This is a genomic window from Streptomyces dysideae (assembly GCF_001514305.1).
In the GTDB taxonomy this organism is placed as follows: Bacteria; Actinomycetota; Actinomycetes; order Streptomycetales; family Streptomycetaceae; genus Streptomyces; species Streptomyces dysideae.
Window position 1 is genome coordinate 416,140 of the sequence record NZ_KQ949076.1, and the last position, 56,619, is coordinate 472,758.

Consider the following 56,619-nt stretch of genomic DNA (forward strand, 5'->3'; position numbering starts at 1 on the left):
GGGCGCTGCCTCCTCGGTCTGCTCCGGCGTCTCTTCGACGGCCGGCGCGCTCTCCCCCGCGGCAGTGGCCGCGGGCACCACGGTCTCGGCGGCCTCGGCGGCGGTCGGAGCCCCGGCGGGCGCGGCAGCCCGGCGGACCGCACGACGACGCGTGCGGGCGGCGGGGGCGACCTCGACCGCGGGTGCCTCGGCCCCTTCGGCCGTCACCTCGGTCTCTTCGGTCTCTGGAATCTCGGCGGCCTCGACGCCCTCCTCGGTCACCGTCGGCTCTTCGACGGCGTCCTCGGCAGGGTCGGCGGACTCGGCGGCCGGTATGGCCGACGTCACCTCGTCCGGTGTCTCGGCGACCGGCGGGCCCGCCGGTCGGGAAGCGGCACGGCGCCGACGACGCGGCGGCAGGGTGTCGCTGGGGGTGTTGAGTTCGGAACCCTCAGTGGGTTCGGTCGGCTCGAGCATGCGGGCGTTTCTCCCGTCAGGCTCCCGGGCGCCGCGCCTGGTCCGGCGGTACAGCCGGTGACGTCCGCGGCTCGCGCGATGCGCGACTGCCGCCGTCCGGGGCGCGGGCGCCGCACGGGAGCTCTCTGTGTCCTGTCTCGCCGGTTCCGTACGCCGAATGCGTACGGCCTGGCGAAAGTCTTCTGGTGGTGCGCTGCCCGACCCAGGTGGCTCCCGAGTACGAGGGCGGCGCTACGACGTCCGTCCCTTCGCGGGACCTTCCTTACGCCGGCGCCTTCGCGGCGGCAGCCAGTGCGGCCGTGGGTGGGGCCGTCGCTGCCTCGCGGTCGGGCGCGAGCGGGTCGGTCACCGTGCCGGTCTCTTCATCGAACAGCCCCTGCGCCAGCCTGGTCACCGCTGCGGGGACCGGCGGCGCCAGGTCGGCCACGGCGCGGAGACCGGACAGGACGTCGTCGGGTCGTACGGCAGGCGTCACGTGCCGAACAACCAGCCGCAGTATCGCACAGGGCTGGTCGGTCGGCCTATCAGCCGGATCACTATGCGTTTCAAGGTGTACGACCGCGGGGCGGGCGTCGAAGGTCCGGATGCCGTTCTTGGTACGGCGCTGGACCTCGACGGACCCGGCGGCGTTGAAGGCCGCGACCGCGCGCTCGGCGTCGGCCGGGTCCACACCGTCCAGCCGCAGCTCCCAGACGGAGGCCGTCAGCCGGTCGGCGAGCCCGGAGGTCCGGGCCTCGACCGCGTCGATCACGTCGAGCCCGGCGGGCAGCGACTCGTCGAGGAGCGCTCTCAGTTCTCCGGGATCGCGCGCGTCGGTGAGCGCGATCTCCAGGTACTCCGCCTCACTGCCCGTGCCGGTGGGTGCGGCATTGGCGTACGACACCTTCGGATGCGGCGTGAACCCCGCCGAGTACGCCATCGGCACCTCGGCACGGCGCAGCGCACGCTCGAAGGCGCGCTGGAAGTCACGGTGGCTGGTGAACCGGAGGCGGCCGCGCTTGGTGTAGCGCAGTCGGATGCGCTGCACCGCGGGTGCGGGCGGCGGGCCTTCGGGCTGTCGCTTGCCCAGTGTCGTTCAGTCCTTCGTGAGTGCGGTCGTACTGCTACCAAGAGTACGTGTCTCACGGCCCGTGGGTTCCCGGCGGGCCGCGGGCTCCGGCTGCCGGGGCGCTCCGGACAGCATCCGCCGGAAGTCGGCGCGGGCCTGGCGTACGGACTCGCGGGTAGTGGCGAGGGCCTGCCGGGTGGCCCGTCCCACCGTGCGCGCGGCCTCGGCGACGGGCCGCAGCACCACGTCGCGGACGACGTGCCCGACCGGGGTCAGGATGGTCCGGTACACCCAGCGCACCGGCTCCACGAAGATCCACCGGAAGAGGGTCGCGAGGAACCGCCCCACGGCGAGCGAGATCCGGCCCGCGATCCGCCAGGCGTGCCCGAGCGCGTTCCAGATCTCCCCTCCGACGACCGCGAGGACGCGGCCGACCGGGGTGAGGATCCACCGGTAGACGCCGATCACGGGCAGCACGAGCAGCACGCGCGCGGTCCAGTACAGGGCGACGCCGATCCCGGTGGCGGCCGTGCTCACGAGCCATACGAGTCCCCGCGCGCACCAGGCGATCGCCCGTCCGACCGGCGCGAGGATCCACTCGTACAGCCATACGGCGGGGACGACGAGGAGGTACCGCGCCAGCCAGGCCACGGCGACGTACGCCCCGGTCCCGACGGCGGCGAGCACGGCGCCGATCCCTCTCAGGACCCACGCGCACGCGTGCCCGACCGGCGTCAGCACGCGCGCGTACACCCACGCGAGCGCCGCCCCGATCCCCCGGCCGACCCACGCGACGGCATGTCCGAGGGGAGTCAGCACGTACCGGTAGAACCACACCAGCGGCACGACGACGAGCACGTTCGCCAGCCACGCGAGCCCTTTCGCGAGCGGCACGACGGCATACCGCCACAGCGCCACGAACGGCCACACGAACACCGCCCGCCCGGCCCACAGCAGGGCGCGCCCCACCGGCCGCAGCACCGTGTCCCGCAGGAACCGCCCCGTGACGACGAGCGCGTCCCACACCATCCGCACGGGCATGACCAGCACCAGTACGACGATCCGCACCGGAATGCGGATCGCGACGGCGAGACACCCCTCCGGGTCCTGCTGCCGCTCCGGCCGCTTTTCGAGATCCATACCGGCGTAGACGCCCCAAGTCCGCGTGCGGATGCGCAGCCGCTCTGTCTTCCTCACCCATGTCCGCCAAGGCGTCCATCGTGCGCCGCAACGCCTCGCTCACCTCAGTGCGAGTGCTCGCTCGGCGTCGGCGCAGCGTTCTTGACCGTCAGAGGCAGCAGCTTCTTACCGGTCGGGCCGATTTGTATGGCCGTGTCCATCTGCGGACACACCCCACAGTCAAAGCAAGGCGTCCACCGGCAGTCCTCGACCTCCGTCTCGTCGAGGGCGTCCTGCCAGTCCTCCCAGAGCCAGTCCTTGTCCAGGCCGGAGTCCAGGTGGTCCCAGGGGAGGACCTCCTCGTAGGTGCGCTCGCGCGTCGTGTACCAGTCGACGTCGACGCCGAAGGGGGCCAGCGCCTTGTCAGCGCACTGCATCCAGCGGTCGTACGAGAAGTGCTCGCGCCAGCCGTCGAAGCGGCCGCCGTCCTCGTAGACCGCGCGGATGACCGCGCCGATGCGGCGGTCGCCGCGGGAGAGGAGGCCTTCGACGATGCCGGGCTTGCCGTCGTGGTAGCGGAAGCCGATGGAGCGGCCGTACTTCTTGTCGCCGCGGATCTTGTCGCGCAGCTTCTCCAGGCGCGCGTCCGTCTCCTCCGCCGACAGCTGCGGCGCCCACTGGAAGGGAGTGTGGGGCTTGGGCACGAAGCCGCCGATCGAGACCGTGCAGCGGATGTCGTTGGAACCGGAGACCTCGCGGCCCTTCTGGATGACGCTCATCGCCATGTCGGCGATCTGGAGGACGTCCTCGTCGGTCTCCGTCGGCAGGCCGCACATGAAGTACAGCTTCACCTGGCGCCAGCCGTTGCCATACGCCGTCGCCACCGTCCGGATGAGGTCCTCCTCGGACACCATCTTGTTGATGACCTTGCGCATGCGCTCCGAGCCGCCCTCGGGCGCGAAGGTCAGGCCCGAGCGGCGGCCGTTGCGCGTCAGCTCGTTCGCCAGGTCGACGTTGAAGGCGTCCACACGGGTCGACGGGAGGGACAGGCCGATCTTGTCCTCCTCGTAGCGGTCCGCCAGGCCCTTCGCGATGTCGCCGATCTCCGAGTGGTCCGCAGACGACAGGGACAGCAGGCCCACCTCCTCGAAGCCCGTCGCCTTCAGGCCCTTCTCCACCATGTCGCCGATGCCGGTGATGGAACGCTCGCGCACCGGGCGGGTGATCATGCCCGCCTGGCAGAAGCGGCAGCCCCGGGTGCAGCCGCGGAAGATCTCCACCGACATGCGCTCGTGGACCGTCTCGGCCAGGGGGACCAGGGGCTGCTTGGGGTACGGCCACTCGTCGAGGTCCATGACCGTGTGCTTGCTGATCCGCCACGGGACGCCCGACTTGTTCGGTACGACACGGGCGATACGGCCGTCCGCGAGGTACTCGACGTCGTAGAAGGCCGGGATGTACACCGACCCGGTCTTCGCCAGGCGGAAGAGGACCTCCTCGCGGCCGCCGGGGCGGCCCTCCGCCTTCCACTCGCGGATGATCCGCGTCATGTCGAGCACGGCCTGCTCGCCGTCGCCGATGATCGCCGCGTCGATGAAGTCGGCGATCGGCTCGGGGTTGAACGCGGCGTGCCCGCCGGCCAGCACGATCGGGTCGTCGATCGTCCGCTCGCGCGACTCCAGCGGGATGCCCGCCAGGTCCAGCGCCGTCAGCATGTTGGTGTAGCCGAGCTCCGTCGAGAACGACAGCCCGAACACGTCGAAGGCCTGCACCGGGCGGTGGCTGTCCACCGTGAACTGCGGGACGCCGTGCTCCCGCATCAGCGCCTCCAGGTCCGGCCACACGCTGTAGGTGCGCTCGGCGAGGACGCCCTCCTGCTCGTTGAGGACCTCGTAGAGGATCATGACGCCCTGGTTGGGCAGGCCGACCTCGTACGCGTCGGGGTACATCAGCGCCCAGCGGACATCGCACGACTCCCACGCCTTGACGGTGGAGTTGAGCTCTCCGCCGACGTACTGGATCGGCTTCTGCACATGCGGGAGCAGGGCTTCGAGCTGCGGAAACACGGACTCTGCGGCCGCAGCGACTTCGGCAGGCATCTCGCGAACCTTCGTGAGCGGGACTGGACTGACAGGGGTGACCATCTAGCGTAACGCGACCGCGACGGCCCCCCGCCCGCTCAGATCGCCGCCCTGCCCTTGATCTCCGCCCACAGCCCTGGCAGCCAGGCCTCGTCGTCCGCCGCCCGCCGTTCCTCGCGCCCGTACAGCAGCCCGTACGTGAACGCGCTCTCCCCCGCCGCGTGCGCCTGCCGTGCCAGCTCCCTCAGGGCCTCCCGGGTCATCACGCTGTCCTGGTGGTCGCCGAGCAGGTTCTGCAGGTTCTTCATCGCCTTGACCAGCCCGGATGCCGGATCTCCCAGCGCCGGGACGGCCGACTCCGCCGAGTACCGGGTCCGCTTGGCCTTCTTGCGCGCCTCGTGCAGGGCCAGGTCGCGGTCCGGTCCCGGCGGCAGGACGAGGGCCTGCTCGACCAGCGCGGCCACCTTCGAGAAGTCGTTCCGTACGGCCTTCCCGACCACCTTCTCCGGCTTCCCGCCGGCGGCCGCCCGCAGCGGCGGGTCGGCGACCACGGCGTCCAGGGTCCCGAGCAGCTCCAGATACCGCTTCCCGTCCAGTACGGCGATCAGGCGGCGCCTCGAGCCGCCGCTGCGGGCGTGCGACCAGGTACGCAGCCGGGTGCGGACGGGCCCGGACAGCAGCGGCCTCGGCAGTTCGTCCAGGGCGGCCGTCAGGCGCTCGGTCAGCACCTCCTGGTCCCGGTCGACGCCCAGCTCACCGGCCAGCCACTTCAGCTCGTCGCCGACCGGGTCGGTGACGGCGCGGTCGAGGACCCTGCCGTACGACCTGAAGGCGCTGCGCATCCGCCGGGTGGCGACGCGCATGCGGTGCACCGAGTCGTACTCGTCCTGCCGGACGGCGGGGTCGAGCTCGACGATGGCGTCCCGCTGCGCGCGGACGTAGGCGAGGACGTGATCCCCGGCGGTGACGGGTTCCTTCTCCCCGGCCTCCTCGGCCCGCTTCTTGCCGTTCTTGCGTTTCTTCTTCGGGGCGGTCTCCGCCAGGGCCCGCGCCAGCTTCGACGCCGACGAGGAGGGCCGTACGCCCGCCTTCTTCAGCCGTTTCTCGACCTTGTCGAGGAACGCCGGGTCGCCGCCGTCGGCGAGTTCCACCTCCAGCTCGGTCCACTGGGCGGTGCCGCCCTCGCCGGTGAGGCGTTCGGCGCGTACGGCGTCCACGCTGACCTCGGCCAGGAGGCGGCCGTCGGCGTCGACGAGGTGGCGTACGTCGCGGTCGGAGCGCAGCCGGACCAGGGGGTGCAGGTCGGTGTCCCGGATGCGGGAGCGGACGAGGCCGGTGAGGGTGCGGGGGACGGTGTCGGAGAGCGGGGCCTGGATCTCGTCCCGTACGCCGGGGGCGACGGGGAACTTGAGGTGCCAGCCGGCGTCGGTCCCGCCCGTGCGGCGGCGCAGGGTGATCGACGACGCGGCGAGGCGTTCGTCGTCGGTGTCGTAGTAGGTGGCGTCCAGATGCGCGACACCCTTGTCGATGACGGCTGCGACGCCGGCGACGCCGGTCAGGTCGGGCAGCCCGCTGTCGTCGGACTCGTACTTCCGCTCGATCTCGCGCTTTGTGTCCGCCATGACCCGAATCTAGTGGGAGTTCGCCCGGTACGGCAGGGCCTACCGGGCATGAACCCCGGGGAAACGGGAAATGACCGCCGACTAGGCGGACATGGGGCGTTGGGCTCTGATCGACTGCAGCAACCCCACCGCCACCCACACCGAGAACATCGACGACCCTCCGTACGACACGAACGGCAGCGGCAGGCCTGTCACCGGCATGATGCCCAGGGTCATGCCGATGTTCTCGAACGACTGGAAGGCGAACCACGCCACGATCCCGGCGGCGACGATCGTGCCGTACAGCTCGGTCGTCTCGCGGGCGATGCGGCAGGCGCGCCACAGGACCACGCCCAGGAGGACGATGATGAGGCCGCCACCGACGAAGCCGAGCTCCTCGCCCGCGACCGTGAAGACGAAGTCGGTCTGTTGTTCAGGGACGAACTGGCCTGTTGTCTGCGAGCCTTCGAAGAGGCCCGAGCCCGTGAGGCCGCCCGAACCGATGGCGATGCGGGCCTGGTTAGTGTTGTAGCCGACACCCGCGGGGTCGAGGCTGGGGTTGGCGAAGGCGGCGAAGCGGGCGATCTGGTAGTCGTCCAGGATGCCGAGCTGCCAGACGGCGATCGCGCCGAGCGTGCCCGTGCCGAGGAGGCCGAAGACCCAGCGGTTCGAGGCGCCCGACGCCAGCAGTACGCCCAGCACGATGATGACCATGACCATGACCGACCCGAGGTCGGGCATCAGCATGACGATCAGCATCGGTACGGCGGCCAGCCCGAGGGCCTGCACCACCGTCCGGTGGTCGGGGTACTGTCTGTCGCCCGCGTCCACCCGCGCCGCCAGCAGCATCGCCATGCCCAGGATGATCGTGATCTTCACGAACTCGGAGGGCTGGAGGGAGAAGCCGCCGCCGAGCACGATCCACGAGTGGGCGCCGTTGACCGTGGAGCCCAGCGGGGTCAGGACCATCAGGATCAGGAACACCGAGGCGCCGTAGAGGATCGGGACGGCCGTGCGCAGGGTGCGGTGGCCGAGCCAGACCGTGCCGATCATCAGGGCGAACCCGATGCCGGTGTTCATGATGTGCCGGATGAGGAAGTAGTACGGGTCGCCCTGGTTGATCTCGGTGCGGTTCCGTGTCGCCGAGAAGACCAGCAGTGAACCGATCAGCGACAGCGCGAGCGCGGCCAGCAGTATCGGCCAGTCGAGGCGCCGCGCGAGCGAGTCGCGGGCGAACAGGCGGGCCCAGCCCGCCCGTTCGGGCCCGTACCCGGAGACCTGGAAGCTGTTGGCCCCCGTCATGTGAGCATCCTCCGGCCACCGCTCCCACGCCGCCTGCGCCGCGTGTCCCGGTTCTCGGTCGTCGGCGTCGCCACCGTCCCGGCGAGCTGCTGCTCGTCCGGCGCGGTCTCGCCCTTCTGACTGGCCCGCTGGTCCTCCGCCGGGTCCTTGGAGATCTTCGGCGGGGTGATCGAGCCGTCCGTCTGGATCTTCGGCAGGTTCTTCTCCGGCGCGGGCAGCAGCGCGTTCTTCTTGTTGATCGTGCCGTCGTCGGAGACGCCGTACAGCGCGTCGTAGATGTTGCGGACTGCGGGACCCGAGGCGCCGGAGCCCGTACCACCCTGGGAGATCGTCATGACGACGGCGTAGTCCTTGGTGTACGTCGTGAACCAGGACGTCGTCTGCTTGCCGTAGACCTCCGCCGTACCGGTCTTGGCGTGCATCGGGATCTTGTCCTGCGGCCAGCCGACCTGTGCGAACCGCCAGGCGGCGGTACCACGGGTGGCCACACCGGCGAGAGCGTCGTCCATCTCGGCCAGTGTCTTCTGGTTCATGGGCAGCTTGCCGTGGGACTTCGGCTCGATCTCCTGGACCGTCTTGCCGTCGGGGCTGACGACGGCCTTGCCGACGGAGGGGTTGTAGAGGGTGCCGCCGTTGGAGATGGCCGCGTAGATGGTGGCCATCTGAATGGGGGTGACGAGGGTGTCGCCCTGGCCGATGGAGTAGTTGACGGAGTCACCGGCGCGCATCTGGTTGCCTTCGAGGCAGTTCTCGTACGCGATCTGCTCGGCGTACGTGCCGCCCCTCTTGCCGGTCTTGCACCAGGCGTCCTTGTTGGCCTTCCAGTAGTCCTGCTTCCACTTGCGGTCGGGAACGCGGCCGGTGACCTCGTTGGGCAGGTCGATGCCGGTCTCGGCGCCGAGGCCGAACTGGTGGGCGGTCTTGTAGAACCAGTCGTTGGTGTTCTTCTTCGGCTTGGTGCCGCCGTCCCGCTTCCACTCCTCGTGGGAGAGCCGGTAGAAGACGGTGTCGCAGGAGACCTCCAGGGCGCGGCCGAGGCTGATCGGGCCGTACCCCTTGGACTCGAAGTTCTTGAAGACCTGGCCGCCGATCGAGTACGAACTGGAGCAGTCGTAGGGGCCGTTGAAGGAGTAGCCGGCGTTGACCGCGGCGGCCGTGGGGATCACCTTGAAGACGGAGCCGGGCGCCGACTGGCCCTGGATGGCCCTGTTGAGCAGCGGGTAGTTGGAGTTCTTGCCGGTGAGCTTCTTGTAGTCCTTGGCGGAGATGCCGCCCACCCAGGCGTTCGGGTCGTAGGTCGGGTTGGACGCCATGGCGACGATGCGGCCGGTCTTGGCCTCCATCACGACGACCGCGCCCGAGTCGGCCTTGTACTTCTCGCCCGTGTTGCGGTCCCACGCCTTGCGGGCTTCCTTCATCGCCTCGTTCAGCTCGTACTCGGCGACCCGCTGGACGCGGGCGTCGATGCTGGTGACGAGGTTGGAGCCGGGCTGGGCGGTGTCGGACTCGGCCTGGCCGATGACGCGGCCGAGGTTGTCGACCTCGTAGCGGGTTACGCCGGCCTTGCCACGCAGTTCCTTGTCGTACTGGCGCTCCAGGCCGCTGCGGCCGACCTGGTCGGATCGCAGATAGGGCGAGTCGGTGTCCTGGGCCTGCTGGATCTCCTCGTCGGTGACCGGGGAGAGGTAGCCGAGGACCTGGGCGGTGTTGGCCTCGCCGGGGCCGGCGTAGCGGCGGACGGCCTGGGGTTCGGCGGTGATGCCGGGGAAGTCCTCGGCGCGCTCGCGGATCTGCAGGGCCTGCTTGGCGGTGGCCTCGTCGGTGATGGGGATCGGCTGGTAGGGCGAGCCGTTCCAGCAGGGCTGGGGGGTTTCGGCGTCGCACAGCCGGACCTTCTCCATGACCTCCTTGGGCCGCATGCCCAGGACCCCGGCGAGCTTGGTGAGGACGGCCTTGCCGTCGTCCTTCATCTTCAGCAGGTCGGTGCGGGAGGCGGAGACCACGAGCCGTGTCTCGTTGTCGGCGAGGGGCGCGCCGCGGGCGTCCAGGATCGATCCGCGTACGGCGGGCTGGACGACCTGCTGGACGTGGTTGCCAGAGGCCTCCTTGGCGTACTGGTCGCCCTCGCGGATCTGGAGGTACCAGAGGCGGCCGCCGAGGGTGCCGAGGAGGGAGAGGACGAGGATCTGGATGGCGACGAGCCGGATCTGGACGCGTGGGGTCCGTCCGGTCTCGGGAATATTGGTCATGTGCGGCTGCCTCCCCCTCTCAGTGCGCGGGCGTCTGTGCGCGTACGAATGATGAACGACGGGCCTGTGAGGCCTCGTTCCGCCGGAACGTCCTCGTTCGAGTGAACTCGCCCGTGGTGAACTCGCCCGTGCTCACAGCCGCTTGACCCCCTTGATGCGGCCTGCGCGCGCGGTCCGGGCCCGGGCCCTGGTCTTCAGGCCGCCGAGGGTGCCGCGCTGACCGCCGATCTTGAGGCCCGTGCCGGAGGAGAGCCAGCCGGCGGAGATGTCGGCCTTCCTCGCCGAGGAGTTGGTCTCGGCGAGGGGGTCGTTGTCCGCGCGCCGGGCCAGGGCCATGATCCCGGGGACCACGAAGGGCGCGAACAGCAGGTCGTACAGGGCGGCCGTGAACAGCAGGCTGCCGAGGCCGACATGGCGGGCGGCGGTGTCGCCGACGAGGGCGCCGACCCCGGCGTAGAGCAGGGTCGATCCGATCGCGGCGCCGACCACGACCACCATCGGCCCGGTGGCCGACTTCAGCTGGCCGTTCTCCGGCTTGATGAGGCCGGCGAGGTAGCCGATGACGCACAGCACCAGGGCGTAGCGCCCGGCGGCGTGGTCGGCGGGTGGGGCGAGGTCGGCGAGGAGGCCGGCGCCGAAGCCGATGAGTGCGCCGCCGACATGGCCGTAGACCATGGCGAGGCCCAGGACGGTGAGGAGCAGCAAGTCCGGGACGGCGCCTGGGAGATGGAGGCGGGCGAGGACGCTCACCTGGAGCACCAGGGCGACGACGACCAGGGACGTGGAGAGCAGGATCCGGTTGACGCGCATGAGAAGTCAGCTCCTACTGCTCTTGCTCGAACTGGCCGTCGGCGGGCGCGTTCGCGGACGGGGTGACCGTGACGGTGACCGTCGGCGTGGGGGTCGGCTTGGGCTTGTCGGGGAGCACCGTGTCGCGCGGGTTCTTCGCGGGGGCCTGGACGACGACGCCGACGATGTCGAGCTTGGTGAAGCTGACGTACGGCGTGACGTAGAGAGTGCGGGTCAGGTCGCCGCCGGAGGGGTCGACGCGGGAGACGACACCGACCGGGACGCCGGGCACGAAGGGCCGGTCGGCCTGCGAGCCGAAGGTGACGAGCCGGTCGCCCTTCTTGATCTGGGCCTTGCCGTTGAGGAGTTCGACGCGCAGCGGGCGGTCGCCCTGGCCGGAGGCGAAGCCGAGTTCGTCGCTGGCCTCCATGCGGGTGCCGACGGTGAAGTCGGGGTCGCTGGCGAGGAGCACGGTCGCGGTGTTCGGGCCGACGGTCGTCACGCGCCCGACGAGGCCGTCCCCGTTCAGGACGGTCATGTCGCGCTTGATGCCGTCGTTGGCGCCGGCGTCGATGGTGATGGTCCAGGAGAAGCCCTGGGCCGCTCCTATGGCGATGACCTGGGCGCCCTTGATGCCGTACTGCCCCTGGCCGGCGATCTTCAGCATCTTGTCGAGCTGTTTGAGGCGGCTGCGGTTGCGGTCGTCGCTGCCGAGCTTCGCCTCGAGGACCGCGTTCTCCTTCTCCAGGGTGGCGAGCCGGTCGTGGCGTTCACCGGAGTCACGGATCGCGGAGACCGCGTTGCCGACCGGGTCGACCGCGGCCGACACCCCGTTCTCGATCGGGCCGAAGACGGCGGCCGCGGCCTGTCGGGCACCGTCGACCGGTGAGTCCTCCCCACCGCGGATGTCCACCGTGATCAGCGCGAACGCGATGGCGATCAGCAGCACCAGGAGCAGCCGGCTCTCTCGTGTGTCCCTCACGTGCGGCGGCCGTGCCTTCCTCATTGGAATGTGCGGGTGTTCAGGTGTGTGGGCGTGCAGATGTTTATCGGTGAGCTTATGCCTCTATATCAACGATCCGCCGTACGAGAGCAGATCATCCCGTACGGCGGCATCGAAGAGTTATGTCATCTGCGCGGCTGGGCGTCCAGTACCTGCTGCAACGCCTCGAACTCCTCGACACACTTGCCGGAGCCGAGCGCCACGCTGTCCAGCGGGTCCTCGGCGATATGGATCGGCATGCCGGTCTCACGGCGCAGCCGCTCGTCGAGGCCGCGCAGCAGGGCACCGCCGCCGGTCAGGACGATGCCGCGGTCCATGATGTCGCCGGAGAGCTCGGGCGGACACTTGTCGAGCGTGGTCTTCACGGCGTCGACAATGGCGTTGACCGGTTCCTCGATCGCCTTCCGCACCTCAGCGGCGGAGATGACGACCGTCTTGGGCAGTCCGGAGACGAGGTCCCGGCCGCGGATTTCGGTGTGCTCGTCAGCGTCGAGGTCGTACGCCGAACCGATCGTGATCTTGATCTGTTCGGCCGTCCGCTCACCGAGAAGGAGGGAGTACTCCTTCTTGATGTGCTGGATGATCGCGTTGTCCAGCTCGTCGCCCGCGACGCGGATGGACTGGGCGGTGACGATGCCGCCGAGGGAGATGACCGCGACCTCCGTGGTGCCACCGCCGATGTCGACCACCATGTTGCCCGTGGCCTCGTGGACCGGCAGGCCGGAGCCGATGGCCGCGGCCATGGGCTCCTCGATGATGTGCACCTGACGGGCGCCGGCCTGGGACGACGCCTCGATGACGGCACGGCGCTCGACGCCGGTGATGCCCGAGGGCACACAGACGACGACCCGCGGCCGAGCCAGATACCGCCGCTTGTGGATCTTCAGGATGAAGTAGCGGAGCATCCGCTCGGTGATCTCGAAGTCGGCGATCACGCCGTCCTTCAGCGGACGTACGGCAACGATGTTGCCGGGCGTGCGCCCGATCATCTTCTTCGCTTCGGCGCCGACCGCGAGAATGCCACCGGTGTTGGTGTTGATCGCGACGACGGACGGCTCGTTGAGTACGATCCCGCGACCCCTGACGTACACCAGCGTGTTGGCGGTCCCGAGGTCGACAGCCATGTCACGGCCGATGAACGACATTGAGTTCCCCATCAGGATTCGTCTGGCCTTCCCGGGAGCTTTTGAGGGCATTTCAGGTCGGCGAAGTGGGTGCGGTGACGTGAAGGCTTCCATCGTAGTGGCGCCTTCACGAACACAGCGCGAGGGTCTTCGCCATTGTCAGCAGATGAAGTGCCGCCTCGCTTGTGGAGACGGCCCATCGGGGGCACTCGTTCCCCCGATCGGCACGCATATGCCAACGAGCTGCCAAAAACGTACAGCCGTCCCAGCTCAGAAGTCCGGACGAACTGACAATCCCTCAGAAAAATCCCTGAAAAATCCCCGGCCCGGAGGGCTACGCGCGCCCCGCGAAGAAGATCTTCACCTCGCGCTCGGCGGACTCCTCGGAGTCGGAGGCGTGGATCAGGTTCTCGCGGACGATCACGCCGTAGTCGCCGCGGATGGAGCCCGGTGCGGCGGCGATCGGGTCGGTCGGTCCGGCGAGCGCGCGCAGCCCCTCGATGACCCGCTCGCCCTCGACGATCAGCGCCACGACCGGGCCGGACGCCATGAACTCCACCAGCGGCTCGTAGAAGGGCTTGCCCTTGTGCTCGCCGTAGTGCAGTTCCAGGGTCTCCTGGTCCAGGGTGCGCAGCTCCAGCGCCGTGATCCGCCAGCCGGCCTTGCGCTCGATACGGCTGATGATCTCGCCGGTCAGGCCGCGACGGACGGCGTCGGGCTTGAGGAGGACGAGGGTGCGCTGGCTCACGACGGGCTCCTTATGAATCAAGGTTGTGCGGGGAAACGAGGCTACAGGGCGTGTCGGCCCGTCCGTCACACAGCGTCAGGTGCAGAGGAGCCGGCCTGAGCTGCGAATCTCGCCTTCGCCTCGTCGATCTTCCGCCCGTAGTGCACCGACGCCCACCACAGCGCCGCGAAGACCGCCCCCAGGAAGAACATCGTCGGGATGACGACGCCGGAGGCGATCAGGGCGGCCTGCAGGGCCCAGCCGAGAGCGATCCCGCCGGGCCGGGTCACCAGGCCGCACAGCACCAGGCACAGGAGCATCGCGATGCCGCTGACCGTCCACACCGTGGACATGGACAGGTCGGGGTCCTTCATGGCGACCAGACCGGCGAACCCGATGATGAAGACCTCGCCGATCAGGGTCGAAGCACAGAGCGTACGCATCCTTGGAACTCAGCCCTTCCCCAGCAGCAGCCGGGCCTCGCCGACGGTGATGACGGAACCGGTGACCAGCACACCGCCGCCCGCGAACTCGCTCTCCTCCTCGGCCAGCGTGATCGCGGCCTCCAGGGCGTCGGGCAGCCGCACCTCGACCTGCACCCGGTCGTCACCGAACACCTCGACGGCGATCGCGGCGAGCTCGTCGGCGTCCATGGCGCGATGGCTGGAGTTCTGCGTGACGACGACCTCCGCGAAGATCGGCTCGAAGGCCTCGAGCAGCCCCCGCACGTTCTTGTCGTCGCTGGCCCCGACCACCCCGATCAGCCGGCTGAAGTCGAAGGCCTCCCCGACCGCCTCGGCCGTGGCCCGCGCGCCCGCCGGGTTGTGCGCGGCGTCCAGCACGACGGTGGGCGAGCGCCGTACGACCTCGAGCCGACCCGGCGAGGAGACGGCCGCGAACGCCTTGCGCACGGTGTCGATGTCGAGCGGATGCGGCCGCTGGGCGCCGACACCGAAGAAGCCCTCGACGGCGGCGAGCGCGACGGCCGCGTTGTGCGCCTGGTACGGCCCGTGCAGCGGCAGATACACCTCGGTGTACTCCCCGCCGAGCCCGCGCAGGGTCAGCAACTGCCCGCCGACGGCGACCTGCCGGGCCACGACCCCGAACTCGAGCCCTTCCCGAGCCACCGTCGCATCGACCTCGACGGCCTTCTTCAGCATCACCTGCGCCGCGTCGACCGGCTGCTGGGCCAGGATGACGGTGGCGTCCTGCTTGATGATCCCGGCCTTCTCCACGGCGATCTCGCCGGGAGTCGCCCCCAGCCGGTCGGTGTGATCGAGATCTATGGGCGTGACGACGGCGACGTCCCCGTCGATGACGTTGGTGGCGTCCCAGGAGCCCCCCATGCCCACCTCCACCACCGCGACATCGACGGGCGCGTCGGCAAAGGCGGCGTAAGCCATCCCCGTCAGCACCTCGAAGAACGACAGCCGGTACTCCTGCTGCGAGTCGACCATCTCGACGTACGGCTTGATGTCCTCGTACGTCTCGATGAACCGCTCGGCGGAGATGGGCGCGCCGTCGAGGCTGATGCGCTCGGTGACGGACTGGACGTGCGGGGACGTGTACCGCCCCGTACGCAGGTCGAAGGCACCCAGCAGGGCCTCGATCATGCGCGCGGTGGAGGTCTTGCCGTTGGTGCCGGTGATGTGGATGGAGGGGTACGCCCGCTGCGGCTCCCCCAGCACATCCATGAGCGCGGCGATCCGGCTCACGGACGGCTCCAGCTTGGTCTCGCCCCAGCGCGTGGCCAGCTCCGCCTCGACCTCGCGCAGCGCCTTGTCGACCTCGGGGTCCGCCGGCCGCACGGGCACGTCGGCCTGCGGCGCGCCGCCCTGCGTGCGCAGGGTGCGGCTGCCGGCCTCGATGACCGCGAGATCGGGATCCCGCTCGGTCTCGGACGCGATGATCTCGTCGAAGGGGTCGAGCGGATCGGGCTGCTCGCTGTTGTCAGGGGGGAGGTCACTCACGGGGCCAGTCTACGTACCCGGCGCCCCACCCCGACGGCAACCGAAGGCCCCCGGAACCAAGCAGCTCCGGGGGCCTTCACCGACGTACTCGTACCGCCTACGCGGAGGGCAGCCGGTCCAGCTGCGCGGCGATCCGCGCGATGTCCTCGTCCGCCTTGGCCAGCCGCGCCCGGATCTTCTCCACCACGTGATCCGGCGCCTTGGAAAGGAACGCCTCGTTGCCGAGCTTGGCGTTGGCCTGAGCCTTCTCCTTCTCTGCCGCCGCCAAGTCCTTCGCCAACCGCTTCCGCTCCGCCGCGACGTCGATCACCCCGGACAGGTCCAGCGCGACCTCGGCCCCCGACACCGGCAGCGTCGCCGTGGCCGAGAAACCCTCGCCCTCCGGCTGCAGACGCAGCAGCTGCCGGATCGCCGGCTCGTGCGGAGCCAGCGCCGTACCGTCCAGCGACAGCCTGGCCGGCACCCGCTGCCCCGGCTGCAGCCCCTGGTCGGCACGGAAGCGGCGGACCTCGGTGATGACGGACTGGAGGGTCGAGATCTCGCCCTCCGCCTGCGTGTCACGGAACCCACTGTCCTGCGGCCACTCGGCGATGACCACCGACTCGCCACCGGTCAGCGTCGTCCACAGCGTCTCCGTGACGAACGGGACCACCGGGTGCAGCAGCTTCAGCGTGACGTCGAGGACCTCACCGAGGACTCGCTTCGAGACCTCCGCCGCCTCACCGCCCGCGGCGAACGTCGTCTTGGACAGCTCGACGTACCAGTCGAACACCTCGTCCCACGCGAAGTGGAAGAGGGAGTCGGACAGCTTCGCGAACTGGAAGTCGTCGTAGTACGCGTCGACTTCGGCGACGACGGAGTTCAGCCGGGAGAGGATCCAGCGGTCCGTCGACGACATCGCCGACGCGTCCGGCAGCGGACCCTCCACCGTCGCGCCGTTCATCAGCGCGAAGCGCGTGGCGTTCCAGATCTTGTTGGCGAAGTTCCGGGACCCCTGGACCCAGTCCTCGCCGATCGGGACGTCGACGCCGGGGTTGGCACCGCGCGCCAGCGTGAACCGGAGCGCGTCGCTGCCGTACTTGTCCATCCAGTCCAGCGGGTTGACCGCGTTGCCGAAGGACTTCGACATCTTCTTGCCGAACTGGTCGCGGACCATGCCGTGCAGGGCGATGGTGTGGAACGGCGGGGTGCCGTCCATCGCGTACAGGCCGAACATCATCATCCGGGCGACCCAGAAGAAGAGGATGTCGTAGCCGGTGACCAGGACGGAGTTCGGGTAGAACTTCGCGAGCGACTCGGTCTGTTCGGGCCAGCCGAGCGTGGAGAACGGCCAGAGGCCGGAGGAGAACCAGGTGTCGAGGACGTCGGTGTCCTGATGCCAGCCCTCACCGGTCGGCGCCTCGTCGTCCGGACCGACGCACACGACTTCGCCGTTCGGGCCGTACCAGACCGGAATCCGGTGCCCCCACCACAACTGCCGTGAAATGCACCAGTCGTGGAGGTTGTCGACCCAGTCGAAGTACCGCTTCTCCATCTCCTGCGGATGGATCTTGACGCGGCCGTCACGGACGGCGTCGCCCGCCGCCTTCGCCAGCGGGCCGACCTTGACCCACCACTGCATGGACAGCCGCGGCTCGATGGTGGTCTTGCAGCGCGAGCAGTGGCCGACGGAGTGGACGTACGGCCGCTTCTCCGCGACGATCCGGCCCTCGGCGCGCAGCGCGGCGACGATCGCAGAGCGGGCCTCGAGGCGGTCCAGGCCCTGGAAGGGGCCGTGGGCCGTGATGACCGCGTGCTCGTCCATCACCGTGAGGGACGGCAGGTTGTGCCTCTGCCCGATCTCGAAGTCGTTCGGGTCGTGGGCCGGGGTGACCTTGACGGCGCCCGTGCCGAACTCGGGGTCGACGTGCTCGTCGGCGACGACCGGGATGGAGCGCTCGGTCAGCGGCAGCCTGATGAGCTTGCCGACCAGGTGCCGGTACCGCTCGTCCTCGGGGTGCACGGCGACGGCCGTGTCGCCGAGCATGGTCTCGGCGCGGGTGGTGGCGACGACGATGGTGTCGTCCCCGTCGCCGTACTTCATGGAGACGAGCTCGCCGTCGTCGTCCTGGTACTCCACCTCGATGTCCGAGATGGCCGTCAGACAGCGCGGGCACCAGTTGATGATGCGCTCGGCGCGGTAGATCAGCTCGTCGTCGTAGAGCCGCTTGAAGATGGTCTGGACGGCCTGGGAGAGCCCCTCGTCCATGGTGAAGCGTTCGCGGGACCAGGCGACACCGTCGCCGAGGCGGCGCATCTGGCCGCTGATCTGCCCGCCGGACTCGCCCTTCCACTGCCAGACGCGCTCGACGAACGCCTCCCGGCCGAGGTCGTGCCGGGACTTGCCCTCCTTGCCGAGCTCCCGCTCGACGACGTTCTGGGTGGCGATACCGGCGTGGTCCATGCCGGGCTGCCACAGCGTCTCGTAGCCCTGCATGCGCTTACGGCGGGTGAGGGCGTCGATGAGGGTGTGCTCGAAGGCGTGCCCGAGGTGCAGGCTGCCCGTGACGTTCGGCGGCGGGATGACGATGGTGTACGGCGGCTTGTCGCTCTTCTCGTCCGCCTCGAAGTAACCGCGCTCTACCCAGCGCTCGTACAGCGCCCCCTCTACATCGGCCGGCGCGTACTGGGTCGGCAGTTCGGTGTTGGGCGCTGGTGGCTGCTGCTGAGCGTTCTCGGTCACGGGCTCAGTTTAGGGGTGTCGCGGGGGTGTCCCGAAACGCCTTTGTTCTGTAACGGTGCGGCCCCCGGTGCAATGCATGCACTGTGTTTGCGCCAGGATGTCGTGAACACATAAGCATCTGGAGGGGAACCCAGAAATGAGCTACAACCAGCCGGGCCCGTACGGCGGGCAGCCTCAGCAGCCCGGTCCGTACGGCCAGCCGGGTCCGTACGGCCAGCAGCCGCAGGCCCCACAGCCCGGCTATGGCTACCCCCAGCAGGCCCCTCCGGCCCAGCCGGGCTACGGCTACCCGCAGCAGCCCCCGCAGGGTGTTCCGCCCCAGCAGCCGCCGTACGGCCAGCAGCCCGGCTACGGTCAGCAGCCCCCGTACGGCCAGCAGCCGCCCTACGGCCAGGCCCCGTACGGCATGCCCCAGCAGCCGGCACCGGGCGGCAGCAAGAAGAAGGCCGGCCTGATCATCGGCGCGGTGGCCGTCGTGGCGGCGATCGGCGTCGGTGTGTACTTCGTGGTCGGCGGGAGCGGAGGCGGCCTCGATGACGATGGGGCGCACACGCTGGACACGCCGGCGACCCTGCTCGAGTACAAGCGGGTCGGCAAGGGCGGCGAGACGAGCGACGCGGACACCACGAAGTACCTGGAGAGCAGCGGCGTCAAGAACGGCAAGGCCGTCATCGGCCAGTGGTCGACGGCCGACTTCTCCGGCTACGATCCGGCGGACCCGAGCACGCGGCCTCCCACAGCCGAGCTGCTGGCAGCCAGGGGCGTGACCGTGGTCGGCGGTTACGGCGAGATCGCGGATCCCGAGAAGGCGCTGGACACGTACTTCGCCGCCCTCACGAAGCAGATCGAGGACAAGAACAGCAGCTCCTCCGCCAGCAGCAGCGGCAAGACCACGTTGATCGGTCAGCCCGAGGAGGCCGACATCGACGGTGCGGTCATGAAGTGCCAGTCGGCCAAGAGCACCAACTCGCTGACGCAGAAGGAGTCGACGGACTGGTTCTGCGTGTGGTCCGACTACTCCACGATCGCCATGGTCTCACCCGGTGACAACACCAAGAGCATCACCAAGGACGCCGCGGTCGACCTGACCACGAAGTTCCGTTCCGAGATGCGCGTCAAGGCCTGACGCCGGGACGTCTCAAAGGTGAAGGGCCCCGGTCGGTCGACCGGGGCCCTTCACCGTACGTCTGGGTACGTCTGTCGCGTGCTACGCCGTCTTTTGCTCGCCCGGCCCGCGCCCGTTGCGCGCGTCGCGCGGGATCAGGGTCGGGTTCACGTTCGAGTGGACGACGTCCGCCGTGATGACCACGCGGGCCACGTCCTTGCGGGACGGGATCTCGTACATCACGCCCTGGAGGACTTCCTCCATGATGGCGCGCAGGCCGCGGGCGCCGGTCTGGCGGAGGATCGCCTGGTCGGCGATGGCCTCCAGGGCCTCGCGCTCGAAGTCCAGCTCCACGCCGTCGAGTTCGAAGAGGCGCTGGTACTGCTTCACGAGCGCGTTGCGCGGCTCGACCAGGATCTGGAGGAGGGCCTCGCGGTCGAGGTTGTGGACCGAGGTGATGACCGGGAGGCGGCCGATGAACTCGGGGATCATGCCGAACTTGACCAGGTCCTCGGGCATGACGTCCTCGAACTGGTCCTTGGCCTCCAGCTCGCGCTTGGAGCGGATCGTCGCGCCGAAGCCGATGCCCTTGGCGCCGGCCCGGGACTCGATGAGCTTCTCCAGGCCCGCGAAGGCGCCGCCCACGATGAACAGGACGTTCGTCGTGTCGATCTGGATGAACTCCTGGTGCGGGTGCTTGCGGCCGCCCTGGGGCGGGACCGAGGCCGTGGTGCCCTCGAGGATCTTCAGCAGGGCCTGCTGGACGCCCTCGCCGCTCACATCGCGGGTGATCGACGGGTTTTCGCTCTTACGTGCGACCTTGTCAATCTCGTCGATGTAGATGATCCCGGTCTCGGCCTTCTTGACGTCGTAGTCGGCCGCCTGGATCAGCTTCAGCAGGATGTTCTCGACGTCCTCGCCGACATAGCCCGCCTCCGTCAGCGCCGTCGCGTCGGCGATGGCGAACGGGACGTTCAGCATGCGTGCCAGCGTCTGCGCGAGGAGGGTCTTGCCGGAGCCCGTGGGGCCCAGCAGGAGGATGTTGGACTTCGCCAACTCGATGGCGTCGTCGCGGCCTTGGGCGCCGCCGTTCTCGCCGGCCTGGACGCGCTTGTAGTGGTTGTACACCGCGACGGAGAGGGCCTTCTTCGCCGCCTCCTGGCCGACCACATACCCCTCGAGGAACTCGTAGATCTCGCGGGGCTTGGGGAGTTCCTCCCAGCGCACCTCGCTCGTCTCCGCGAGTTCTTCCTCGATGATCTCGTTGCAGAGATCGATGCACTCGTCGCAGATGTACACACCGGGGCCTGCGATGAGCTTCTTGACCTGCTTCTGGCTCTTGCCGCAGAACGAGCACTTGAGCAGATCGCCGCCGTCACCGATGCGTGCCACGGTGTGCTTCCCCTTCGCCTGGGAGACGCCTAGGTCCAGCGGCTCCTGGTGCTGCCTTATGTCCGACGGTACCTTGCCTAGCCCCCCGTTCGGGCCCCCCTTGGCACGGTTCACTTTGACGTGGACCGTGCCAAACCGTGCCAAGGGGCGGCAGACGCTACAGCATTCCGCGTCAGCGGACGGACTCGTTGTTCATCTTCCGGGTCGAGATGATCTGGTCGATCAGGCCGTACGCCAGCGCGTCCTCGGCCGTGAGGATCTTGTCGCGCTCGATGTCCTCGCGGATCTTCTCGATCGGCGTGGTGGAGTGCTTGGCCAGCATCTCCTCCAGCTGCGCGCGCATCCGGAGGATCTCGTTGGCGGCGATCTCCAGGTCGGAGACCTGACCGCGGCCGGTCTCGCTGTACGGCTGGTGGATCAGCACACGGGCGTTCGGCAGCGCCATGCGCTTGCCGGGCGTACCGGCGGCCAGCAGGATCGCCGCGGCGGAGGCCGCCTGGCCCATGCAGACCGTCTGGATGTCCGGCTTCACGAACTGCATCGTGTCGTAGATGGCCGTGAGCGCGGTGAAGGAGCCGCCCGGGCTGTTGATGTAGACCGAGATGTCGCGGTCGGGGTCCATCGACTCCAGGCACAGCAGCTGCGCCATGACGTCGTTGGCGGAGGCGTCGTCGATCTGCACGCCGAGGAAGATCACGCGCTCTTCGAACAGCTTTGCGTACGGGTCGTACTCGCGGACGCCCTGCGAGGTGCGCTCGACGAAGCGCGGGATGACGTAGCGGGACTCCGCGCGAGGGCCCGTGTACTCGGCCTCTGTGCGGGCGTAGAGGCCGCTGCCGGGGAAGTCGTTCACTGTGTCTCCTGGAGAGCCTGGTAAAGGCTGAGGCGGTCGGCTGGGGGCTCGGAGGGGCTGGTGTCGGTCTACGCCGACCTACGCCGCCCCGGTACCGCCACCGCCCGGCATTCCGGCAGCGGTGGGCATGATGTCGTCGATGAGGCCGTACTCCTTGGCCTCGAGCGGGTCGAACCAGCGGTCACGGTCCGAGTCGCGGGTGATCTGCTCCACGGACTGACCGGTGTGGAAGGCCGTCAGCTCGGCCATGCGCTTCTTGGTGTGCAGCAGCCGCTCGGCGTGGATCTTGATGTCCGACGCGGAGCCGGCGAGGCCGGCCGAGGGCTGGTGGATCAGGATCTCCGCGTTCGGCAGCGCGAAGCGCTTGCCGGGAGTGCCCGCGCTCAGCAGGAACTGGCCCATGGAGGCCGCCATCCCCATGGCGATCGTCACCACGTCGTTCTTGATGTACTGCATGGTGTCGTAGATCGCCATGCCGGCGGTGATCGATCCGCCGGGGCTGTTGATGTAGAGGTAGATGTCCTTGTCCGGGTCGGAGGCAAGGAGCAGCAGCTGCGCGGTGATCTTGTTGGCGATGTCGTCGTCGACCGGCTGGCCGAGGAAGATGATCCGCTCGTTGAGCAGCCGGTTGTAGACCTGGTCACCGAGGCCACCACCGATGGAAGGCTCGCCGGCGGCGGAGGGCATCAGATTCGTCACGTATCCACCTGCTCGTCTTACGACGGCGTCCGGGCCGTCTCACGTTTCCCTGCGGGGCTGGAGCCGTTTCGGGGACTCCCGTGCCCTCATATTCATGGACCCTAACGCGCGGGCCCCTTCGGGGAATCCCGCAGAAGGGAGTGTTCGCCGGGGGCGTAGCGCCGTGGGGGCTTCGGTTCGTGGGCGGCTGCGGGTCGGCTGTGGCTTGTCGCGCAGTTCCCCGCGCCCCTGGGGGGACGCTGCCCTGCCGCATATCAAGAAGGGCCCCGGAGGCGTGATACGCCCCCAGGGCCCCTTGTACGACCTACAAGGCGCCGTGGGCTCAGCCCTCGGTCTTCACCTCGGTGGTCTCCGTGACCTCGGCGGCGTCGCCGTCCGTGGCCTCGGCGGCCACCTCGGCGGCCGTCTCCGTCTCGTCGACCTCGTCTTCGTCCTCCAGGTCGATGACCTCGCCGTTGGTGTCCTTCACCGTGGCGGCCTCGACCACGACGGCCAGGGCCTTGCCGCGGGCGACCTCGCCGACCAGGACCGGGACCTGACCGCCCTCGACGACCGCCTGGGCGAACTGGTCGGGGGACATGCCGGAGGAGGCGGCGCGGCGCATGAGGTGCTCGGTGAGCTCCTCCTGGTTGACGTTGAGCTTCTCCTGCTTGACGAGCTCGTCGAGCACGAACTGGGTCTTGATGCCCTTGACCGCGGCCTCACGGGTCTCGGTCTCGAACTCCTCCTCGGTCTTGCCCTGGATCTCCAGGTACTTCCCGAGGTCGAGGCCCATCTGGCCGAGCTGGTGGTGCTCGAGGTTGTGCTTACGGGTGTTGATCTCGTCCTCGAGCAGCTTCTCGGGGACCGGGACCTCGACCAGCTCGAGCAGCTTCTCCAGGACGCGCTCCTGGGCCTGCGTGGCCTGGTCGTACTGCTTCATGTTCTCGAGGCGCTTGCGGCTGTCCGCCCTGAGCTCCTCAAGGGTGTCGAACTCAGAAGCGAGCTGCGCGAACTCGTCGTCCAGCTCGGGGAGTTCGCGGGCGGCGACCTGGGTGACCTTGACGGTGACCTCGGCCTCCTTGCCGGCCGCCGAGCCGCCCTTGAGCTCGGAGGTGAAGGTGGTCTCGCCACCGGCCTCCAGGCCCTTCACGGCGTCGTCGATGCCGTCCAGCAGCTCGCCGGAGCCGATGGTGTAGGAGACGCCCTCGGCGACGCCGTCCTCGAGGACCTCGCCCTCGACCTTGGCCTGCAGGTCGATCGTGACGACGTCGCCGTCCTCGGCGGCCCGCTCCACCGGGGAGGTGGCGGCGAAGCGCTCACGGAGCTGCTCGACCGACTTCTCGATGTCCTCGTCGGTGACCTCGACCGCGTCGACCTCGACCTCGATGCCGGAGTAGTCCGGGATCTCGATGGCGGGGCGGACGTCGACCTCGGCGGTGAAGTTCAGCGTCTCGCCGTCCTTCAGCTCGGTGATGTCGACCTCGGGCTGGCCCAGGACGTTGAGCTCGGCCTCGTTGACCGCCTCGGTGTAGAACTTGGGCAGCGCGTCGTTGACGGCCTCCTCCAGAACCGCACCGCGGCCGAACCGCTGGTCGATGACGCGGGCCGGGATCTTGCCCTTGCGGAAGCCCTTCACCGTGACCTGCTGGTTGATCTTCTTGTACGCCGCGTCGAGGCTGTCCTTGAGCTCCTCGAAGGGCACCTCGACAGTGAGCCGAACCCGAGTCGGGTTCAGGGTCTCCACGGCGCTCTTCACGGTTCGGTCTCCTTGTGGCTGACTTCTTGGTTTCTGCCGGAGCCAGACTGGTCCGGCGGATTTCGCCGCCCGGAGGACTTCATCAGACGAGAGGCACACGGGCGCGCAGCTTGCATAGTAACCGCAGCCGCTGAACGCCCCAAAAAGGCGATCATGCGAGGTGATCGTGAGTCGGCCGGTAACAGCCGGTCGTTGGTCGGGGTGGCGGGATTTGAACCCACGGCCTTCCGCTCCCAAAGCGGACGCGCTACCAAGCTGCGCCACACCCCGTCTGGTGCGACACGTAGGGTACATGCCCGCAGGCAGTGGGGCCGCCGCATTTTCGCGAGCGCCGGGCCGGAGCGGGTGCGGGCGGGATTGGGGTGTGCGGTGAAGGCGGCCGACCCGCTACGATGCCTGTCAGTGCCGCGGTCATCTGACCTGCGGCGCGTCCTGTGCGGGCGTAGCTCAATGGTAGAGCCCTAGTCTTCCAAACTAGCTACGCGGGTTCGATTCCCGTCGCCCGCTCTGTACGGCTCAGGGCCAGGTCAGAGGGATCTTTCCTCCACCTGGCCCTGATTCGTTTCCGGGGGTGGTGTTCAGTCCGGCATGTCCCCTGCGTGCCCCTCGGGCTCTGGATCTTGCTTCTTCTTCGGCTTCTTCCTCGCCTTTTTGCTCGACTTCTCTGGCGACTTCCGCCCCTTCTTGACCAGACCGCTCACCGCGTCGGCGATCAGCTGGCCACGGTCGGCGCTGGCGTGCTGGTAGATCAGCGCAGCGCGGGCGGTGCCGTGGCCCATGCGCGCCATCAGCTCCCGCGTGCTGGCCCTGGTCGACGCGGCCAGGGTGTCGCCCGTGTGTCGAAGATCATGAAAGTGCAGGCCCTTGATCCCGGCATCGTCGCAGGCCTTGCGCCACAGCCGGTTGAAGTTTCACTCACACTCCGTCCAGCAGACAAGTCGCGGTCGGCGCTGGTGGTTGTGCGCACCGCCGCTCAACAGTTCACTGATGGTGGAAGTTACGGCTTGCTGCGCGCAGGGTGGCGCTCTCGCCAGGTGTCGAGCTGATCGATCGGCCATAGCGGGGTGCGTCCGACATAGAGGGGAGTGGGGCGCCCGTCAGGCCGAACACGCCGCCTCAATGGCCGAGCACCGACGCCGCCGCGCCCGTCTGGTGGCGCGGGAGATCGCCGCCGCCCACGGCCCCGTGCTCGTGGTCGAGGACTGCGACATCCGCACCTGGTACCGGCTGTGGGGCAAGCGCCTGTCCCAGACGACGCCCGGCATGCTCATCTCCGCCCTCAAGGTGGAGTGCGAAGCGGCGGGCGGACGGCTCGTGCGGGCCTCCACTTGGTCAACGGCCCTGTCCCAACACTGCCTGTGCGGCGAGCGCGTGAAGAAGACCCTCCGCGACCGAGAGCACAGGTGCATCGCCTGCGGCCTGGCCGGCAAGCGGGACCTCGTCTCCGCCGCGCCGGCCGCGTTCGTCCGCTTCACCAACGTGGACGACCCCAAGACCGCGTACCTGGACACCACCGCGTCCCGGCGCGCAACAGATCGTTTATGCACAAGCGCTGGAAGAAGCGCTGGGCGAGTCAACCACACCGAGCCAGAACACCTCTCGGGGTGCTGGTCGCGTGGCAGTCCCACGGCAACGCCGCGAGACCTCTGCTCCCCGAACCGCCGGACAGCGGAACCGAGCAACCCCGGATGAGACACGCCCCGTGCGCGACCACGCCGGAACGCCCAGCTCTCGCCCCGGCTGCACCCAGCTCACCCTCTGGGGTGACATACGGGACAAGTCTTAGAACTGGATGGAGTTGAGGGTCTCCGCTATGGAGTTGAGGAATCGCTGGATGTCGTCGGCCATGCCGGTCGAGGCAAGGAAGAAGCCGAACAGCACGGCGACGACGGCGGGGCCCGCCTTCAGTGATCCGCCACGGATCAGCACCACCAAGATGATCGCCAACAGCAACACCACTGACAGCGAAATGGCCACAACTCATCACACCCTCGGTCGGTCCGCTCCCGGCCCGGGGGTGCCGGCCCCGCACACCCCCGCCAGAACCATCGTGCCACCAACCAGGCCTTCGTATGCGGCGGGTGGGACATCGTCGGCCGGAACCGCACACACCGGCCGAGCCCCGGCGGTCGGACGGGGACGTCCCGCACAGTAATTCGAAGGTGCACCCGCACAGGGAATTCAGCCGTATCGTTTCGATCTCCACACAACGTGTTCGCAGGCAATTCGAATTGCCTCCACACGGACATTCCACCGGGAGTCGCCCCCTGGTCTTATGGGTCACTTAGTCCGGATGAATCATGACAAGCGGGGTGGCCGACGTGCGCATATCCGGTACCCGACAGGTGTGTTGAGCATCACGCCGACCGCGGTGCAGACTTCCTCAAATCCCGGGCACCCGAGGCCAATTGCCAGGAATGACGTGGAGGGTTTTACGAAAACCCACAGCCGACGCTAGGGTGCCTCAGATGTTCCACGCTGCCTCGTCCCCCGCATGTGCAGCGAGGTCCTGGATCGCCTCCCCCGGTTTCGGGCTGGAGGATCTGTGACGAACTCGCTGCGACCGCACGGCCACAACAGAGCGCCACTCCCCCCGGCACAGTCGTCGGCGGACGGAGTGCCGAGTCCGCGCTCGCCGCAGAAGGAGAACCAGCAGAACAGACCGGCGTCCACGGGTGCCGCCGCCGACACCAAGCCCGGCAAGCAGCGCGACGCGTTCTTCGACAACGCCAAGTACCTGGCGATCGTCCTGGTCGCCATAGGCCATGCCTGGGAGCCGCTCAAGGGCGACAGCCGGATCCTGGAGGGCGTGTACACCGTCGTGTACACGTTCCACATGCCGGCGTTCATCATCATCTCGGGCTTCTTCTCGCGCAGTTTCGACATGCGCCCCGACCGGCTGAAGCGGCTGATCACCGGCGTCGCCGTGCCGTACATCGTCTTCGAGACGGCCTACCCCCTCTTCAAGCGCTGGATCGACGACGATCCCGGCCAGGAGGTCAGCCTCCTCGATCCGTGGTACCTGACGTGGTTCCTGTGCGCGTTGTTCATCTGGCGGATGACCACGCCGATCTGGAAGATGGTGCGCTGGCCGCTGCCGGTCGCGCTCGGCATCGCCATGCTGGCGACGGTCACCCCGGAGATCGGCAACGACCTGGACCTGCAGCGGGTGCTGCAGTTCCTGCCGTACTTCGTGCTGGGCCTGTGCATGAAGCCCGAGCACTTCCGGATGGTGCGCACCCGGCGGATGCGGATCCTGTCCGTGCCGGTGGTCGCGTTGGCGCTGGCCGTCGGCTGGTGGGCGGTCCCGCGCATGAACACCGGGTGGTTCTACCACCGCGACTCGGCGCAGGAGCTGGGCGTGCCCTGGTGGGTCGGGCCGGTCATGGTGCTCGCGATGTTCGGCTGCTCGCTGCTGCTGACCGCCTGCTTCTTCGCCTGGGTGCCGGGCCGCACGATGTGGTTCACGGCGCTCGGCGCGGGCACGCTGTACGGCTATCTGCTGCACGGCTTCGTGGTCAAGGCCGGTGACTACCGCGGCTGGTTCGAGCACGACTGGCTGCACCGGCCGCTCGGTGAGATCTTCGTGACGGTCGTCGCGGCCGTCGGTGTCACGCTGCTGTGCACCACGCCCGTACAGCGGGTGTTCCGGTTCGCGATGGAGCCGAAGATGGAGTGGGCCTTCAAGCGGGACGCGGCCGAACTGGCGCGTGAGCGCGAGAAGTCCGAGAAGCGCGAGAAGGTCCCGGCCTAGTAAGTAATCTCCGTCACCCGCTCGTCAGACCGAGAAGTGCGCGCATCCGTGCGTACTTCTCGGTCAGTCGTTTCCGGGTGGCCTCGTCGAGGACCGAGAGGCGCACCGGGTCCGCGTTGTGTGCCAGGTCCGCCTCCTTCACCAGCAGGGCGCCAGGAGTGGCGAGAACACGCCGTGCGTACGCCTCGGGCGGCTCCCCGGCCCGCTTGGTGACCGCCAGCACGATGTCCTTCGTACGCCGGCTCAGCGCGGCCTCGTCCAGCCAGCGCACGGAGAGCGCGTCGTCCTCGACGGCGTCGTGCAGCCAGGCCGCCGCGATCTGCTCCTCATCACCACCACGCGCGCGTACGCCCTCGGCGACGGCCTGGAGATGCTCGGCATACGGCCGCCCGGCCTTGTCGGTCTGGCCACGGTGAGCGGCCCGGGCGGCGGCCTCCACGGCGGCCGGGGAAAGCGGGGTTCGGGATGTCTCGGTCACGTCCCCAGTGTCGCGCGGCGTTGAGGGGTGTGGGCCCGGAGGGGTGGCGGCGTGGCTGAACGGCCCGGGAGGCAGGCCGCCGGGGACTGGGGCGGAGGCCCCGGAGCACGGGGCACTTCCTTACCGGCCGGCCCGGGACGGGGCCCCGCGCGAGCACAGCCAGGCACGGGCAGGACGGATGAGGGGCCGGCTCAGTCCGTCGCCGTCGCCTGGCCGCCGGGGCTGGGGCGGAGGCCCGGGGTGGGCGAGGGTGTCGGGGGCTTCGTTCTCGAGCGGGTCGGGGTGAGGGGCCCCTCACGTCACGCGAGCGCGGCCGGGTGTGGGGGACCGGCTCAGGTCGTTGCCGTTGCCTGGGCCGTTGGGCCCTCTCGGCAGATCAGGAGGAGGGCTCGGTCGTCGTTCACGTCCTTCGCCACCGCCTCGATGAGGTGCCAGGCCGCGCCGTGGAAGCCGCCGGCGACGTAGCGGTCGGCCTCGCCGGTCAGGCGGTCGATGCCCTCGACGATATCTCGGTCGGACGTTTCCACCAGGCCGTCTGTGAACAGCATCAACACGTCGCCGGGGCGGAGTGAGCCCTTCACGGGGTCGAACTGGGCGCCGTCGTACACACCCAACAGCGGCCCCTCCGCTGCCTTTTCCTCCCAGCGGCCGCTGCCCGCGCTGAGCTGCAGGCCCGGCGGATGGCCCGCCGAGTACAGCTCGTAGTCGCCCGAGTCCAGGTCCAGGACCAGGTGGATGGAGGTCGCGAAACCCTCGTCCCAGTCCTGGCGGAGCAGATAGCCGTTCGCGGCCGGCAGGAACGCGTGCGGGGGCAGGCTGCCCAGCAGGCCGCCGAAGGCGCCGGACAGCAGCAGGGCGCGGGAGCCCGCGTCCATGCCCTTTCCGGACACGTCCGTCAGGACGACCTCCATGGTGCGGCCGCCGTTCGTCCGGGCCGCCACCACGAAGTCGCCGGAGAAGGACTGGCCGCCCGCCGGGCGCAGCGCCATCTCGCGGTGCCAGCCCATCGGCAGGTTCGGCAGCTTGCTCTGGACGCGGATGCGTTCGCGCAGGTCGAACAGCATGGTGCCGCCGCGCCGCCAGGGCACGCCGACCCGGCTGCGGAACTGCGCGATCAGCAGCCCGAAGAAACCACAGGCGGCGACCACCAGCACCACACCCGGGGTGACGCGCGACGGGCCCTCCGTGTACGGCCCCAGCTGCACCGACTCCACGATGAGCGCCGTGGCCGCGGCCGCGTACAGCCCCAGCAGGCTGGCCGGCCGCAGCAGCAGCCCGCCCGCGACGATCGGGAGGACCAGCGCGGACGGTGCGCACCACACCGAGTTGGCCAGTGTCGTGGCCGTGATCAGCGGCACCGTGAGGAGCAGACCGGCCAGCGCGACCCAGTCGGAACCGTCCCCGCGGAAGTAGTCGACGGCGCTTCTGCGCAGGCCGACGCGAGCCCGGTGCCATTGCATCTTCAACCGGGCCGTGAACGTCTCGGCGGCCGCGCGCCGCTCTCGTCCTGCTGCCATTAGTTCGGGACCCTATCCATCGGACCAGCTGCTTGGCACGGGAGGTCCCACTTGTCCCCCGTCCGAGGCTCAACTTCACAGTGAACTTCACGAAAAGCCACTCCGCCGCCACCAGAAGGAAATTCCCTGGCTCGTCCCGCAATGCACTGGTAGGCATGGTGTATGGCGACTGACTGCACGACCGAGGTACGGGATCTGCGGCGGGACGACTGGGACACGTGGTACGACACCCTGCTCCGCGCCTTCGGCGGGGTGCCGGAGGCGGCCGAGGAGCGGGAGTTGTGGAACTCCCTCACCGAGACAGACCGTTCCTTCGGCGTCTGGGACGGGGACGCGTGCGTGGGGACGGCGGGGGCGTTCGGTTTCCGGCTCACCGTGCCCGGCGGCGCCTCCGTGCCCGCCGCGGGCGTCACCATGGTCGGCGTCGCCGCCACGCACCGCCGGCGCGGCATCCTGACGTCGATGATGCGGCGTCAGTTGGACGACGTACGGGACCGGGGCCAGCCGCTGGCGGTGCTGACGGCCTCCGAGCCCGCGATCTACGGCAGGTTCGGCTACGGCATCGGCACCCGGAACGTCAGTGCCGAGATCGACACCGGCCGGGTACGCCTGTCCGTGCCGCCCGGCACCGATGACGTACGGCTGCGGTACGCCGACCCGGCCGACGCGCTGGCGGCGTGCGAGGCGGTGTACGCGCGCCGGGTGCCCGCCCGGCCGGGGATGCTGGCGCGGCTGCCCGGCTGGGAGCGGCTCGGGGTGCTGGACCCGGAGAGCGAGCGGGGCGGGGCGTCGCCGCTGCAGTGCGTGCTGGCGGAGCGGGACGGCGAGGTCGTGGGGTACGCCCGCTTCGCCGTGAAGCCGAACTGGCAGTCGACCGGGCACAACGGCACGGTGGTCCTGCGGGACGCGGAGGCGCTGGATCCGGCGGCGCGGGCCGCGCTGTGGCGGTTCCTGTTCGACATCGACCTGACGTCGACCCTGCTGACCGGCGCGCGCCCGCTGGACGAGGCATGGCTGCACCAGGTGTCCGACATCCGGCGGTGCGCACTGCGGATGCGGGACTCGCTGTACGTACGGCTGGTGGACGTGGGGGCCGCGCTGGAGGCGCGGACGTACCAGGCGCCGGTGGACGTGGTGCTGGACGTCGAGGACGCCTTCTGCCCCTGGAACGCCGGGCGTTGGCGGCTCACCGGGGACACCAAGGGCGCGTCGTGCGGGCGTACGACGGACTCGGCCGATCTCGCCCTGTCCGTACGGGAGTTGGGGTCGGCGTACCTCGGGGACACGAACCTGGGTGCGCTGGGCGCGGCCGGGCGGGTGCGGGAGTTGCGGCAGGGGGCGTTGGCGGAGGCCGCGCTGGGCTTCGGGTCGGCGGTGGCGCCCTGGCTGCCGCACGGGTTCTGACGTCCCGCCGGGCGCCGGCTCAGTCGCGCTGGCAGGCCGGGCACCAGAAGAGGTTGCGGGCGGCGAGGTCGGCGGTGCGGATCTCGCCGCCACAGAGGTGGCAGGGCAGGTGGGCCCTGCGGTAGACGTAGACCTCGCCGCCGTGGTCGTCGACGCGTGGCGGGCGGCCCATCGCCTCCGGGGTGTGTTCCGGGCGGACCGTGTCGATGCGGTTGTTGCGGACGCCCTCGCGCATGAGCTCCACGAGGTCGTGCCAGATCGCGTCCCATTCGGACGCGGTGATGTCCCTGCCCGGGCGGTACGGGTCGATGCGGTGCCGGAAGAGGACCTCGGCGCGGTAGACGTTGCCCACGCCGGCGATGACCTTCTGGTCCATGAGCAGGGCGGCGATCGTCGTACGGCTGCGGTGGACGCGGTGGTAGGCGGCGTCCGGGTCGGCGTCCTCGCGCAGGGGGTCGGGGCCGAGGCGGTCGTGTATCGCCCGCTTCTCGGGGGGTGTGATCAGGGCGCAGGTGGTGGGGCCGCGGAGATCGACGTACGCGGTGGTGTTCGCGAGGCGGAGGCGGACGGTGTCCGTGGGCGGGGGCGGCGGGGCCGGGCCGAAGTTGACCTTGCCGAAGAGGCCGAGGTGGATGTGGATCCACTCGTCGCCGCTGCCGCTGAAGCCGAGGAAGAGGTGCTTGCCGTGGGCTTCGGTGCGGGTGAGTTCCGTGCCGGTGAGGAGGGCGGCGGAGTCGGTGAACTTGCCCTGGGGGCTGGTGACCTGTGGGGCCGTGCCTTGGAAGGCGGCGGCGTAGTCCTGGGCCAGGCGGTGGATCGTGTGCCCCTCCGGCACGGTGTGGTTCCCTTCGTGGTCCTCGTGCTGGGGCTCTGCCCCAGACCCCGCCAGGGGGCTCCGCCCCCTGGACCTCAGGCCTATGCCCACCCACCGCCCGTTCGCTGTCGGGACAGGGGTGGGCCTTGCCTCAGAGCATCCGGCGTTTCTGGAACTACTGCTGCCGCGGGTGGTGCGGGGGGATCGGCGGGAGGTCGCCCGTCGTCTCGTAGGCGGCCAGCATGTCGATGCGGCGGATGTGGCGGGCGTCCTCCGAGAACGGCGTGTTCAGGAAGGTCTCGACGAACTTCGTCGCCTCGTCCTGCGTGTGCATGCGCGCGCCCACCGCGACGACGTTGGCGTTGTTGTGCTGGCGGCCCAGCGACGCCGTCTCCTCGCTCCAGGCGAGCGCCGCGCGCACGCCCTTCACCTTGTTCGCCGCGATCTGCTCGCCGTTGCCGGAGCCGCCGATCACGATGCCGAGGGCCTCGGGGTCGGCCGCCGTGCGCTCCGCTGCGCGGAGGCAGAACGGCGGGTAGTCGTCCTGGGCGTCGTAGATGTGGGGGCCGCAGTCGACGGGGTCGTGCCCCGCCGCCTTCAGCCACTCGACGAGGTGGTTCTTGAGTTCGAAGCCCGCATGGTCGGAGCCGAGATACACGCGCATGGGACGAGTGTGACACGGCTGTTTCAGGACGGCGGTCCCGGGTGTCGGTGAGGTGACCACCGGTTGATCTCCGTTCGACGCGTGGTCACAGGACCGTGAAGCTGTCCCTCACCTTCTTGTACGTCTTGAGGGCCTGCGCCTCGATGTCCGGCTGGTACCAGGTGTTGATCTGGTACGACTTGCCGTCCACGGTGAAGCCCAGCAGCTGGGCGTGCCAGGGGACGCCCTGCAGCGTGAACGTGTACTCCCAGACGACCGCCTCATGGCCGCGGAACGTCGTCCGTTCCAGGCGGATCTTCTGGTAGTTCTGGCCCTGGTGGGCGTTCTGTTCGGACTTCTCCCAGGAGTCCATCAGGTCGCCGCGGGCCAGGGAGGACTTCGCGGCGAGCTCTTGTTTGCCGTCCGGTGAGGTGTAGTGCACCTCCGAGCCGGTCTTCACGTCCCGCCGCCACCCGCCGGGCGTCGCCCATGCGAAGCCTCCCGCCTCGCGGTGGGCGCCGGGGGGCAGGGTCTGGGGCCTGGAGGTGCCTTCGACGGTGGGCGACGAGTTGTCGGCCGGGGAGGACGCCGCCGAGGAGGGCGGGGGTGAGCCCGCCTGGCCGTCCCCGGGTGATCCGGAGTTCGCCGCGAGCACGATCGCCACGATGGCGCCGGCGGTGAGCGCGCCGACGGTTGCGATGACGCCGGTACGGCGAGGTCCTCGGCGTCCGCGACGGGGGGCGGCCGGCTTGACGGGGCCGGGGAGTTCGCGGTGGGTTTCGGTGGTGGGCGTACGGTCGGTGGGCGGTCCAAACGCCGACTCGGGCTCGGGCGCCGAGGCACCTCCAGCATCAGGCCCAACCACAGGCCCAGAGCCGGACACACGGACGGAACCACGTTCCCTCTCGGGCTCGGACACCGGAATGCGAGCAGGGCCGGGCAGCTCGGCCACCGGCCCGGACACCGACTCGGGTTCAGGCTCGGGTTCAGGCTCGTGTGTGCCTCCACGCGCCGCCTCGGGCTCCTGCACGGAACCGCGTATCGGCCTCGGCACGGGCGCAGGCTCGCCCTCCGGCTGGGGTTCCGCCGCCCCGGCAGTCCCCGGCACGGACGGCTCCTCAACCCCGGGGCCCGACTTCCGCTCCAGCCCCAGGTGTCGCCCGGGCCCCGGTTCCGTCCGTTGCTCAGCCCCCGGCTCCAGCTGACCTCCCGCCCCCTCCCCCGGTCGCTCAGGTTCCAGCCCTTGCCGCCGGAAGCCCGCGTCGGCCTCTGCTCCCTCGCTGCCGTCACCCTGCTCGCGGGACCACCCGTCCGCCGCCGCCCCGGCATCCACCGCAGCCACCGGCAAAGTGGGCGTCGGCGCCGGATACGCCAGTGGGTGCAGGACCGCCTCCAGGTCCGCCAAGCCCGGTCGGACCGTCGGGTCCTTCTCCAGCAGGGCGGACAGGACTGCCCGCAACGGGCCTGCCGTCGGGGGCAGTTCCGGCTCCTCGTACAGCACCGCGTGCAGCGTCGCCAGGGTCGTGTCGCGGGAGAACGGTGAGCGGCCGCCCAGGGCCGCGCACAGGGTCGCGCCCAGGGACCACACGTCGGACTGCGGGCCCTGGGGGCGGCCGGAGACGCGTTCGGGGGCCATGTAGTCGGGGGAACCGACCAGCATGCCGACCATGGTGAGGGCCTTCGCGTCCTGGATCGCCGCGATGCCGAAGTCGGTCAGGACGATCCGGCCGCGTCCGCCCGCCTCCACCAGGACGTTCCCGGGCTTGATGTCCCGGTGCAGTACGCCCCGTTCGTGGACCTGGCGCAGCGCCGTCACCAAGCCGAGGCCGATGCGGGCCGTCTCACGGGGGCCCAGCGGCCCCTCCTCCGCCAGCATGCGTTCCAGGGAGCGGCCGGCCACCAGCTCCATGACGATCCACAGGCGTTCGCCCTCGTCCACGACGTCGTACACACGCACCACGTTGGGATGGTCGATCCGCGCCGTCGCCCTCGCCTCGCGCAGGGTGCGTTCGCGGCGGGTGCGCGTGTCCTCGGGGTCGAGGCCGTCTATACGCATCTCCTTCACCGCGACCTGCCGGTCGAGTATCTCGTCGGCGGCTCGCCACACCCGCCCCATTCCCCCCTGTCCGATACTTTCGACCAACCGATAGCGCCCCGTCACCAGTAAACCTGGAACTCCGCCGCTCCTCGCATTTCCCGGCAATCCGCTGCACCCCCTCAAGTACCTCGATCAGTCCCCTACTGAAACACAATGGTCACACTTCATGCCGTACCAGCATAGTGCGGAGAAATCTTGTGGTAGCTCTTCAAGTACTGCGAATTCAGGCGCAGCCAAGGGGGACGAACATGAGTTCTCGTCGCACGACGACCATCGCTGGATCGCTGGTCACGGCATCCATCTCGGCAGCGGTGATCCTTTCCGGCACTGCCGGCGCGGACGACCAGGGACCCGGGAGCAGTAAAGGGGGAAAGGTCATCGACGAGGCGCCGGCGGGTGTAAAGCTGACCACCCTGCTGCCCGAAAAAATCTCAGTGGACAACAGTTCGCAAGACACCGACATTACCGCCACCGTCAAGAACGAGGGGACCGCGGACAGCGGAAAGATCAGGCTTTTGGTCGTCGGTTTCGACGGCCTTACGGTCAAAAACGTTCAAGGGTGCTCTCCGATTGAAGAGAATGGCCTTCCGGAGGGCTCGAACAGTGGTTTCACCTGCCCCATCGACAATCTCCCGGCCGGTGAGTCGAAGTCGTACGCCGTCGACGCGACGTACGACCTGAGCAAGACCGGCAAGATCTGCCTCCCCGTCCAGACCGACGACGGCGAGGAGACGTACTGGCAGCAGGGCCCGGTGCCGTTCGGTACGACGAACCCGTCGCCCGACGCCCCGGCCACCCCGCTGCTCCTCGGCACCGACAACAAGCCCGTCGCACCGGGCCCCGACGAACTGCCGAAGACCGGCTTCGAGCGTGAGGTCGTGCCACTGGGCGCGGCCGGCGCGGCGCTGATCTCGGCGGGCGTGGCCGGGCTGTGGTGGTCACAGCGGCGGCCGGAGCCGCAGGAGCAGGAGCGCTGATCCCGCGAGGCAACGCGACGCAAGTGGAGCAAGTGGAACGCGGAAGAGGTTCGCCGGGCTGCCCGGCGAACCTCTTCGGTGACGGTTATGGCGTCAGCGCTTGAGCAGCTTCCAGGTGGTGGGCAGCACGCCCATCGCCAGGGCCGCCTTCACGGCGTCGCCGATCAGGAACGGGGTGAGGCCGGCCGCGATCGCGGCGGACGCGGACATGCCGGTGGCAAAGGCGAGGTACGGGACGCCGACGGCGTAGATGATCGCCTCGCCCAGCAGCATCGCGCCCGCCGTGCGCAGCATCGAGCGGTCGGCGCCGCGCCGGGCCAGGGCTCCCACGACCGTGGCGGCGAGGATCATGCCGAGGATGTAGCCGAAGGACGGGGCGGCCGCGCCGGAGCTGCCGCCCGCGAACCACGGCACGCCCGCGATGCCGGCCAGCGCGTACAGCGCGAGGGAGAGGAAGCCGCGGCCGGCGCCGAGGGCCGTACCGACGAGCAGCACGGCGAGGGTCTGGCCGGTCACCGGCACCGGGGAACCCGGCACGGGCACGGAGAGCTGGGCCGCGAGGCCGGTGAAGGCGGCGCCACCGAGCACGAGCGCGACGTCCCGGACACGGGAGGCGGGCAGCAGGTCGGCGAGGACCTGCCCGGTGCGGGCGGCGGGGACGGCGGCGGTGCTCATGGGGACTCCGCGGAAGGTGAGGGCATATTGGGACACGGCGACGCTATCCCAGCGCCCTGGAGCCGATCACCGTCAGCGCTCGACAAAGGCTCGAACGCGGGCTTGGTGGGTTCCGGACAAAGCTTGGTGGGTTCCGGACAAAGAGTGGGTGTTACACTCGGTTCGGCGTGATGCCGGTCACTGAGGCAGGGACGTTCAGCTCACAAGGAGGTGGGGAGGGGCGACTGTAGGGTCTCGCCAAACGGGCGGGGCGGGCGACTCGGTGAGCGGTCGTCCACGCTCCGTGCTGGATCCGTCCGGATAGTGGGCAGTCCTGTCGCGTCAACGGACGCGCGCCCAGACTGTGGGCGTTTTTGCCCATCTCACGCATTGGACGAGCCGCGCCCATGCCCAGCACCACCGCCGAGACGCCGCCCCAGCAGGACACCGGCGTCTCCCTCTCCCACGGCCTCAAGCAGCGCCACCTGTCGATGATCGCCCTCGGCGGTGTCATCGGCGCCGGCCTGTTCGTCGGCTCCGGCGCCGGTATCGCCGCCGCCGGTCCCTCGATCGTCGTCGCCTACGTCATCTCCGGCCTCCTCGTGATGCTGGTGATGCGGATGCTCGGCGAGATGTCGGCCGCGTATCCGTCGTCGGGTTCCTTCTCCGCGCACGCCGAGCGGGCGATCGGCCCCTGGGCGGGCTTCACGGCGGGCTGGTCGTTCTGGGTGCTGCTGTGCACGGCGGTCGGCCTGGAGGGCATCGGCGCCGCGAAGATCGTGACGGGCTGGCTGCCGGGTACGCCGGAGTGGGCCTGGGTGGCGCTGTTCATGGTGGTGTTCTGCGGCGCGAACCTGGCCGCCGTGAAGAACTTCGGCGAGTTCGAGTTCTGGTTCGCCGCGCTGAAGGTCGGCGCGATCACCCTGTTCCTGGTGCTGGGCGTGCTGGCGGTCGCCGGTGTCCTGCCGGGGTCCGACTCCCCCGGGGCATCCAACCTGACCGACTTCCTGCCGAACGGCAGTGAGGGTCTCGTCATCGGTCTGCTCGCGTCGGTCTTCGCGTACGGCGGCATGGAGACGGTCACCATCGCGGCGGCCGAGTCGGAGAACCCGGTGCGCGGGGTCGCGAGCGCGGTCCGTACGGCGATGTGGCGCATCGCGCTGTTCTACATCGGCTCGATGGCGGTCATCGTGACGCTGGTCCCGTGGGACTCGGCGGCGGTCGTGGAGAAGGGTCCGTACGTCGCCGCCCTCGACGAGCTGGGCATTCCGGGTGCCGGCCAGCTGATGAACGTGGTCGTGCTGGTCGCGCTGCTGAGTGCCATGAACGCCAACATCTACGGGTCCTCCCGCATCGCCTACTCGCTGGTCGAGCGGGGGCAGGGGCCGAAGGCGCTGGGTCAGGTGTCCGGCGGGGTACCGCGGGTCGCGGTGCTGGCGTCGTCGGTCTTCGGGTTCGTGTGCGTGGTGCTGAGCTACTGGCGGCCGGACGATGTCTTCCCCTGGCTGCTCAACATGATCGGCGCGGTCATCCTCGTCGTCTGGATCTTCATCGCCGTCTCGCAGCTGCGGCTGCGGGGGCGGTTGGAGCGGGAGACGCCGGAGAAGCTGGTCGTGCGGATGTGGGCGTTTCCGGTGCTGACGTGGGTGGCGTTGGCGGGGATGGTGGGGATCTTCGTGCTGATGGCTCGGGAGCCGGATACGCGGGTGCAGTTGTATTCGACCGGGGGGATGACTGTGGTTCTGGCGTGTGTGGGGTATGGGTGGCAGCGGGTGCGGGGCAGGGAGTGATCAGGGCGCGGCTTCAGCCTGCCAGTCGGCCAGCCATCCCCGGTCCTGGGCGATGAACGGGTGCTCGGGGCCGAGCACCCGTTCGCTGCGCTCGATGACCTCCCTGAGCGTCGCGACGGCTTCTTCGGTCCGGCCGAGGCCCTGGGCGACCTGGGCCTTGAGGGTCAGGGCGGACAGGGCCTGAGGGTGGTCGGGACCGTGGATGCGGATCCGGTCGGCCAAGACGCGCTGGACGAGAGGTTCCGCCTCCGCGTCGCGGCCCGTCATGTGCAGCCCCCACGCGTAGTTGTGACGAGCGTTCACCGTCGTCCGGTGATCCGGCGGCAGGAAGCGCTCGCAGGCGTCGATGAGGGCTTCGGCCTCCCTCTCGAGTTCTTGTCCTTTGCCCAGTTGCGGCAGTAGCTCCAGCAGGGCCGCCCAGGAGTACAGCGTTTCCTCGGCGTCCTCGCCCAGAACCCGCCGCTGTCCTTCGAGCGCGCGCCGGAGGACGGGTTCGGCTTCCCCGGCCCCCTTCAGGAACATGAGGGCGGAGTGCAGCCCGTAGCAACTGCGCAAGGTGTCGGGGTGGTCGCTTCCCAGCACGAGCTCGCGCCGCCCCAGAAGCCGGCGGTGCAGCGTCTCGGACTCGGCGTAGCGCCCCATGCGCCACAGTGCGTCGGCCTCCACCTCTCGGGCCACCATGGCCACGGGGTGCTGAGTGCCGAGCAGTGTCTCGGCCCTGTCGGCGACCCCGGGAGCGACCTCCAGGGCGCCCGCGAACTCCCCCGCGTCGAACAGCTCCCGGACCACGCGCACCGTGACCGTGGCCGCCCGCTCGCCCGGAGCCGCCGCCAACAGCTCCGCGGCGTGCGGCGCCAGCAGCGCCAGTCGACGCCGACGCTCCTCCGGCTCGGTTCCGCTCGCAGGCAGCGCGGCCTCCAGCAACCCCGCCGCCGCCTCCGCGAGAGCGGCCCGCTGCGTCTCCGGTACCCCGGCCGCCACACCGTCCAGCAACACCCCGTGCGCCCGCACGCACCGCGCCCCGTCCACCGCGACCAGCTCGGCCAGCGAGTGATCGAGCAGTCCGCGCAGGGCTGGTTCCAACTGCCCCGGTGTCAGGGCCGGTTCGAGCCCGTCGGCCGTCACCTCGCCGCGGGCCACCGGCGCCAGCAGGCTCAACGGCACCGGATCCGCGGCCAGGAACGACAGCAGCCGCATCAGCGTCGTCGCCTCCGGCAGCCCCTGTCCCGCCAGCGTGTCCAGGGACAACTGCCAGGTACGACCGACCAGATGACGCGACTGCCCGCTGCCGTACCCGGCGGCGCCCCGGTCGACGATGGCCGTCGACTCCTCGTCGAGCTTGCGGTCGTACTCGTCCATGGACCACGACTCCAGGAGCTGGTGGGCGAGATGGGAACCGGCCAGGGTGAGCGCGAGCGGCAGGCGGCCCAGGCGGTCGGCCACCTTCCGGGCGGACTCCAGGTCACCCGCGTCCGGGGCGAGGTCGCACAGGACCTGCGCCGCGTCGTCCAGCGGCAACAGCCCAAGGCTGTGCCGGGTCATGCCGGGCCCCTGCCACAGCGGCGACGTGGCGTGCCGCGTCGTGACCAGGACCAGGCCGCGCGGGCTGGTACGCAACCACGCCCCGTCCTCCAGGACCGAGGGGTCGTCGGCGTTGTCGAGGACCAGGAACCAGGGGTCGGCAGAGCTGTCGAGGTAGTGCCAGACCAGGTCGGCCGCGGCGCGCTGTCCGGCGGCAGCGGCGGCGAGTTCACCGGTGGTCGCGCCCCGGTCACCGGCGACGGCCAGCATCCCGGCGCGCAGGGACATCCGCTCGGACGCGTTGACCCAGAAGCCGACGCGGCCGTGGGCGCGTACGGCATCGGTGAACAGCCAGTGCGCCAGCGCGGTCTTGCCGCAGCCGCCCATGCCGTGCACGACGTGGGCGTCACCGCCGGGCCCGGCGAGGGCCGCGCCCAGCACGCGGCGCAGCTCCGTGCGGTCGCGGAGGATGCCGGGCGGACGGCCCACCAGGGGTACGCGTACAGAGTCGGGACCGGCCGGGGCAGTTGGCCTCGACTGCGGCTCGGTGCCGAACAGCGGAGCCGCACCGGCGTCATAGTGATGATGGTGTTCCTGGATGTACTGGTCACCGGACGTCTGGAAGATCCGGCCCTGGCCCGAAGCGCGGGCGCCGAGTTCGCTCATCGTTCGGTGATGTGCTGGTCGCGGCCGGCCTGATAGACCCGGCCGCTGCCGGAGACCTCCGCGCGCAGCCGGACGTCCACGGAGGGCCGCTGCTCCGGGAGCTGCGGGCTCAACTCGGCCAGGATGCGGCGCAGTTCGTCGGCGACCTCGGGCTGGGCGAGCAGCAGCCGGCGGACCCTGGCCTGCCATTCGGCGGTCAGTTCGGCCTCGGTGTCGGCGTCGCCCGACTGCCGGGCCAGGCGCAGGTCGTCGCGGGTGGCCTCGAGTTCACCGCCGACGGCCTCGGCCCTGGCCGGCTGGAAACGCTGCCACAGGGCGACTACCCCATCGCGGGCCGTCTCCCAGGCCTGCCCGGCCATCAACGCCACCACCGTCGTGCCCGCCGTGCGGGCGAGATCAGCGATCTCGGGACCCATCGTTCGCTCCCCCTCCTACGACTGCCGATAGTAGATCGCCGCTCACCGCCCGCGCACGCCCCATTAACACGCCCCCACACACGCTTCACCCCTCTTGCCGCTAGCATGCACTTGCAAGTTCTTTGTGATAAGAGGCCGGAGGGGACCTGTCATGCCCGTCTACACGCTTCCTGAACTGCCGTACGACTACTCTGCGCTCGCCCCCGTGATCAGTCCCGAGATCATCGAGCTGCACCACGACAAGCACCACGCGGCGTATGTGAAGGGGGCCAACGACACGCTGGAGCAGCTCGCCGAGGCGCGGGACAAGGAGGCGTGGCGGTCGGTCAACGGCCTGGAGAAGAATCTGGCCTTCCATTTGTCAGGGCACATCCTGCATTCGGTCTACTGGACCAATATGACCGGGGACGGCGGCGGTGAGCCTCTCGCCGCGGATGGAGTGGGCGACCTCGCGGACGCCCTCATCGAGTCGTTCGGCTCCTTCGCCGGTTTCAAGGCCCAGCTAACCAAGGCGTCCGCGACCACGCAGGGCTCCGGCTGGGGCGCCCTCGCGTACGAACCGCTGAGCGGGCGTCTCGTCATCGAGCAGGTCTACGACCACCAGGGCAATGCGGGACAGGGCTCGGTGCCGATCCTCGTCTTCGACGCCTGGGAGCACGCCTTCTACCTGCAGTACAAGAATCAGAAGGTCGACTTCATCGAGGCAATGTGGCAGGTCGTCAACTGGCAGGACGTGGCACGGCGTTACGAGGCCGCCAAGTCCCGTGCGGATGTACTGCTACTGACCCCCTAAGGTCCGCGCAAAGCGTCCTGCTCGTGACCGTCTTCTCACCTTCACGGGGCAGGCGGATAAAGAGAAGGCCCTCGCGAGGACGTGACTCGCGAGGGCCTTCCTTCCCTGTGTGTTACGCACTGGGCCAGGTCAGACGTCAGAGCTCTCCGGCCTTGACGCCTGCCACGAACGCGACCCATTCTCCGGCCCTGTAGAACTGGATGCCGCCGTCACGGTTCTTGCTGTCACGGACGGCGTGACCGCCACTGGCGGTACGTGCAACTTCCACGCACTCGTTGGCCGAACCCCCTCCCGAGTACGAGGACTTCACGAAGGGGCCGCCGATGTCCTGGCTGTTCACGCTTCCTCGTTCTCCACGGCGATGCCATTCATTGCCTTCCGGATGAAGGCAATGCTCTGATCCGGGGTGAGCGCGGCGGACCTCAGCGCCTCGAAGGCATGCAGGTAGCCCGCCATGTCCTCGTGATCTTCAAGGATGACGCTGTTGACCATCGTGTCTTGCACGATGACCTCCGGCGACGCCTCATTGGCGTAGGAGAGCGCGACGAACGCGGGCGCAACCCTCGCGGCGGCCCACTCTCCGTGCGGCAGTACCTGAATCGTCATGTTCGGCTGCCTGGCCATCTTCATGAGATGCCCAAGCTCCTCCCGATGAACCCTCGGTGACGGCATCGGGTCAGTGAGCGCCGGCTCCCAGACAACAGCCGCGAACCGCGCCCCGGACTCCTCGAATACCCGGCGCCGCTCCTGCCGGACCTTGACGATCTCGTCCGCCGCCGCCTCGTCGAGCACCTCAGGGTTGGCTTGGGTCAACGCCTTGGTGTACTCCGGCGTCTGCAACAGACCGGGGATGAAAACGGGCTGCCAGGTCCGGATGTACGTCGCGTCCGTCTCCAAGGAGAGGTAATCGCCGAGGCGGGCAGATCCGCGACAAGATGCACCTACGTGCCTCGTACAGGCGCCGACGCCGAAGCCGCAACACGCGTTACCGCGCGCCTCGTTACGACAATCGCCGCCGTCCTGACGGCTGGCTACCTTCGTCGCTGAGACATCGAGTCGACACCACCCACTCGTGGGTACGGCGGCTGCAGCAGTGGGCGCCCGTGGCAGAGATGCACATTGAGCGAACCGCCTTCGATGTGCACGCTCTCAGCGTGGGAGTGCCCTTGCAGGGAATCGAGTATCAGCAAGGCACTCTCGCCGGATACGAAGTGCGCCAGTACCTCCTTGAGCACTGGGGGCGTGCATGCGCGTACTGCGGCGCCTCGGGGGTGCCCCTTCAGGTGGAGCACATCCGGCCTCGCTCGAGAGGTGGCTCGGACCGGGTCTCCAACCTGACGCTTGCTTGCCGCCCGTGCAACCACGCCAAGGGCAGCCTCTCAGTGGAGGCGTTCTTGAAGGGCAAGCCTCAGCTTGTTGCGAAGATCCTCTCCCGTGCCAAGGCGCCCTTGCGGGACGCTGCGGCGATGAACTCCACCCGCTGGGCCCTATGGGGAAGCCTCAAGGATCTCAGGGTTCCCGTACACAGCTGGTCTGGCGGGCGCACCAAGTACAACCGCAGCCGTCACGGCTTGACCAAGACTCATTCCCTCGACGCCCTCGCAGTTGGCGAGGTGCCCGATGACATGACCATCGAACGCTTCCCGGCCATCGTGTTACTGGTGTCCTGCACTGGCCGAGGAACCCATGCCCGAACCCGCACGGACAAGCACGGCTTCCCTCGCCTCAAACTGCCAAGGATCAAGCGGTTCTTCGGTTATGCCACCGGCGACTTGGTCACCGCCGCCGTCCTCACCGGAAAGAACGCAGGAACCCACACAGGACGCGTCGCCGTACGCTCCAACGGCAGATTCAACATCCGTACTGCCCACGGCCTCGTCCAAGGAGTCCATCGCCGCCATTTCCGTCTGCTTCAGCGCGCCGACGGTTACGGTTACGCTCGTCGGGCCGAGGAGAGTGCAGCCGAGTGAAAAGCCCGTCCTGTCCGGCGGGAATACTGCTGGAAGGACAAGTCGACCCCGTGCTTGCATGGGCCGCATGGTGTCTGCCGACCGCTTGCTCGCCTTCGCGGCCATGTCGTTCCTGCTGATCGTGATCCCCGGCCCCAGCGTGCTGTTCGTGATCGGGCGGGCGCTGGCGCAGGGGCGTCGCGCCGCGCTGACCACCGTCGTGGGGAACACGCTCGGCGCCTATGTGCTGATCGTGGCCGTGGCGCTCGGGATCGGGTCCGTCGTGGAACGTTCGGTCCTCGTCTTCACCGTGCTCAAGCTGGCGGGTGCCGCTTACTTGGTGTATCTCGGCGTCAAGGCGTGGCGGGGGCGTGCCGCACTTCAGGACGCGTTCGCCGGCGGCGGGGCCGCGCACGGCGGCCTGCGCACGTTCTGGGAGGGGTTCGCGGTCGGGGTGAGCAACCCCAAGACCATCGTCTTCTTCGCGGCCGTGCTGCCGCAGTTCGTCGACCGTGGGCAGGGGCATGTCGCGGTTCAGATGCTGGTGCTCGGTCTGGTCTTCAACGTCATCGCGGTGGCCTGCGACAGCGTGTGGGGACTGGTCGCGGCCACCGCGCGGGGCTGGTTCGCCCGCTCACCTCAGCGGCTCTCCATGGTGGGCGGCGTCGGCGGGCTGACGATGATCGGCCTGGGTGTCACCGTGGCCGCGACCGGGCGTAAGGACTAGGACAGGCCCCGGGGCCAGGGGTCAGGGCTTGCGGCCCAGCCCCCCGTGCTGGCCGATCGGCTCGGGATCGGTGATGCCCGGCTCGGGGCGCCACAGCGGGACCGAGACCACTCCCGGGTCCACCAGCTCCAGGCCCTCGAAGTACGCCTCGATCTGGTCCACCGGGCGCAGGAAGTACGGGACCGCGCCGGTCTCGTTGTAGGCGTCCTGGGCCGCTTCGTAGGCGGGGTCGGTGCCTCGGGAGCCGTCGCTGACCGAGAGGTAGCTGCCGGAGGGGAGGCCGGCCAGGAGGCGGCGGACCAGGTCGCGGGCCTGGTCGTGGTCGGCTACGTGGCCCAGGATGCCGCTCAGGATCAGGGCCGTCGGCTGGGTGAGGTCCAGGGTCCTGGACGCCGCAGCCAGGATGTTCTCCGGCTCGTAGAGACTCAGGTCCTCGTACGCCGTCACGCCCTCGGGGGTGGAGGTGAGGAGGGCGCGGGCGTGGGCCAGGACCAGGGGGTCGTTGTCGATGTAGACGATCTTCGACTCGGGGGCTGTGCGCTGGGCGACCTCGTGGGTGTTGTCGACGGTGGGGAGCCCGGTGCCGACGTCCAGGAACTGGCGTACACCCGCCTCTGCCACCAGGTGGCGGATGCTGCGGCCGAGGAAGGCCCGGCTGCTGCGGGCGATGGTGGATATGCCGGGGAAGACGGCGGTGTAGGCGTCGCCGGCCAGCTCGTCCACGGGGTAGTTGTCCTTGCCGCCCAGCCAGTAGTTCCAGATGCGGGCCGAGTGGGGTACCGAGGTGTCGATCTCCGTCATGGGCTCATCCTGCTACGGCACGTCCGGCTCGCACGACCCCTTGAGAGATGAGAGATGAGACCGACGGGAACTCTCCAGCCTTCACGCGATCACCGGGAGGGTTCCCTGTGCGCGAGGCCCAGTTCGCGCAGGATTCGGGTCAGGTCGGCCGGTGCCGCGGCCAGGCGGACCGGGGTGCCCGCGTCGTCGAGTTCGGCGATGTGCCAGCTTCTGCTGATCGTCTCCTCATCGCCCCGGGCGCGCCGCACGGTCCCGGCGGTGAGCCGTTCCACCGGGATCGGCTTCGCCGCGAACCGGCCGGGACCGCCGTGGGGCACCACCGCGGGCGGGCCGTCGCCGAGGACGATGTGGGTGCCGAAGCCGTTCGGGTTGTAGTCGGTGTGGTCCAGGAAGCGGGCGGACAGAAAGACCTCTCCCTGTACTGGGGGTGTCTGGACCGCTCCCGTCTCCCCCGGTGTACGGATGCGTGTGGCGCGCCATGCCCAGGTGAACAGGCCCAGGGTGACCAGCGAGCCCGCCGCCCACCATGTGATCTGCGTACGTGAGGAGAACAGGGTGGTGGGGTGGAGGTAGCACAGGGGCAGCAGCCACAGGGCGGTGCCGGCCAGCGCGCCCGCGAACGGCAGTGCCGACGGGAGCACCTCGTCGTCGGCCAGTCGGCGCCCGCGTCGGCGCATCAGCAGCAGGGCTCCCGGGTACGCCGCGCCCAGGGCCAGCCCGGCCGCGAAGACGGCCACGTCACCGGCAGGCGCCATGTGCTCGCGCCAGACGTGCCGCTCACCGGCGACCACCCTGATGCCCCCACGCCAGAAGGTCACCTCGACCCGGTCACCGGCCGCGAAACCCTCGGCGCCTTCGTACGAGACGCTGACTCGCCGCACCGGCCGGTCGTCGGCGAAGTACAGCCAGCTGGGCTCCTTGCCCCGCTCGGGATCGGTCCTCGTGATCACGGCCGGCACGGTGGTCAGGCACTCTCCGCGCGCCGCGGCGGGCGTCCCGGCGGCACACGGCACAGCCGCCTCCCACGCCCGGTTCTCCGCGTCGGCGCTCGGCACGGACAACGCGGCCCCACCCGCGGTCGCGAGCAGCAGCACGCACAGCACCAGCAGCCAGCGGCGCCGCCGCCCGGCGGTGCGGTACGACACGACAGGGAGACGAGTCGACTCCGGCGTGCCGTAGCGGCTGTGCAGTGCCCGGAGCTCTGCCACCTCCGAGTCGAACGCCGGGTCGTCCTGTTTCGCGGTCTGCGGCAGGGGCAGGCGCAGCTTGCGTCCGTCGCGCAGCACCAGGACGACGCGACGGATGTCGCCGTGGCGTCCACGCTGCAGCCATATGTGCAGGTCCGCGATCTCGCTCCACGGCACGCTCCGGCGGCGCAGCATCATCCGGGAGTGCACGCCGTACGCGTCGGCGCGCACCTGCGCGGTGGCCCAGAGGAGCAGCAGGACGGCTATCAGCACCACCGTCAGGCCGACCGTCATCCACAGCACGAACCACTTGCCCCAGCGCTCCGCGTGCAGCACCACCGTCAGGAACGCCCAGGCCCCCACCACGGCGCCGGATCCGGCGGCGAGCCGGCCGGGGCGGCTGATGAGGGGACGGCAGGTCATGTCGGGCGCTTCGGGCATGCGGATGATCCTGGCATCCCCGGAATCGCACGCGCATGTGCGGTGTGCGGCAACGCCTGGTCATGGACATTGCCGGGCCGCGGAAGGCGCTGCCTGCTCGGGGGGCGCTCATCCTCCCGCGGGTGCCTCCGGCTCGCACGGCACGTTGAGGGCGATGAGGCCGACTGACCTCTCGGTCATGCGGAGTTCGCTGATCGCCGCGTTGCGAAGCTGTGGGAAGACCCGGCGGTATTCGCTCAGGGGGATCTCCAGGAGCCTGCACAGGGTCAGGCGGAGCAGGGTGTTGTGGGCGACCACCAGGACGCGTTCGCCGGGGTGGGCCGCGGCGATGCGGTGCAGGGCGTCGGCGCCCCGGGTGGCCGCCGTCTTCGGGTCCTCGGCCCCTGGGAACGGGTGCGCCACCGGGTCGGTGCGGAACGCCTCCGCCGCCTCGGGGCTCTCCGCCGCGAACTCCGGGAGCGTACGGCCCTCCACCACCCCGAAGTCACATTCGCGCAGGGCGACTTCGCGGTGCGGGGTGAGGCCGAGGGCGTGGGAGGCGGGGGCGGCCGTGGCCATGGCGCGGGAGAGCGTGGACGTCCAGATCGCGTCGACCGGGTGAGCCGCCGCCCAGCGGCCCAGCGCCTCGGCCTGGTCTCGGCCCGTGTCGGTGAGTGCCACGTCGCTCACTCCGGCGTAGCGGTTCTCGGCGTGCCAGACGGTCTGGCCGTGGCGGGCCAGCAGCAGCGTCGTAGTCATGATTCGGCAGTATCCGGGTCCAGGCGGTCGCGCGCATGTGCCGCGACCGGTGTCGGGAGCCAGCCGCGTGCCGCGAGCTCGTCGACGAGGCGGGCGTACGGCTCGGCGAAGGCAGACGCGCGGTCGGGGCGGGGTTCCAGGACCGTGCGGATGTGGACCATGCGCTCGGCGACTTCCGGCAGCGCCTCGCCGGTGGCGCCGTGCGCCGCCAACGCCGCCATCCCCAGGGCGGGTTCGGTCTGTTCCGGCACCCGGGCGGGGCGGCCGAGGATGTCGGCGCGGAGCTGGTTCCAGTACGCGCTGCGGGCCGCGCCGCCCGTGAAGGTGAGGGTGCCGTCGAGGGGGGCGCCGAGGTGGTGGAGGTAGTCCAGGCAGAGGCGTTCCGTGTAGGCGACGCCCTGGAGGAGGGCCGCCCACAGGTCGGCGTCGCAGGTCGGCTCGCCCAGGACCAGGGACGTGGCGTCCGGGGCGCGGAAGGGGAAGCGCTCGCCCGGCGAGACCAGGGGGTAGGCGATCGCGCCCGACGGTTCGAAGGCGGCGGCCTCGGCGTCCATCGCCGCCGGGTCGGCTCCCGCGAACGCCGCCGTCAACACGCCCGCGCCCACGCTGGAGGCCCCGCCGGGCAGCCAGCTCCCGTCCGGTGCACGGTGGTTGTAGACCACGCCGGTGGCGTCCCGGACCGGGGAGAGCGACGCGCCCTTGAGGACCAGCGTCGTGCCGAGGACCGAGTTCCAGGAGCCGGGGCGCAGGGCCGCGGAGGCGATCTGGGCCGCGCAGCCGTCGGTCATCCCGGCGATCACGGGGGTGCCGGCTGGGATGCCGGTGGCCTCGGCGCCGGACGGGGAGACCTCGCCCAGCCGGGTGCCGGGCCGTACGACGTCGGGCAGCGCGCCCTCGTGCAGGTCCAGGGCGTCCGGCCAGGCGTCACGCTCCACGTCGTAGCCGGTCTTCAGGGCGTGACTGGAGTCGGCGGACGGCAGCTCGCCGGTGAGGAGGGAGACGATCAGGTCGGGCTGGTGGGTGATCCGGCCCCTGCCGTAGGCGTCGGTGAGCCACAGCGCCTTGGGCAGCGCCCAGGTGTCCTGTACGGCGAGACCGGCCGCCCGGAGCCGCGCCGCCTGCCGCGTCGCACGTCCGTCGTCGTACATCAGCGCCGGGCTCATCGGCCGCCCGGCGCCGTCCGTCAGCAGTACCGTCCCCGACGTGCCGCACACCGCGAGCCCGCCGATCCGCATCCGTGACCGGCCCCGGAGCGCGGTACGGGACGCCGTGCACAGCCCCTCCCACCACTCCCCCGGGTCCTGCTCGTGCCGCCCTCCGGTCTCCCGCCGGCCGCCCAGCGGGGCCGAGCCGCTGCCGAGGACGGTGCCGTCCCCGGTGACCAGCAGGACCCGGACGCTCTGTGTGCCCAGGTCGATCCCGAGCCATGCCTCCTGCTCGTCTGCCATCCGGACCTCCCGAACATCCTGATCCGTGAACTTCTCACTCTGCACTGAGATTTTCAGGTGCGCGAGGGATTGACGACCAACTTCCGCCGTTACACCCTCTGTTAACGAGTCGACTCAACGTGTTAACCGGGTTTGCCGCGCGATGTCCGCGCCGGTTCTCCCGGCCAACCCGCTTTTCTGCTGGGGGTCCGGGGGCCCGCGGCGAAGCCGCTGATGTCACAGTCCCCGGGAAGACACAGCACCCGAGCATCGGACCGGACCGAACCCCACGTGGAGGTCACGGATGGACACGCACGCGCACGACCGCCGCCGCTTCCTCGCCCTCAGTGCCGCCGTCGCCGCGGCCCCGCTCCTCACCGCCTGCGGTGCCGGCTTCGGCGGGGACGGCGGCGCCAAGGGGGACGGCTCGGCCGCGGACGACGTCACCGGCTCCTTCGACTGGCGGCGCGAGAAGGGCACCACCGTCAAGGCGCTGCTCAACAAGCACCCGTACACGGATGCCCTCATCGCCGACCTCAAGTCCTTCACCGAGAAGACCGGCATCAAGGTCGAGTACGACGTCTTCCCCGAGGACAACTACTTCGACAAGCTCACCGTGGACCTGTCCAGCGGGCGTGCCTCGTACGACGTCTTCATGCTGGGCGCGTACATGGTGTGGCAGTACGGGCCACCCGGCTGGCTCGAGGACCTCGGTCCCTGGATGCGCAACTCCTCGGCCACCGAGGCCGACTGGGACCAGGCCGACTTCTTCCCCAACCTCCTCCAGGCCGACCAGTGGTCCCTCGAAGCCGGTGCGCCGCTCGGGCAGGGCGGGCAGTACGCGCTGCCGTGGGGCTGGGAGACGAACGTCGTCGCCTACAACACCGAGGTGTTCGGCAAGCTCGGACTCAAGCCCGCCGAGACGTTCGACGAGCTGCGCGAGATCGCCGGGACCATCAAGCGGAAGGCCCCCGGTGCCGGCTTCGACGGGATGTACGGGATCGCCGTACGCGGGTCGCGGAGCTGGGCGACCATCCACCCGGGCTTCATGACCATGTACGCCCGCAACGGCCTCAAGGACTTCACGGTCGACGGCGAGAAGCTCACGCCCGCCATGAACACCCCGGAGGCCATCGCCTTCACCGAGAACTGGGCCGGCATGGTCAAGCAGGGCGGGCCGCCGTCCTGGACGTCGTACACCTGGTACCAGTGCTCCAGCGACCTCGGCGCGAAGAAGGCCGGGATGCTGTTCGACGCCGACACGGCCGCCTACTTCCAGGCCGTCGAGGGCGCCAGTCCCGCCTCCGGGAAGATCGCCTTCCATCCGGGGCCGAAGGGGCCGGACGGGTCGCTCGCCACCAACATGTGGATCTGGTCGCTCGGCATGAACGCCAAGAGCAAGAAGAAGAGCGCCAGTTGGCTTTTCCTGCAGTGGGCGACCGGCAAGGAGCATCTGCGCAGGAGCGCGATCACGCACAACCACATCGACCCCGTGCGGAAGTCGATCGCCGAAGACGGCGCCTACAAGGACAAGATGAAGGGCCTCCCCGGCTTCATCGAGACCTTCGAGACGGTCGTCGACCAGACGAAGATCCAGTTCACCCCGCAGGCCCAGTTCTTCGACGCGACCACCAGCTGGGCCGCCGCCCTCCAGGAGATCTACGGCGGCCAGAGCGCTAAGTCGGTGCTGAACGGGCTGGCGGGCGATCTCGCCGACAAGGTGGGCTAGCCATGCGGCCGGCCCTGCGCCCGTACGTCCTCATCGTCCCGGCGCTGCTCCTGACCTGCGGGATCCTCTATCCCTTCGGACTCGGGCTCTACTACACGCTGTTCGACTTCTCGGCGAGCGAACCGCAGCCGGACATGGTGCGGTTCGAGAACTACGAGGCCGTCTTCACACAGGAGGCCTTCTGGAACTCGGCCTGGGTGACGGTGCTGTACGCGGTCGGGGCCGCCGCCGTGGAGACCGTGCTCGGCGTCGCCGTCGCCCTGCTGCTGCACCGGTCGACGATCCTCGGGCGGATCCTGGAGAAGATCCTCATCCTGCCGCTGATGATCGCGCCGGTGATCGCGGCGATCATCTGGAAGCTGATGCTCCAGCCGTCGGTGGGGGTCGTGAACTACCTGCTCAGACCGTTCGGGCTGGGCGGGGTCCAGTGGACGGACACCCCGACCGGTGCGCTGTTGTCGTCGATCGCCGTGGACGTGTGGGTGTACACGCCGTTCGTGGCGATCCTCGCGCTCGCCGGGCTGCGGTCGCTGCCGACATCTCCCTTCGAGGCGGCAGCGGTTGACGGCGCCGGGTGGTGGTACACCTTCCGCCGGCTGACCCTGCCGATGCTGTGGCCGTACGTGCTCGTCGCGGTGATCTTCCGGTTCATGGACTCGCTGAAGGTGTTCGACATCATCTACGCCCTGACCGAGGGCGGGCCCGGCGACTCCACGGTCGTGTTGCAGATCCGGGCGTATCTGGAGGCGATCCGCTTCCAGCGGTACTCCTTCGGGATCAGCTACACGATCGTGCTGTGGGCCGTGGTGTACCTCGCCGCGATGGTGCTGGTCCGGCACCTGGGGAAGATCCAGCGGCGGGCCGCGGAGGTGACGACCAAGTGACCGTCAGGAAACGCCTGTTGGGGTGGCTGGCCGATGCCGGCCTCGTCCTCTACTTCGTCTTCGCGCTGTTCCCGATCGCCTGGATGGTGATCTTGTCCCTGAAACCCGCCGAGCAGTTGTTCAGCACTTATTTCTCCTTCTCTCCGACCTTCGACGGCTATCGCACCGTCCTCGGCGACAGCGAGGGCATCCCCTTCGTGCGGTTCTTCGTCAACAGCCTGGTGGTGTCGCTGGGCGCGGTCGCGCTGTCGCTGCTGGTCGGGCTGCCGGCCGCGTACGCCTCGGCGCGCTGGCGGTTCAAGGGCTCCGAGAACCTGATGTTCACGCTGCTGTCGTTCCGGTTCGCGCCCGAACTCACCGTGATCATCCCGCTGTTCGTGCTGTACCAGAAGCTCGGGCTGTTCGACACGTACGTCGGCATGGTGTGGGTGCTGCAACTGGTCACGCTGCCGCTGATCGTGTGGATCATGCGGTCCTACTTCGCCGATCTGACACCGGAGCTGGAGCAGGCGGCGCTGCTCGACGGCTACACCCGCAAGCAGGCGTTCGTGAAGGTGGCGCTCCCGCTGGTCAAGCCGGGGGTCGCGGCGGTGTCGCTGCTCGCCTTCATCTTCGCCTGGAACAACTTCGTCTTCCCCCTCATCCTCACCTCCAACGAGGCCCAGACCGTGACCGTCGGCGCGCTGTCCTTCCTCGGCGGGGACCGGCCCAAGTACAACCTCACGGCCGCGGCGGCACTCGTCTCCGTCGTACCGCCGCTGCTGCTCGCGCTGACGATCCAGCGGTATCTGGTGCGGGGGCTGTCGTTCGGGGCGGTGAAGTCTTGACTGCTCCTCCTCGTCAACCGAGAAGGATTCCTGGCTCAGGCCGCCTCCTGGAGCAGCGCTCCTGGAGGTCTTACACCCTCGACACCAGCCGGGTACAGACCAGCCCGGACGAGCATCACACACGCGGAGTTCTTGTCCCTGGGGGACACAGTTCCACACGCGGTGCAGGTGTAGGTACGTTCCGACAGCGGCAGTGCGTGCTTGGCTCTCGCTCCGCAGCGTACGCAGTCCATGGTTGTGTGCGCGGGATGCGCCAGCCGCACGTCCCGCCCGTGCTTACGGCCCATCTCCAGCAGGGCCTTCTTCGTCGCGCCGATCGCGGCGTCGGCGGCCTTGCGCGCCATGTTGGTCTTGGCGAGGAACTTCGGCCGGAAATCCTCCACCGCAATGGCGTCGTGGTCGCGCACAACCTTCTTCGCCCACTTCCGCGCGGTGTCTTGCCTCTTCCGGGCGATCTTCTGGTAGGTCTTGGCCCGCAGCCTCTTCGCCCCGCGGTAACCCTTCGAAGAAGCCTGCCCCTTCTTCGGCTTGCGGCGGGCCGTCATCCGGTCGTACCGGGTCAGTTTCTTCTCGGTCTTCCTGCCATGCTCGGAGTGCGGGAGGTCATGGGCGTCGGATGTGGTGGTCGCGGTCTCCCTCACGCCCCAGTCGACTCCAAGCACCGCACCAGTTTCGGGCAGCGGCTCGACTGCGGCAGGGACGACGAACGAGACGTACCAGTGGCCGACACTGTCCCGGTAGACCCGCACACTGGACGGCTCAGCGGGCAGCTTTCGCGACCAGACGACCGTCAGGACGATGTTCCCTGCCAATTGCAGACGGTCGTCCTTCAGTCGGAAACCGCGTCGCGTGTAGTTCAGTGTCGGATCGGCCTCACGCTTCTTCTTGTGCCTGGGCATCCCGGCACGCTGCCTCATCGGCAGGCGGTCCTTGATGTCCTTGAGTGCTTTGGCGCGGGACTTGCCGAAGTCGCGGATGAGCTGCTGCTGCGGCACGCTGGAACCCTCGGCCAACCACGGCGTGATGGCACGGGCCTCAGTCAGCATTTTGTCCAGCATCGCGGGGCCGCACTTCTCCCCGTCTTGGTGTGCCTTCTTGGACCGGGCAACGCACTCGTTCCAAATCCACCGGCACCGGTCCCACTCCGCCAGCAGTGCCGTGCAGGCAGAGGACGACACGCGAAGACGGTAGGTGTACCGCGCGTGTCCTGCTCCGTTGGCTTCCCCCGGTGTCGTCACAGCGTCAAAGCTAGCCCCATGATTCGCTTCTCTTCGCGAATCACAGAACACCCACTCGAACGAGTGATGACCCGAGCGGGCACCGACCTGCAGCTACGGAGAGACAGTATTCCTCCGCAGCTTGAAGGCCGGGGCATTCTCCGGGAGGCCCGATGAGCTCCAAGAAGGCGACTATTGCCCTACGTGGAGTGCACAAAACGTACGGCAGGACGACCGCCCTCGACGGGCTCGAACTGGATGTCCGTGAGGGTGAGTTCTTCTGCCTGCTCGGCCCGTCCGGCGCCGGCAAGACGACCACCCTCAAGACCGTCGCCGGGCTCGAACTCCCCGACTCGGGGGCCGTCCTGCTCGACGGCGCCGACATGAAGGGCGTGGAGCCGTACGACCGTGGCGTCGCCATGTGCTTCGAGAGCTACGCCCTCTACCCGCACAAGTCGGCCTACGACAACCTCGCCTCCCCTCTCCGCTCCCCACGGCACCGCCTGCCCGCCGCCGAGGCCCGCGAACGCATCGGCGCCATCGCCGAACTCCTCGGTATCAGCGCCCTGTTGGACCGTCCGGTCGGCCGGCTCTCCAACGGGCAGCGGCAGCGCGTCGCCCTCGGCCGGGTCCTGGTCCGTCCCGCCCGCGCCTTCCTCCTCGACGAACCGCTCTCCCACCTGGACGCCAAGCTGCGCCAGCAGATGCGGGCCGAGCTGAAGGCGATCGGGGCCGTACAGCACACGACCACGCTGTACGTCACCCACGACTCCGTCGAGGCGCTGGCACTCGGCGACCGGATCGGGGTGATCCGGGAGGGACGGATCGTGCAGACGGGGACGCGGGAGGAGATCTGGTACCAGCCCTACGACACGGAGGTCGCGCGGGCCTTCGGGCGGCCGCGGATCAATCTGCTGCCGGGGGCGGTGACGGCCGACGGGGGTTTCCGGTCGGCGGACGGGAAGGTGGAGCTGCCGCTCCGCGCGCAGGCGACTCCCGGCATGGACGTCCTGGTCGGCGTACGGCCCCGCGACATCACCCTGACCGGCCCGGGCCATGAACTCACCGGCACCGTCTACGTCACCGAGGTCCTCGGCCGCGCCATCGAGGTCACCGTCCGGATCGGCGAGCTGCACGTGTCGCTGGTCGCCCCGCGTTCGGAGGCGGCCGGGCTTCGTCCCGACGATCCGGTACGGCTGTCGGTGCGGCCTGAGAACCTGCTGCTGTTCGAGGCCGACCGGCCGGAGCGCCCAGGACGACGGATCGGGACACGATGAGCAGCAACAACAGCGGTACGCAGCAGGGGCCCGCGGCCCGCCAGGCCGCCATGGCCGAGCGGGTCCTGGCCGACGGTTCGGCGACCGCGGCCGAGCTGGCCGAGCGCTTCGGGGTGAGCCTGATGACCATCCACCGGGACCTCGACGAGCTCGAACGGCAGGGCATCGTAAGGAAGTTCAGGGGCGGGGTCACGGCGCAGCCGTCCGGGGTCTTCGAGTCCAACGTGCAGTACCGGCTGAAGACCATGCGGGCCGAGAAGGCCGCCGTCGCCGACCACGCCCTGGGGCTCGTCGAGCCCGGCATGGCGATCATGCTGGACGACTCCACCTCCACCCTGGAGATAGCGCGCAGGCTGCGGCTCGGCGAGATCACCCCGCTGACCGTCGTCACCAACTTCCTGGAGGCCATCAACCTCCTCTCCGACCAGCGCGGCATCCATCTCATGGCCCTCGGCGGCGACTACGACCCGCTGCACTCCTCCTTCCTCGGCGTGTCCTGCGTCGAGGCGATCGGGCAGCTGCGCGTGGACGTGTGCTTCGCGTCCACGTCGGCCGTGCACGGGGGTTACGCCTACCACCAGGAGCAGCACATCGTGTCCGTGAAGCGGGCCATGCTCGACGCGGCCGCCCGCAACGTCCTGCTGATCGACCACACCAAGCTCGGCCGGGACGCCCTGCACCGGGTGGTCCCGCTGTCCCGCTTCGACCTGCTCCTCGTCGACGACGGGGCGTCGGCCGAGGCGCTGCGGGACCTGGACGAGCACAAGGTCGACTACCAAGTCTGCGCGACGAAGGGCAGCGGCGATGACCGAGCTGGAGCTACGTGACCTGCGCAAGACCTACCGGTCCAGAGGCCGGCCCTCCGTGGACGCCGTACGCGGTCTCGATCTCGCCCTGCGTTCCGGTGAGCTGCTGGGGCTGCTGGGGCCGTCGGGGTGCGGCAAGTCCACGACCCTGCGGATGATCGCCGGTCTGGAGACGGTGACCGGCGGGGACATCCTGGTGGGCGGGGCGTCGGTGATCGAGCGGCCGGCGCAGCGGCGGAACATCGGGGTCGCCTTCGAGAACTACGCGCTGTATCCGCCGCTGACGGTGGCGGAGAATCTCGCGTTCGGGCTGAAGGCGCGCAAGCGCAGTGCAAGAGGGGACGTCTCCCGCAAGGTCGCCGAGATCGCCGAGCGCGTCGACCTCACCGCCCTCCTCGACGCCCGCCCCGCCGGCCTCTCCAGCGGCCAGAAACAGCGCGTCTCCCTGGCCCGCGCCCTGATCCGGGAACCGGACGTGCTGCTGTTGGACGAGCCCCTCTCCCACCTCGACGCCGCCCAACGCGACACCACCCGCCGCGAACTCAAGCGCATCCAGAAGGACTTGGGCCATACGACCATCCTGGTCACCCACGACCAGGAGGAGGCCCTCTCCCTCGCCGACCGCATCGTCGTCATGAAGGACGGCGTCATCCAGCAGCTCGGCACCCCGTACGAGATCTACGACAGCCCCGCCAACCTCTTCGTCGCGGACTTCGTCGGCGAACCCGCGATCAGCCTCCTCCCCGGCGTGGCGACCGACGACGGCCACGCCCGCCTCTCGGACGCGGCCCGGATCGCCCTGCCGATGCCCGTGGCTGCGGGCCGTGAGGTGGTGGTCGGCATCCGCCCGGAGGACCTGCGCCTGACGTCCGATGACGGCATCGCCGCCCGCGTCACGGCCCATGAACCCCTGCTGGAGTCGGGCATCGCGACCCTCGCCCTGGACGGCGTCGACACCCCCCTGGTCGTCCTCACCGAACCCGAGGTACGCCTCGCCCACGACGAGCACGTCCGCGTCGCCGCCGACGTACGGCTCACCCATGTGTTCGACGCCGAGACGGGAGACTCGCTGCGATGACCTCCGGGAAGAACGTGTGCGTCCTGGC

At 69.5% G+C, this 56,619-nt stretch carries 50 protein-coding genes, 2 tRNA genes and 3 pseudogenes (1 of these 55 only partly in view); 18 read left to right on the top strand and 37 right to left on the bottom strand.

Features of this window, described 5'->3' with window-relative positions; all coding sequences use genetic code 11:
• The 14 genes and pseudogenes from AQJ91_RS05120 to AQJ91_RS05185 form a co-directional block, all read right to left on the bottom strand.
• A pseudogene (locus AQJ91_RS05120) lies at positions 1–456 on the bottom strand (Rne/Rng family ribonuclease); the annotation flags it as partial.
• Between the two features lie 262 nt (positions 457–718).
• Entirely contained in the window at positions 719–1,483 is a 765-nt protein-coding gene (locus AQJ91_RS05125; protein WP_067016793.1) for a TIGR03936 family radical SAM-associated protein, read from the bottom strand.
• Positions 1,484–1,531: 48 nt separating this feature from the next.
• Positions 1,532–2,644 carry a DUF2339 domain-containing protein gene (locus AQJ91_RS05130; protein ID WP_067016796.1) on the bottom strand — a complete coding sequence of 371 codons (1,113 nt, stop codon included), beginning with the start codon at positions 2,642–2,644 and terminating at the stop codon, positions 1,532–1,534.
• A gap of 104 nt (positions 2,645–2,748) precedes the next feature.
• Positions 2,749–4,722 carry a TIGR03960 family B12-binding radical SAM protein gene (locus AQJ91_RS05135; protein ID WP_067016798.1) on the bottom strand — a complete coding sequence of 658 codons (1,974 nt, stop codon included), beginning with the start codon at positions 4,720–4,722 and terminating at the stop codon, positions 2,749–2,751.
• A gap of 80 nt (positions 4,723–4,802) precedes the next feature.
• Positions 4,803–6,326, bottom strand: coding sequence for a CYTH and CHAD domain-containing protein (locus AQJ91_RS05140; RefSeq protein ID WP_067016800.1), 1,524 nt, complete (start codon positions 6,324–6,326; stop codon positions 4,803–4,805).
• 81 nt (positions 6,327–6,407) lie between these two features.
• The gene (rodA, locus tag AQJ91_RS05145) at positions 6,408–7,607 is read right to left on the bottom strand and encodes a rod shape-determining protein RodA (protein WP_067016802.1); all 1,200 of its coding nucleotides are present in this window, start codon (positions 7,605–7,607) and stop codon (positions 6,408–6,410) included.
• The gene (gene mrdA / locus AQJ91_RS05150; RefSeq protein WP_067016804.1) at positions 7,604–9,856 is read right to left on the bottom strand and encodes a penicillin-binding protein 2; all 2,253 of its coding nucleotides are present in this window, start codon (positions 9,854–9,856) and stop codon (positions 7,604–7,606) included. Before mrdA ends, rodA begins: the two co-directional genes overlap by 4 nt.
• Before the next feature lie 132 nt (positions 9,857–9,988).
• Positions 9,989–10,666, bottom strand: coding sequence for a rod shape-determining protein MreD (gene mreD, locus AQJ91_RS05155; protein WP_067016807.1), 678 nt, complete (start codon positions 10,664–10,666; stop codon positions 9,989–9,991).
• Between the two features lie 13 nt (positions 10,667–10,679).
• On the bottom strand, positions 10,680–11,627 hold the full coding sequence (gene mreC / locus AQJ91_RS05160) for a rod shape-determining protein MreC (RefSeq protein WP_067016809.1): 948 nt from the start codon (positions 11,625–11,627) through the stop codon (positions 10,680–10,682).
• Between the two features lie 146 nt (positions 11,628–11,773).
• Positions 11,774–12,793 (bottom strand): rod shape-determining protein, encoded by a 1,020-nt coding sequence (locus tag AQJ91_RS05165; RefSeq protein ID WP_004931372.1) that lies wholly within the window; start codon positions 12,791–12,793, stop codon positions 11,774–11,776.
• Between the two features lie 313 nt (positions 12,794–13,106).
• Positions 13,107–13,520: a nucleoside-diphosphate kinase gene (gene ndk / locus AQJ91_RS05170; RefSeq protein WP_067016811.1), complete on the bottom strand. Its 414-nt coding sequence runs from the start codon at positions 13,518–13,520 to the stop codon at positions 13,107–13,109.
• 65 nt (positions 13,521–13,585) lie between these two features.
• Positions 13,586–13,942: a DUF4233 domain-containing protein gene (locus tag AQJ91_RS05175; RefSeq protein WP_067016813.1), complete on the bottom strand. Its 357-nt coding sequence runs from the start codon at positions 13,940–13,942 to the stop codon at positions 13,586–13,588.
• Between the two features lie 9 nt (positions 13,943–13,951).
• Positions 13,952–15,469 carry a bifunctional tetrahydrofolate synthase/dihydrofolate synthase gene (folC, locus tag AQJ91_RS05180; protein WP_067016815.1) on the bottom strand — a complete coding sequence of 506 codons (1,518 nt, stop codon included), beginning with the start codon at positions 15,467–15,469 and terminating at the stop codon, positions 13,952–13,954.
• 97 nt (positions 15,470–15,566) lie between these two features.
• Positions 15,567–18,191, bottom strand: a complete 2,625-nt coding sequence (locus tag AQJ91_RS05185) for a valine--tRNA ligase (protein ID WP_067016817.1) — start codon at positions 18,189–18,191, stop codon at positions 15,567–15,569.
• A 136-nt stretch (positions 18,192–18,327) separates the two neighbouring features.
• Between AQJ91_RS05185 and AQJ91_RS05190 the strand changes: the two genes are divergently transcribed.
• Positions 18,328–19,317 carry a hypothetical protein gene (locus AQJ91_RS05190; protein WP_067016819.1) on the top strand — a complete coding sequence of 330 codons (990 nt, stop codon included), beginning with the start codon at positions 18,328–18,330 and terminating at the stop codon, positions 19,315–19,317.
• Positions 19,318–19,398: 81 nt separating this feature from the next.
• Here AQJ91_RS05190 and clpX read toward each other — a convergent pair whose 3' ends face one another.
• The 5 genes from clpX to AQJ91_RS05215 form a co-directional block, all read right to left on the bottom strand.
• Positions 19,399–20,688, bottom strand: a complete 1,290-nt coding sequence (gene clpX, locus AQJ91_RS05195; RefSeq protein ID WP_067016821.1) for an ATP-dependent Clp protease ATP-binding subunit ClpX — start codon at positions 20,686–20,688, stop codon at positions 19,399–19,401.
• Between the two features lie 172 nt (positions 20,689–20,860).
• Complete coding sequence (locus AQJ91_RS05200) at positions 20,861–21,541, bottom strand: ATP-dependent Clp protease proteolytic subunit (protein ID WP_067016823.1); 681 nt, start codon at positions 21,539–21,541, stop codon at positions 20,861–20,863.
• A 78-nt stretch (positions 21,542–21,619) separates the two neighbouring features.
• Entirely contained in the window at positions 21,620–22,228 is a 609-nt protein-coding gene (locus AQJ91_RS05205) for an ATP-dependent Clp protease proteolytic subunit (RefSeq protein WP_067017216.1), read from the bottom strand.
• Between the two features lie 334 nt (positions 22,229–22,562).
• Positions 22,563–23,978, bottom strand: a complete 1,416-nt coding sequence (gene tig, locus AQJ91_RS05210; RefSeq protein WP_067016825.1) for a trigger factor — start codon at positions 23,976–23,978, stop codon at positions 22,563–22,565.
• Between the two features lie 193 nt (positions 23,979–24,171).
• Positions 24,172–24,248: transfer RNA gene (locus AQJ91_RS05215), tRNA-Pro, on the bottom strand.
• A 166-nt stretch (positions 24,249–24,414) separates the two neighbouring features.
• Between AQJ91_RS05215 and AQJ91_RS05220 the strand changes: the two genes are divergently transcribed.
• Positions 24,415–24,485 (top strand) — tRNA-Gly (locus tag AQJ91_RS05220).
• Between the two features lie 71 nt (positions 24,486–24,556).
• Here AQJ91_RS05220 and AQJ91_RS05225 read toward each other — a convergent pair.
• Entirely contained in the window at positions 24,557–24,766 is a 210-nt protein-coding gene (locus AQJ91_RS05225) for a hypothetical protein (protein WP_159054483.1), read from the bottom strand.
• Positions 24,767–24,847 (bottom strand): annotated as a pseudogene (locus AQJ91_RS57710) (hypothetical protein); the annotation flags it as partial.
• Between AQJ91_RS57710 and AQJ91_RS54320 the strand changes: the two are divergent.
• Together AQJ91_RS54320 and AQJ91_RS51845 are read left to right on the top strand one after the other, a co-directional pair.
• Complete coding sequence (locus AQJ91_RS54320; RefSeq protein ID WP_199847864.1) at positions 24,815–25,024, top strand: hypothetical protein; 210 nt, start codon at positions 24,815–24,817, stop codon at positions 25,022–25,024. The pseudogene AQJ91_RS57710 and the gene AQJ91_RS54320 sit on opposite strands and share 33 nt — an antisense overlap.
• A 73-nt stretch (positions 25,025–25,097) precedes the next feature.
• Positions 25,098–25,670 carry a transposase gene (locus tag AQJ91_RS51845; RefSeq protein ID WP_234381807.1) on the top strand — a complete coding sequence of 191 codons (573 nt, stop codon included), beginning with the start codon at positions 25,098–25,100 and terminating at the stop codon, positions 25,668–25,670.
• A gap of 90 nt (positions 25,671–25,760) precedes the next feature.
• Here AQJ91_RS51845 and AQJ91_RS05235 read toward each other — a convergent pair whose 3' ends face one another.
• A complete protein-coding gene (locus AQJ91_RS05235) occupies positions 25,761–25,955 on the bottom strand; it encodes a hypothetical protein (RefSeq protein ID WP_067016831.1) in 195 nt (64 codons plus the stop codon).
• Between the two features lie 568 nt (positions 25,956–26,523).
• Between AQJ91_RS05235 and AQJ91_RS05240 the strand changes: the two genes are divergently transcribed.
• Positions 26,524–27,732, top strand: a complete 1,209-nt coding sequence (locus AQJ91_RS05240) for an acyltransferase family protein (RefSeq protein WP_067016833.1) — start codon at positions 26,524–26,526, stop codon at positions 27,730–27,732.
• 13 nt (positions 27,733–27,745) lie between these two features.
• Here the strand turns inward: AQJ91_RS05240 and AQJ91_RS05245 are convergent, their stop codons facing one another.
• Entirely contained in the window at positions 27,746–28,210 is a 465-nt protein-coding gene (locus tag AQJ91_RS05245; protein WP_067016834.1) for an HD domain-containing protein, read from the bottom strand.
• A gap of 332 nt (positions 28,211–28,542) precedes the next feature.
• Complete coding sequence (locus AQJ91_RS05250; RefSeq protein WP_067016836.1) at positions 28,543–29,727, bottom strand: PP2C family protein-serine/threonine phosphatase; 1,185 nt, start codon at positions 29,725–29,727, stop codon at positions 28,543–28,545.
• A 162-nt stretch (positions 29,728–29,889) separates the two neighbouring features.
• Here AQJ91_RS05250 and AQJ91_RS05255 point away from each other — a divergent pair, with 162 nt between their 5' ends.
• Complete coding sequence (locus tag AQJ91_RS05255; protein WP_067016838.1) at positions 29,890–31,131, top strand: GNAT family N-acetyltransferase; 1,242 nt, start codon at positions 29,890–29,892, stop codon at positions 31,129–31,131.
• 19 nt (positions 31,132–31,150) lie between these two features.
• On the opposite strand, the gene AQJ91_RS05260 is transcribed toward AQJ91_RS05255, so the two are convergent.
• The 3 genes from AQJ91_RS05260 to AQJ91_RS05270 all read right to left on the bottom strand — a co-directional run bounded on the left by AQJ91_RS05260 (position 31,151) and on the right by AQJ91_RS05270 (position 34,749).
• Complete coding sequence (locus AQJ91_RS05260) at positions 31,151–31,966, bottom strand: Fpg/Nei family DNA glycosylase (protein ID WP_067016840.1); 816 nt, start codon at positions 31,964–31,966, stop codon at positions 31,151–31,153.
• Between the two features lie 154 nt (positions 31,967–32,120).
• Positions 32,121–32,609: a ribose-5-phosphate isomerase gene (locus AQJ91_RS05265; RefSeq protein ID WP_067016842.1), complete on the bottom strand. Its 489-nt coding sequence runs from the start codon at positions 32,607–32,609 to the stop codon at positions 32,121–32,123.
• 85 nt (positions 32,610–32,694) lie between these two features.
• On the bottom strand, positions 32,695–34,749 hold the full coding sequence (locus AQJ91_RS05270) for a serine/threonine-protein kinase (RefSeq protein WP_407696823.1): 2,055 nt from the start codon (positions 34,747–34,749) through the stop codon (positions 32,695–32,697).
• Between the two features lie 185 nt (positions 34,750–34,934).
• On the opposite strand from AQJ91_RS05270, the gene AQJ91_RS05275 reads away from it, so the two are divergent.
• Positions 34,935–35,663, top strand: a complete 729-nt coding sequence (locus AQJ91_RS05275) for an LPXTG cell wall anchor domain-containing protein (RefSeq protein ID WP_067016847.1) — start codon at positions 34,935–34,937, stop codon at positions 35,661–35,663.
• A gap of 93 nt (positions 35,664–35,756) precedes the next feature.
• Here AQJ91_RS05275 and AQJ91_RS05280 read toward each other — a convergent pair whose 3' ends face one another.
• Positions 35,757–36,338, bottom strand: a complete 582-nt coding sequence (locus AQJ91_RS05280; protein ID WP_067016849.1) for a biotin transporter BioY — start codon at positions 36,336–36,338, stop codon at positions 35,757–35,759.
• 386 nt (positions 36,339–36,724) lie between these two features.
• Between AQJ91_RS05280 and AQJ91_RS05285 the strand changes: the two genes are divergently transcribed.
• On the top strand, positions 36,725–38,107 hold the full coding sequence (locus AQJ91_RS05285; protein ID WP_067016851.1) for an amino acid permease: 1,383 nt from the start codon (positions 36,725–36,727) through the stop codon (positions 38,105–38,107).
• Here AQJ91_RS05285 and AQJ91_RS05290 read toward each other — a convergent pair whose 3' ends face one another.
• Together AQJ91_RS05290 and AQJ91_RS55185 are read right to left on the bottom strand one after the other, a co-directional pair.
• Positions 38,108–40,294 (bottom strand): tetratricopeptide repeat protein, encoded by a 2,187-nt coding sequence (locus AQJ91_RS05290; protein WP_067016853.1) that lies wholly within the window; start codon positions 40,292–40,294, stop codon positions 38,108–38,110.
• On the bottom strand, positions 40,291–40,710 hold the full coding sequence (locus AQJ91_RS55185) for a hypothetical protein (RefSeq protein WP_067016855.1): 420 nt from the start codon (positions 40,708–40,710) through the stop codon (positions 40,291–40,293). The genes AQJ91_RS05290 and AQJ91_RS55185 overlap by 4 nt, the downstream gene beginning before the upstream one ends.
• Before the next feature lie 151 nt (positions 40,711–40,861).
• On the opposite strand from AQJ91_RS55185, the gene AQJ91_RS05300 reads away from it, so the two are divergent.
• A complete protein-coding gene (locus AQJ91_RS05300; protein ID WP_067016858.1) occupies positions 40,862–41,503 on the top strand; it encodes a superoxide dismutase in 642 nt (213 codons plus the stop codon).
• A 136-nt stretch (positions 41,504–41,639) separates the two neighbouring features.
• On the opposite strand, the gene AQJ91_RS05305 is transcribed toward AQJ91_RS05300, so the two are convergent.
• Entirely contained in the window at positions 41,640–41,843 is a 204-nt protein-coding gene (locus AQJ91_RS05305) for a DUF397 domain-containing protein (protein WP_067016860.1), read from the bottom strand.
• Positions 41,840–42,403 (bottom strand): annotated as a pseudogene (locus AQJ91_RS05310) (DUF5753 domain-containing protein); the annotation flags it as partial. The pseudogene AQJ91_RS05310 and the gene AQJ91_RS05305, both read right to left, overlap by 4 nt.
• A gap of 35 nt (positions 42,404–42,438) precedes the next feature.
• On the opposite strand from AQJ91_RS05310, the gene iscB reads away from it, so the two are divergent.
• The gene (iscB, locus tag AQJ91_RS48795; RefSeq protein WP_079084685.1) at positions 42,439–43,473 is read left to right on the top strand and encodes an RNA-guided endonuclease IscB; all 1,035 of its coding nucleotides are present in this window, start codon (positions 42,439–42,441) and stop codon (positions 43,471–43,473) included.
• 58 nt (positions 43,474–43,531) lie between these two features.
• The gene (locus AQJ91_RS05320) at positions 43,532–44,179 is read left to right on the top strand and encodes a LysE family translocator (protein WP_407696824.1); all 648 of its coding nucleotides are present in this window, start codon (positions 43,532–43,534) and stop codon (positions 44,177–44,179) included.
• A gap of 21 nt (positions 44,180–44,200) precedes the next feature.
• Here the strand turns inward: AQJ91_RS05320 and AQJ91_RS05325 are convergent, their stop codons facing one another.
• From AQJ91_RS05325 to AQJ91_RS05340, 4 genes are all read right to left on the bottom strand, one after another.
• A complete protein-coding gene (locus AQJ91_RS05325; RefSeq protein ID WP_067016866.1) occupies positions 44,201–44,980 on the bottom strand; it encodes an SAM-dependent methyltransferase in 780 nt (259 codons plus the stop codon).
• 89 nt (positions 44,981–45,069) lie between these two features.
• Positions 45,070–46,608 (bottom strand): PH domain-containing protein, encoded by a 1,539-nt coding sequence (locus AQJ91_RS05330; RefSeq protein WP_067016867.1) that lies wholly within the window; start codon positions 46,606–46,608, stop codon positions 45,070–45,072.
• A 108-nt stretch (positions 46,609–46,716) separates the two neighbouring features.
• Positions 46,717–47,346: a histidine phosphatase family protein gene (locus tag AQJ91_RS05335; protein WP_067016869.1), complete on the bottom strand. Its 630-nt coding sequence runs from the start codon at positions 47,344–47,346 to the stop codon at positions 46,717–46,719.
• Positions 47,343–48,794 (bottom strand): FGGY-family carbohydrate kinase, encoded by a 1,452-nt coding sequence (locus AQJ91_RS05340; RefSeq protein ID WP_067017217.1) that lies wholly within the window; start codon positions 48,792–48,794, stop codon positions 47,343–47,345. Before AQJ91_RS05340 ends, AQJ91_RS05335 begins: the two co-directional genes overlap by 4 nt.
• 283 nt (positions 48,795–49,077) lie before the next feature.
• Between AQJ91_RS05340 and AQJ91_RS05345 the strand changes: the two genes are divergently transcribed.
• The 3 genes from AQJ91_RS05345 to AQJ91_RS05355 are packed head-to-tail and all read left to right on the top strand — an operon-like array spanning position 49,078 to position 52,213.
• Positions 49,078–50,502: an ABC transporter substrate-binding protein gene (locus AQJ91_RS05345; RefSeq protein ID WP_067016872.1), complete on the top strand. Its 1,425-nt coding sequence runs from the start codon at positions 49,078–49,080 to the stop codon at positions 50,500–50,502.
• 2 nt (positions 50,503–50,504) lie between these two features.
• Positions 50,505–51,386, top strand: coding sequence for a carbohydrate ABC transporter permease (locus tag AQJ91_RS05350; RefSeq protein WP_067016874.1), 882 nt, complete (start codon positions 50,505–50,507; stop codon positions 51,384–51,386).
• The gene (locus AQJ91_RS05355; protein ID WP_067016876.1) at positions 51,383–52,213 is read left to right on the top strand and encodes a carbohydrate ABC transporter permease; all 831 of its coding nucleotides are present in this window, start codon (positions 51,383–51,385) and stop codon (positions 52,211–52,213) included. Before AQJ91_RS05350 ends, AQJ91_RS05355 begins: the two co-directional genes overlap by 4 nt.
• Positions 52,214–52,248: 35 nt before the next feature.
• Here the strand turns inward: AQJ91_RS05355 and AQJ91_RS05360 are convergent, their stop codons facing one another.
• Complete coding sequence (locus tag AQJ91_RS05360; protein ID WP_067016878.1) at positions 52,249–53,451, bottom strand: RNA-guided endonuclease InsQ/TnpB family protein; 1,203 nt, start codon at positions 53,449–53,451, stop codon at positions 52,249–52,251.
• 152 nt (positions 53,452–53,603) lie between these two features.
• Here AQJ91_RS05360 and AQJ91_RS05365 point away from each other — a divergent pair, with 152 nt between their 5' ends.
• The 4 genes in view from AQJ91_RS05365 to AQJ91_RS05380 are tightly spaced (each overlapping or abutting the next) and all read left to right on the top strand, a layout consistent with a single transcriptional unit that may run on beyond the window.
• Positions 53,604–54,707: an ABC transporter ATP-binding protein gene (locus AQJ91_RS05365; RefSeq protein WP_067016880.1), complete on the top strand. Its 1,104-nt coding sequence runs from the start codon at positions 53,604–53,606 to the stop codon at positions 54,705–54,707.
• Entirely contained in the window at positions 54,704–55,534 is an 831-nt protein-coding gene (locus AQJ91_RS05370; RefSeq protein ID WP_067016882.1) for a DeoR/GlpR family DNA-binding transcription regulator, read from the top strand. The genes AQJ91_RS05365 and AQJ91_RS05370 overlap by 4 nt, the downstream gene beginning before the upstream one ends.
• Positions 55,512–56,591, top strand: a complete 1,080-nt coding sequence (locus AQJ91_RS05375; protein WP_067016884.1) for an ABC transporter ATP-binding protein — start codon at positions 55,512–55,514, stop codon at positions 56,589–56,591. Before AQJ91_RS05370 ends, AQJ91_RS05375 begins: the two co-directional genes overlap by 23 nt.
• Positions 56,588–56,619, top strand: partial view of a 2-hydroxyacid dehydrogenase gene (locus AQJ91_RS05380; RefSeq protein WP_067016886.1) — the 5' end (the start) only. It continues 1,009 nt past the right edge of the window; 32 of the gene's 1,041 nt are visible here — the first part of the coding sequence; the start codon lies at positions 56,588–56,590; its stop codon lies beyond the right edge, outside the window. The genes AQJ91_RS05375 and AQJ91_RS05380 overlap by 4 nt, the downstream gene beginning before the upstream one ends.

What these genes read in the sequence shown, in the direction of transcription:
- AQJ91_RS05350 (WP_067016874.1), top strand. Translation starts at nt 50,505, where the DNA reads ATGCGGCCGGCCCTGCGCCCGTACGTCCTCATCGTCCCGGCGCTGCTC.
- AQJ91_RS05225 (WP_159054483.1), bottom strand. Translation starts at nt 24,766, where the DNA reads ATGGCGCGCATGGGCCACGGCACCGCCCGCGCTGCGCTGATCTACCAG.
- AQJ91_RS05320 (WP_407696824.1), top strand. Translation starts at nt 43,532, where the DNA reads ATGGGCCGCATGGTGTCTGCCGACCGCTTGCTCGCCTTCGCGGCCATG.
- AQJ91_RS05300 (WP_067016858.1), top strand. Translation starts at nt 40,862, where the DNA reads ATGCCCGTCTACACGCTTCCTGAACTGCCGTACGACTACTCTGCGCTC.
- AQJ91_RS05365 (WP_067016880.1), top strand. Translation starts at nt 53,604, where the DNA reads ATGAGCTCCAAGAAGGCGACTATTGCCCTACGTGGAGTGCACAAAACG.
- AQJ91_RS05140 (WP_067016800.1), bottom strand. Translation starts at nt 6,326, where the DNA reads ATGGCGGACACAAAGCGCGAGATCGAGCGGAAGTACGAGTCCGACGAC.
- AQJ91_RS05135 (WP_067016798.1), bottom strand. Translation starts at nt 4,722, where the DNA reads ATGCCTGCCGAAGTCGCTGCGGCCGCAGAGTCCGTGTTTCCGCAGCTC.
- AQJ91_RS05280 (WP_067016849.1), bottom strand. Translation starts at nt 36,338, where the DNA reads ATGAGCACCGCCGCCGTCCCCGCCGCCCGCACCGGGCAGGTCCTCGCC.
- AQJ91_RS05275 (WP_067016847.1), top strand. Translation starts at nt 34,935, where the DNA reads ATGAGTTCTCGTCGCACGACGACCATCGCTGGATCGCTGGTCACGGCA.
- AQJ91_RS05340 (WP_067017217.1), bottom strand. Translation starts at nt 48,794, where the DNA reads ATGGCAGACGAGCAGGAGGCATGGCTCGGGATCGACCTGGGCACACAG.
- AQJ91_RS05375 (WP_067016884.1), top strand. Translation starts at nt 55,512, where the DNA reads ATGACCGAGCTGGAGCTACGTGACCTGCGCAAGACCTACCGGTCCAGA.
- AQJ91_RS05175 (WP_067016813.1), bottom strand. Translation starts at nt 13,942, where the DNA reads ATGCGTACGCTCTGTGCTTCGACCCTGATCGGCGAGGTCTTCATCATC.
- AQJ91_RS05345 (WP_067016872.1), top strand. Translation starts at nt 49,078, where the DNA reads ATGGACACGCACGCGCACGACCGCCGCCGCTTCCTCGCCCTCAGTGCC.
- AQJ91_RS05265 (WP_067016842.1), bottom strand. Translation starts at nt 32,609, where the DNA reads ATGCGCGTGTATCTCGGCTCCGACCATGCGGGCTTCGAACTCAAGAAC.
- AQJ91_RS05335 (WP_067016869.1), bottom strand. Translation starts at nt 47,346, where the DNA reads ATGACTACGACGCTGCTGCTGGCCCGCCACGGCCAGACCGTCTGGCAC.
- AQJ91_RS55185 (WP_067016855.1), bottom strand. Translation starts at nt 40,710, where the DNA reads ATGGGTCCCGAGATCGCTGATCTCGCCCGCACGGCGGGCACGACGGTG.
- rodA (WP_067016802.1), bottom strand. Translation starts at nt 7,607, where the DNA reads ATGACGGGGGCCAACAGCTTCCAGGTCTCCGGGTACGGGCCCGAACGG.
- AQJ91_RS05205 (WP_067017216.1), bottom strand. Translation starts at nt 22,228, where the DNA reads ATGCCCTCCGCCGCCGGCGAGCCTTCCATCGGTGGTGGCCTCGGTGAC.
- AQJ91_RS05285 (WP_067016851.1), top strand. Translation starts at nt 36,725, where the DNA reads ATGCCCAGCACCACCGCCGAGACGCCGCCCCAGCAGGACACCGGCGTC.
- AQJ91_RS05290 (WP_067016853.1), bottom strand. Translation starts at nt 40,294, where the DNA reads ATGAGCGAACTCGGCGCCCGCGCTTCGGGCCAGGGCCGGATCTTCCAG.
- mrdA (WP_067016804.1), bottom strand. Translation starts at nt 9,856, where the DNA reads ATGACCAATATTCCCGAGACCGGACGGACCCCACGCGTCCAGATCCGG.
- iscB (WP_079084685.1), top strand. Translation starts at nt 42,439, where the DNA reads ATGCACCTACGTGCCTCGTACAGGCGCCGACGCCGAAGCCGCAACACG.
- AQJ91_RS05255 (WP_067016838.1), top strand. Translation starts at nt 29,890, where the DNA reads ATGGCGACTGACTGCACGACCGAGGTACGGGATCTGCGGCGGGACGAC.
- AQJ91_RS05370 (WP_067016882.1), top strand. Translation starts at nt 54,704, where the DNA reads ATGAGCAGCAACAACAGCGGTACGCAGCAGGGGCCCGCGGCCCGCCAG.
- AQJ91_RS05250 (WP_067016836.1), bottom strand. Translation starts at nt 29,727, where the DNA reads ATGGCAGCAGGACGAGAGCGGCGCGCGGCCGCCGAGACGTTCACGGCC.
- AQJ91_RS05165 (WP_004931372.1), bottom strand. Translation starts at nt 12,793, where the DNA reads ATGTCGTTCATCGGCCGTGACATGGCTGTCGACCTCGGGACCGCCAAC.
- mreD (WP_067016807.1), bottom strand. Translation starts at nt 10,666, where the DNA reads ATGCGCGTCAACCGGATCCTGCTCTCCACGTCCCTGGTCGTCGTCGCC.
- AQJ91_RS05190 (WP_067016819.1), top strand. Translation starts at nt 18,328, where the DNA reads ATGAGCTACAACCAGCCGGGCCCGTACGGCGGGCAGCCTCAGCAGCCC.
- AQJ91_RS05330 (WP_067016867.1), bottom strand. Translation starts at nt 46,608, where the DNA reads ATGCCCGAAGCGCCCGACATGACCTGCCGTCCCCTCATCAGCCGCCCC.
- AQJ91_RS51845 (WP_234381807.1), top strand. Translation starts at nt 25,098, where the DNA reads ATGGCCGAGCACCGACGCCGCCGCGCCCGTCTGGTGGCGCGGGAGATC.
- AQJ91_RS05130 (WP_067016796.1), bottom strand. Translation starts at nt 2,644, where the DNA reads ATGGATCTCGAAAAGCGGCCGGAGCGGCAGCAGGACCCGGAGGGGTGT.
- AQJ91_RS05325 (WP_067016866.1), bottom strand. Translation starts at nt 44,980, where the DNA reads ATGACGGAGATCGACACCTCGGTACCCCACTCGGCCCGCATCTGGAAC.